At 64.4% G+C, this 55,784-nt stretch carries 54 protein-coding genes and 2 tRNA genes (2 of these 56 only partly in view); 22 read left to right on the top strand and 34 right to left on the bottom strand.

The annotated features are described in order from the left end of the window. From lon to EDE08_RS06480, 5 genes are all read right to left on the bottom strand, one after another. Positions 1 to 1,862, bottom strand: the 5' portion of a protein-coding gene (lon, locus tag EDE08_RS06500) for an endopeptidase La (RefSeq protein ID WP_028181341.1). 562 nt of this gene lie to the left of the window's left edge; the window shows 1,862 of its 2,424 coding nt (coding positions 1-1,862); the start codon lies at positions 1,860 to 1,862; its stop codon lies beyond the left edge, outside the window. Positions 1,863 to 2,183: 321 nt separating this feature from the next. Beyond that, a complete protein-coding gene (clpX, locus tag EDE08_RS06495) occupies positions 2,184 to 3,455 on the bottom strand; it encodes an ATP-dependent Clp protease ATP-binding subunit ClpX (RefSeq protein WP_008547851.1) in 1,272 nt (423 codons plus the stop codon). A 444-nt stretch (positions 3,456 to 3,899) separates the two neighbouring features. Then, positions 3,900 to 4,535: an ATP-dependent Clp protease proteolytic subunit gene (locus tag EDE08_RS06490; RefSeq protein WP_061877822.1), complete on the bottom strand. Its 636-nt coding sequence runs from the start codon at positions 4,533 to 4,535 to the stop codon at positions 3,900 to 3,902. Between the two features lie 365 nt (positions 4,536 to 4,900). Then, positions 4,901 to 6,262 carry a trigger factor gene (tig, locus tag EDE08_RS06485; protein ID WP_131868137.1) on the bottom strand — a complete coding sequence of 454 codons (1,362 nt, stop codon included), beginning with the start codon at positions 6,260 to 6,262 and terminating at the stop codon, positions 4,901 to 4,903. A gap of 171 nt (positions 6,263 to 6,433) precedes the next feature. After that, a tRNA-Leu gene (locus EDE08_RS06480) sits at positions 6,434 to 6,518 on the bottom strand. A gap of 154 nt (positions 6,519 to 6,672) precedes the next feature. Here EDE08_RS06480 and EDE08_RS06475 point away from each other — a divergent pair. Continuing rightward, positions 6,673 to 7,974 carry a multicopper oxidase family protein gene (locus tag EDE08_RS06475; protein ID WP_131868136.1) on the top strand — a complete coding sequence of 434 codons (1,302 nt, stop codon included), beginning with the start codon at positions 6,673 to 6,675 and terminating at the stop codon, positions 7,972 to 7,974. Between the two features lie 108 nt (positions 7,975 to 8,082). Here the strand turns inward: EDE08_RS06475 and EDE08_RS06470 are convergent, their stop codons facing one another. Next, positions 8,083 to 9,582: an NAD(P)H-hydrate dehydratase gene (locus EDE08_RS06470; protein WP_165935744.1), complete on the bottom strand. Its 1,500-nt coding sequence runs from the start codon at positions 9,580 to 9,582 to the stop codon at positions 8,083 to 8,085. A 380-nt stretch (positions 9,583 to 9,962) separates the two neighbouring features. Between EDE08_RS06470 and EDE08_RS06465 the strand changes: the two genes are divergently transcribed. Together EDE08_RS06465 and glnA are read left to right on the top strand one after the other, a co-directional pair. Then, on the top strand, positions 9,963 to 10,301 hold the full coding sequence (locus tag EDE08_RS06465; RefSeq protein ID WP_007603495.1) for a P-II family nitrogen regulator: 339 nt from the start codon (positions 9,963 to 9,965) through the stop codon (positions 10,299 to 10,301). Positions 10,302 to 10,453: 152 nt separating this feature from the next. After that, on the top strand, positions 10,454 to 11,863 hold the full coding sequence (glnA, locus tag EDE08_RS06460; protein WP_131868134.1) for a type I glutamate--ammonia ligase: 1,410 nt from the start codon (positions 10,454 to 10,456) through the stop codon (positions 11,861 to 11,863). An 81-nt stretch (positions 11,864 to 11,944) separates the two neighbouring features. On the opposite strand, the gene EDE08_RS06455 is transcribed toward glnA, so the two are convergent. From EDE08_RS06455 to EDE08_RS06445, 3 genes are all read right to left on the bottom strand, one after another. After that, entirely contained in the window at positions 11,945 to 12,706 is a 762-nt protein-coding gene (locus tag EDE08_RS06455) for a slipin family protein (RefSeq protein ID WP_131868133.1), read from the bottom strand. Next, positions 12,703 to 14,085 (bottom strand): NfeD family protein, encoded by a 1,383-nt coding sequence (locus tag EDE08_RS06450; RefSeq protein WP_131868132.1) that lies wholly within the window; start codon positions 14,083 to 14,085, stop codon positions 12,703 to 12,705. Before EDE08_RS06450 ends, EDE08_RS06455 begins: the two co-directional genes overlap by 4 nt. A gap of 392 nt (positions 14,086 to 14,477) precedes the next feature. After that, the gene (locus EDE08_RS06445; RefSeq protein ID WP_131868131.1) at positions 14,478 to 15,251 is read right to left on the bottom strand and encodes a gamma-glutamyl-gamma-aminobutyrate hydrolase family protein; all 774 of its coding nucleotides are present in this window, start codon (positions 15,249 to 15,251) and stop codon (positions 14,478 to 14,480) included. A gap of 279 nt (positions 15,252 to 15,530) precedes the next feature. On the opposite strand from EDE08_RS06445, the gene EDE08_RS06440 reads away from it, so the two are divergent. Then, positions 15,531 to 16,682: an AI-2E family transporter gene (locus tag EDE08_RS06440; protein WP_131868130.1), complete on the top strand. Its 1,152-nt coding sequence runs from the start codon at positions 15,531 to 15,533 to the stop codon at positions 16,680 to 16,682. 90 nt (positions 16,683 to 16,772) lie between these two features. Here EDE08_RS06440 and EDE08_RS06435 read toward each other — a convergent pair whose 3' ends face one another. From EDE08_RS06435 to EDE08_RS06410, 6 genes are all read right to left on the bottom strand, one after another. Next, complete coding sequence (locus EDE08_RS06435) at positions 16,773 to 17,069, bottom strand: antibiotic biosynthesis monooxygenase family protein (protein WP_131868129.1); 297 nt, start codon at positions 17,067 to 17,069, stop codon at positions 16,773 to 16,775. Positions 17,070 to 17,183: 114 nt separating this feature from the next. After that, positions 17,184 to 17,420, bottom strand: coding sequence for a hypothetical protein (locus EDE08_RS06430; protein WP_131868128.1), 237 nt, complete (start codon positions 17,418 to 17,420; stop codon positions 17,184 to 17,186). A 56-nt stretch (positions 17,421 to 17,476) separates the two neighbouring features. Further along, positions 17,477 to 18,697: a GGDEF domain-containing protein gene (locus EDE08_RS06425; protein WP_131868127.1), complete on the bottom strand. Its 1,221-nt coding sequence runs from the start codon at positions 18,695 to 18,697 to the stop codon at positions 17,477 to 17,479. Between the two features lie 230 nt (positions 18,698 to 18,927). After that, positions 18,928 to 19,407: a 30S ribosomal protein S9 gene (rpsI, locus tag EDE08_RS06420; RefSeq protein ID WP_028178828.1), complete on the bottom strand. Its 480-nt coding sequence runs from the start codon at positions 19,405 to 19,407 to the stop codon at positions 18,928 to 18,930. A gap of 1 nt (position 19,408) precedes the next feature. Further along, positions 19,409 to 19,873, bottom strand: a complete 465-nt coding sequence (gene rplM, locus EDE08_RS06415) for a 50S ribosomal protein L13 (RefSeq protein WP_018642440.1) — start codon at positions 19,871 to 19,873, stop codon at positions 19,409 to 19,411. Positions 19,874 to 20,029: 156 nt separating this feature from the next. After that, positions 20,030 to 20,458, bottom strand: a complete 429-nt coding sequence (locus EDE08_RS06410) for a PaaI family thioesterase (protein WP_094891794.1) — start codon at positions 20,456 to 20,458, stop codon at positions 20,030 to 20,032. A gap of 85 nt (positions 20,459 to 20,543) precedes the next feature. On the opposite strand from EDE08_RS06410, the gene EDE08_RS06405 reads away from it, so the two are divergent. The 4 genes from EDE08_RS06405 to EDE08_RS06385 all read left to right on the top strand — a co-directional run bounded on the left by EDE08_RS06405 (position 20,544) and on the right by EDE08_RS06385 (position 24,019). After that, positions 20,544 to 21,368, top strand: coding sequence for an enoyl-CoA hydratase (locus EDE08_RS06405; protein WP_131868126.1), 825 nt, complete (start codon positions 20,544 to 20,546; stop codon positions 21,366 to 21,368). Positions 21,369 to 21,469: 101 nt separating this feature from the next. Continuing rightward, positions 21,470 to 22,054 carry a CoA-binding protein gene (locus EDE08_RS06400; RefSeq protein WP_131868125.1) on the top strand — a complete coding sequence of 195 codons (585 nt, stop codon included), beginning with the start codon at positions 21,470 to 21,472 and terminating at the stop codon, positions 22,052 to 22,054. Positions 22,055 to 22,192: 138 nt separating this feature from the next. Beyond that, positions 22,193 to 23,473 (top strand): O-acetylhomoserine aminocarboxypropyltransferase, encoded by a 1,281-nt coding sequence (locus tag EDE08_RS06395; protein ID WP_131868124.1) that lies wholly within the window; start codon positions 22,193 to 22,195, stop codon positions 23,471 to 23,473. Between the two features lie 201 nt (positions 23,474 to 23,674). Continuing rightward, positions 23,675 to 24,019 carry a hypothetical protein gene (locus EDE08_RS06385; protein WP_131868123.1) on the top strand — a complete coding sequence of 115 codons (345 nt, stop codon included), beginning with the start codon at positions 23,675 to 23,677 and terminating at the stop codon, positions 24,017 to 24,019. A 7-nt stretch (positions 24,020 to 24,026) separates the two neighbouring features. Here the strand turns inward: EDE08_RS06385 and EDE08_RS06380 are convergent, their stop codons facing one another. Continuing rightward, positions 24,027 to 25,109 (bottom strand): COX15/CtaA family protein, encoded by a 1,083-nt coding sequence (locus tag EDE08_RS06380; RefSeq protein ID WP_131868122.1) that lies wholly within the window; start codon positions 25,107 to 25,109, stop codon positions 24,027 to 24,029. A gap of 93 nt (positions 25,110 to 25,202) precedes the next feature. Here EDE08_RS06380 and EDE08_RS06375 point away from each other — a divergent pair, with 93 nt between their 5' ends. Further along, positions 25,203 to 25,424: a DUF2842 domain-containing protein gene (locus tag EDE08_RS06375; protein WP_061877803.1), complete on the top strand. Its 222-nt coding sequence runs from the start codon at positions 25,203 to 25,205 to the stop codon at positions 25,422 to 25,424. Here EDE08_RS06375 and EDE08_RS06370 read toward each other — a convergent pair. After that, on the bottom strand, positions 25,421 to 26,467 hold the full coding sequence (locus EDE08_RS06370; protein ID WP_131868121.1) for a polysaccharide deacetylase family protein: 1,047 nt from the start codon (positions 26,465 to 26,467) through the stop codon (positions 25,421 to 25,423). The two genes, EDE08_RS06375 and EDE08_RS06370, sit on opposite strands and share 4 nt — an antisense overlap. Before the next feature lie 129 nt (positions 26,468 to 26,596). Between EDE08_RS06370 and EDE08_RS06365 the strand changes: the two genes are divergently transcribed. Beyond that, positions 26,597 to 27,778, top strand: coding sequence for a GNAT family N-acetyltransferase (locus EDE08_RS06365; RefSeq protein ID WP_131868120.1), 1,182 nt, complete (start codon positions 26,597 to 26,599; stop codon positions 27,776 to 27,778). Positions 27,779 to 27,839: 61 nt separating this feature from the next. Here EDE08_RS06365 and EDE08_RS06360 read toward each other — a convergent pair whose 3' ends face one another. Next, positions 27,840 to 30,137 carry a GumC family protein gene (locus EDE08_RS06360; protein ID WP_131868119.1) on the bottom strand — a complete coding sequence of 766 codons (2,298 nt, stop codon included), beginning with the start codon at positions 30,135 to 30,137 and terminating at the stop codon, positions 27,840 to 27,842. A 200-nt stretch (positions 30,138 to 30,337) separates the two neighbouring features. Between EDE08_RS06360 and EDE08_RS06355 the strand changes: the two genes are divergently transcribed. The 3 genes from EDE08_RS06355 to EDE08_RS06345 all read left to right on the top strand — a co-directional run bounded on the left by EDE08_RS06355 (position 30,338) and on the right by EDE08_RS06345 (position 34,563). After that, positions 30,338 to 31,471, top strand: a complete 1,134-nt coding sequence (locus EDE08_RS06355) for a glycosyltransferase family 4 protein (protein ID WP_131868118.1) — start codon at positions 30,338 to 30,340, stop codon at positions 31,469 to 31,471. Positions 31,472 to 31,589: 118 nt separating this feature from the next. Further along, the gene (locus EDE08_RS06350) at positions 31,590 to 33,140 is read left to right on the top strand and encodes an undecaprenyl-phosphate glucose phosphotransferase (RefSeq protein ID WP_131868117.1); all 1,551 of its coding nucleotides are present in this window, start codon (positions 31,590 to 31,592) and stop codon (positions 33,138 to 33,140) included. 166 nt (positions 33,141 to 33,306) lie between these two features. After that, entirely contained in the window at positions 33,307 to 34,563 is a 1,257-nt protein-coding gene (locus EDE08_RS06345; protein ID WP_165935745.1) for an O-antigen ligase family protein, read from the top strand. 100 nt (positions 34,564 to 34,663) lie between these two features. Here EDE08_RS06345 and EDE08_RS06340 read toward each other — a convergent pair whose 3' ends face one another. Further along, positions 34,664 to 35,137 carry a MarR family winged helix-turn-helix transcriptional regulator gene (locus EDE08_RS06340; RefSeq protein WP_131868115.1) on the bottom strand — a complete coding sequence of 158 codons (474 nt, stop codon included), beginning with the start codon at positions 35,135 to 35,137 and terminating at the stop codon, positions 34,664 to 34,666. Positions 35,138 to 35,478: 341 nt separating this feature from the next. On the opposite strand from EDE08_RS06340, the gene EDE08_RS06335 reads away from it, so the two are divergent. After that, on the top strand, positions 35,479 to 35,919 hold the full coding sequence (locus EDE08_RS06335) for a hypothetical protein (RefSeq protein ID WP_061877796.1): 441 nt from the start codon (positions 35,479 to 35,481) through the stop codon (positions 35,917 to 35,919). A gap of 13 nt (positions 35,920 to 35,932) precedes the next feature. On the opposite strand, the gene EDE08_RS06330 is transcribed toward EDE08_RS06335, so the two are convergent. From EDE08_RS06330 to EDE08_RS06320, 3 genes are read right to left on the bottom strand one after another with little or no spacing between them, the layout of a single operon-like run. After that, the gene (locus EDE08_RS06330; protein ID WP_131868114.1) at positions 35,933 to 37,111 is read right to left on the bottom strand and encodes a saccharopine dehydrogenase family protein; all 1,179 of its coding nucleotides are present in this window, start codon (positions 37,109 to 37,111) and stop codon (positions 35,933 to 35,935) included. Between the two features lie 9 nt (positions 37,112 to 37,120). Next, complete coding sequence (locus EDE08_RS06325) at positions 37,121 to 37,903, bottom strand: DUF169 domain-containing protein (RefSeq protein WP_131868113.1); 783 nt, start codon at positions 37,901 to 37,903, stop codon at positions 37,121 to 37,123. A gap of 58 nt (positions 37,904 to 37,961) precedes the next feature. Beyond that, entirely contained in the window at positions 37,962 to 38,729 is a 768-nt protein-coding gene (locus EDE08_RS06320) for a YdcF family protein (RefSeq protein WP_165935782.1), read from the bottom strand. Positions 38,730 to 38,897: 168 nt separating this feature from the next. Between EDE08_RS06320 and EDE08_RS06315 the strand changes: the two genes are divergently transcribed. The 3 genes from EDE08_RS06315 to EDE08_RS06305 all read left to right on the top strand — a co-directional run bounded on the left by EDE08_RS06315 (position 38,898) and on the right by EDE08_RS06305 (position 40,791). Then, positions 38,898 to 39,839 carry an acetamidase/formamidase family protein gene (locus EDE08_RS06315; RefSeq protein WP_131868112.1) on the top strand — a complete coding sequence of 314 codons (942 nt, stop codon included), beginning with the start codon at positions 38,898 to 38,900 and terminating at the stop codon, positions 39,837 to 39,839. A 200-nt stretch (positions 39,840 to 40,039) separates the two neighbouring features. Beyond that, positions 40,040 to 40,237 (top strand): hypothetical protein, encoded by a 198-nt coding sequence (locus tag EDE08_RS06310; protein ID WP_024341172.1) that lies wholly within the window; start codon positions 40,040 to 40,042, stop codon positions 40,235 to 40,237. Between the two features lie 74 nt (positions 40,238 to 40,311). After that, complete coding sequence (locus tag EDE08_RS06305) at positions 40,312 to 40,791, top strand: GcrA family cell cycle regulator (protein WP_165935746.1); 480 nt, start codon at positions 40,312 to 40,314, stop codon at positions 40,789 to 40,791. A 277-nt stretch (positions 40,792 to 41,068) separates the two neighbouring features. Here EDE08_RS06305 and EDE08_RS06300 read toward each other — a convergent pair whose 3' ends face one another. Beyond that, positions 41,069 to 42,583 (bottom strand): porin, encoded by a 1,515-nt coding sequence (locus EDE08_RS06300; RefSeq protein WP_131868110.1) that lies wholly within the window; start codon positions 42,581 to 42,583, stop codon positions 41,069 to 41,071. 407 nt (positions 42,584 to 42,990) lie between these two features. On the opposite strand from EDE08_RS06300, the gene EDE08_RS06295 reads away from it, so the two are divergent. Then, a complete protein-coding gene (locus tag EDE08_RS06295; protein WP_028178807.1) occupies positions 42,991 to 43,497 on the top strand; it encodes a MarR family winged helix-turn-helix transcriptional regulator in 507 nt (168 codons plus the stop codon). A gap of 27 nt (positions 43,498 to 43,524) precedes the next feature. Here EDE08_RS06295 and EDE08_RS06290 read toward each other — a convergent pair whose 3' ends face one another. Continuing rightward, positions 43,525 to 44,637, bottom strand: a complete 1,113-nt coding sequence (locus EDE08_RS06290) for an alpha/beta hydrolase family protein (protein WP_131868109.1) — start codon at positions 44,635 to 44,637, stop codon at positions 43,525 to 43,527. Positions 44,638 to 44,886: 249 nt separating this feature from the next. Then, on the bottom strand, positions 44,887 to 45,858 hold the full coding sequence (locus EDE08_RS06285; RefSeq protein ID WP_131868108.1) for an SDR family NAD(P)-dependent oxidoreductase: 972 nt from the start codon (positions 45,856 to 45,858) through the stop codon (positions 44,887 to 44,889). Positions 45,859 to 46,424: 566 nt separating this feature from the next. Between EDE08_RS06285 and EDE08_RS06280 the strand changes: the two genes are divergently transcribed. Continuing rightward, positions 46,425 to 46,664, top strand: coding sequence for a hypothetical protein (locus tag EDE08_RS06280; RefSeq protein WP_028178804.1), 240 nt, complete (start codon positions 46,425 to 46,427; stop codon positions 46,662 to 46,664). Between the two features lie 139 nt (positions 46,665 to 46,803). Here the strand turns inward: EDE08_RS06280 and EDE08_RS06275 are convergent, their stop codons facing one another. After that, positions 46,804 to 47,778, bottom strand: a complete 975-nt coding sequence (locus EDE08_RS06275; protein WP_131868107.1) for an alpha/beta hydrolase fold domain-containing protein — start codon at positions 47,776 to 47,778, stop codon at positions 46,804 to 46,806. 121 nt (positions 47,779 to 47,899) lie between these two features. On the opposite strand from EDE08_RS06275, the gene EDE08_RS06270 reads away from it, so the two are divergent. Beyond that, the gene (locus EDE08_RS06270) at positions 47,900 to 48,523 is read left to right on the top strand and encodes a TetR/AcrR family transcriptional regulator (protein WP_165935747.1); all 624 of its coding nucleotides are present in this window, start codon (positions 47,900 to 47,902) and stop codon (positions 48,521 to 48,523) included. Positions 48,524 to 48,592: 69 nt separating this feature from the next. On the opposite strand, the gene EDE08_RS06265 is transcribed toward EDE08_RS06270, so the two are convergent. The 8 genes from EDE08_RS06265 to EDE08_RS06230 all read right to left on the bottom strand — a co-directional run bounded on the left by EDE08_RS06265 (position 48,593) and on the right by EDE08_RS06230 (position 54,157). Next, entirely contained in the window at positions 48,593 to 49,084 is a 492-nt protein-coding gene (locus EDE08_RS06265) for a DUF421 domain-containing protein (RefSeq protein ID WP_131868105.1), read from the bottom strand. A gap of 339 nt (positions 49,085 to 49,423) precedes the next feature. Further along, positions 49,424 to 49,501 (bottom strand) — tRNA-Pro (locus EDE08_RS06260). Positions 49,502 to 49,612: 111 nt separating this feature from the next. Then, a complete protein-coding gene (locus EDE08_RS06255; protein WP_131868104.1) occupies positions 49,613 to 50,191 on the bottom strand; it encodes a MerR family transcriptional regulator in 579 nt (192 codons plus the stop codon). Between the two features lie 23 nt (positions 50,192 to 50,214). Beyond that, positions 50,215 to 50,559, bottom strand: a complete 345-nt coding sequence (locus EDE08_RS06250) for an integration host factor subunit alpha (RefSeq protein WP_028136003.1) — start codon at positions 50,557 to 50,559, stop codon at positions 50,215 to 50,217. Positions 50,560 to 50,692: 133 nt separating this feature from the next. Next, positions 50,693 to 51,673, bottom strand: coding sequence for a beta-ketoacyl-ACP synthase III (locus EDE08_RS06245; protein WP_131868103.1), 981 nt, complete (start codon positions 51,671 to 51,673; stop codon positions 50,693 to 50,695). Next, the gene (plsX, locus tag EDE08_RS06240; RefSeq protein ID WP_131868102.1) at positions 51,670 to 52,731 is read right to left on the bottom strand and encodes a phosphate acyltransferase PlsX; all 1,062 of its coding nucleotides are present in this window, start codon (positions 52,729 to 52,731) and stop codon (positions 51,670 to 51,672) included. The genes EDE08_RS06245 and plsX overlap by 4 nt, the downstream gene beginning before the upstream one ends. A 296-nt stretch (positions 52,732 to 53,027) precedes the next feature. Beyond that, positions 53,028 to 53,597, bottom strand: a complete 570-nt coding sequence (locus EDE08_RS06235) for a YceD family protein (protein WP_131868101.1) — start codon at positions 53,595 to 53,597, stop codon at positions 53,028 to 53,030. Then, entirely contained in the window at positions 53,594 to 54,157 is a 564-nt protein-coding gene (locus EDE08_RS06230; protein ID WP_131868100.1) for a ubiquinol-cytochrome C chaperone family protein, read from the bottom strand. The genes EDE08_RS06235 and EDE08_RS06230 overlap by 4 nt, the downstream gene beginning before the upstream one ends. 98 nt (positions 54,158 to 54,255) lie before the next feature. Here EDE08_RS06230 and EDE08_RS06225 point away from each other — a divergent pair, with 98 nt between their 5' ends. Both EDE08_RS06225 and EDE08_RS06220 read left to right on the top strand, forming a co-directional pair. Then, a complete protein-coding gene (locus EDE08_RS06225; protein ID WP_131868099.1) occupies positions 54,256 to 54,741 on the top strand; it encodes an outer membrane protein assembly factor BamE in 486 nt (161 codons plus the stop codon). A 216-nt stretch (positions 54,742 to 54,957) separates the two neighbouring features. Next, positions 54,958 to 55,784: the 5' portion of a Bug family tripartite tricarboxylate transporter substrate binding protein gene (locus tag EDE08_RS06220; RefSeq protein ID WP_131868098.1), read on the top strand. Its footprint extends 175 nt past the window's final position; 827 of the gene's 1,002 nt are visible here — the first part of the coding sequence; its start codon is at positions 54,958 to 54,960; its stop codon lies beyond the right edge, outside the window.

The following is a 55,784-nucleotide window of genomic DNA, read 5'->3' as shown; positions in this document are numbered from 1 at the left end:
ACGCCTTCGATCGTCAGCAGCTCGCCGCCGACATCGGTCCAGGCAAGGCCGGTGACGATGCCGACCTGCGGCTCGCTCTCGATCTCACCGAAGCGGTACTTCGGCACGCCGAGCAGCTCTTCCAGAGTCTTCTCGGTGACCTTGACCGACTTCTTCTTGGAGATCATCAGCTCCTTCACCGCCTTGCGGGCGAGTGTGGAGAGCTCACGCTCCAGATTACGCACGCCCGCTTCGCGGGTGTAGCGGCGGATCAGAAGCAGCAGCGCGTCGTCGTCGATCGAGAACTCCTTGGAGTCCAGGCCGTGCTTGGACACCGCGTTCGGGATCAGGTGCTTGCGCGCGATCTCGACCTTCTCGTTCTCGGTGTAGCCCGCGATCCGGATGATCTCCATGCGGTCCATCAGCGGGCCGGGAATATTCAGCGTATTCGCGGTCGTGATGAACATCACGTTGGATAGATCGTAATCGACCTCGAGATAGTGGTCGTTGAACGTCGCGTTCTGCTCGGGGTCGAGCACCTCGAGCAAGGCCGAGGACGGATCGCCGCGGAAATCGGCGCCCATCTTGTCGATCTCGTCCAGCAGGAACAGCGGATTGGACGACTTCGCCTTGCGCATCGACTGGATGATCTTGCCGGGCATCGAGCCGATATAGGTGCGGCGGTGACCGCGGATCTCGGCCTCGTCGCGCACGCCGCCGAGCGAGACGCGCACGAATTCGCGCCCCGTCGCCTTCGCGATCGACTTGCCGAGCGAGGTCTTGCCGACGCCGGGAGGTCCGACGAGGCACAGGATCGGGCCCGTCAGCTTGTTGGCGCGCGACTGCACCGCGAGATACTCGACGATGCGTTCCTTGACCTTCTCGAGCCCATAGTGATCCGAATCCAGGATGGCCTGTGCAGCCTCCAGGTCCTTCTTCACCTTGGACTTCTTGTTCCACGGAATCGACAGCAGCCAATCCAGATAGTTGCGCACGACGGTCGCTTCCGCGGACATCGGCGACATCTGGCGCAGCTTCTTCAATTCATGCTGCGCCCGCTCGCGCGCTTCCTTGGAGAGCTTGGTCTTGGAGATCTTCTCTTCGAGATCGGCGAGCTCGTCGCGACCATCGTCGTCGCCGAGTTCCTTCTGGATCGCCTTCATCTGCTCGTTGAGATAATACTCGCGCTGGGTCTTCTCCATTTGTCGTTTGACACGAGAACGAATCCGCTTCTCGACCTGCAGCACCGAGATCTCGCTCTCCATCAGGCCCAGCACCTTCTCCAGGCGCGTAGTGACGGACAGCGTCTCCAGGATGCCCTGGCGGTCGGCGATCTTGACTGCGAGATGCGAGGCAACGGTGTCGGCGAGCTTAGCGAAATCGGTGATCGCCTGCACGACGCCGACGACCTCGGCCGAGATCTTCTTGTTGAGCTTCACATAGCTCTCGAAGTCGGACACGACCGAGCGCGCCAGCGCTTCCGCCTCGACCGACTTCGCGTCGGTGTCGGCGAGCGCGACCGCGGTCGCCTCGTAATAGTCGGCGCGATCGGTGTACTTCGCCACGCGCGCACGCTCGAGCCCTTCGACCAGCACCTTCACGGTGCCGTCCGGAAGCTTCAAGAGCTGGAGCACGCTGGCAAGCGTCCCGGTCTCGTAGATGGCATCGGGCGCCGGATCATCATCGGACGCGTTCTTCTGCGTCGCGAGCATGATCAGCGCATCGTTCTTCATCACCTCTTCGAGCGCGCGGATCGACTTCTCGCGGCCGACGAAGAGCGGCACGATCATGTGCGGGAAGACGACGATGTCGCGCAGGGGCAGCACGGGATAAGCGTGCGTTTCGCCATGGACGATGGTTGGCCGGGGTTTGGGATTGGTCATGGCCTTTTCCTTTTGCTTTGCCCCCTTGCACGCAGCCCGCTGATCATGCGCAACCGCCACAAGGTGCCGAGGTGATCCGCAGAACCGATCGGTCCTCTACGAGTTGGACCGGCTCGCCGGATGGACTGAGGCGAATCTTGAAGAGAATTTTCGCTCGCCGCCGACATTAGGTGGCTATCGACCCGGGGGGTGTCAAGTCATTGAAAAACGCGCGCCATCAGGCGCTTACGCACGCAAACAAGCGACGCAACACCGGCTGCGGAGATACAGTTCCGCAGCCCCATCTTGAAGAGAGGATTGGAGCGCTCCAGCGCCGCCGGATCAGGCGCTGGCGTTCTCGACGGCGCGATCGGATCGATCGGCATAGATGTAGAGCGGACGCGCCGTTCCTTCCACCACTTCGCGGGAAATCACGACTTCTTCCACACCTTCCAGGCCCGGCAGGTCGAACATGGTCTCGAGCAGGATCGCCTCGAGGATCGAGCGCAACCCACGCGCGCCGGTCTTGCGCTCGATCGCCTTGCGGGCGACCGCACCAAGCGCCTCGTCGGCGAAGGTCAGCTCGATGTTCTCCATCTCGAACAGCCGCTGGTATTGTTTCACCAGCGCGTTCTTCGGCTCGGTCAGGATCTTCTTCAGCGAGGTCTCGTCGAGGTCCTCGAGCGTCGCCACGACCGGCAGACGGCCGACGAACTCGGGGATGAGGCCGTACTTCAGGAGGTCCTCCGGCTCGACGTGACGGAAGATCTCGCCGGTACGGCGGTCCTCCGGGGCGAGCACCTGGGCCCCGAAGCCGATCGAGGTCGACCGCCCGCGCGCCGAGATGATCTTCTCGAGGCCGGCGAAAGCGCCGCCGCAGATGAAGAGGATGTTGGTGGTATCCACTTGCAGGAACTCCTGCTGCGGATGCTTGCGGCCGCCCTGCGGCGGGACCGAAGCCACCGTGCCTTCCATGATCTTGAGCAGCGCCTGCTGCACGCCCTCACCCGACACATCGCGCGTGATCGAGGGATTGTCGGACTTGCGGCTGATCTTGTCGATTTCGTCGATATAGACGATGCCGCGCTGGGCGCGCTCGACATTGTAGTCGGCGGCCTGGAGCAGCTTCAGGATGATATTCTCGACGTCCTCGCCGACATAGCCGGCTTCGGTCAATGTCGTCGCATCCGCCATCGTGAACGGCACGTCCAGGATGCGGGCGAGCGTCTGCGCGAGCAGCGTCTTGCCCGAGCCGGTCGGACCGATCAGCAGGATGTTCGACTTCGCGAGCTCGACGTCGTTGTGCTTGGTCTGATGGTTGAGGCGCTTGTAGTGATTGTGCACCGCGACCGACAGGACCTTCTTCGCATGGCTTTGGCCGATCACGTAATCGTCCAGCACCTTGCAGATTTCCTTCGGCGTCGGAATCCCGTCGCGCGACTTGACCAGCGAGGACTTGTTCTCCTCGCGGATGATGTCCATGCAGAGCTCGACGCACTCGTCGCAGATGAAGACCGTGGGACCCGCGATCAGTTTGCGGACTTCGTGCTGGCTCTTGCCGCAGAACGAGCAATACAGCGTGTTCTTGGAGTCGCTCGTGCCGACCTTACTCATTCCTGTCTCCGTCCGCGGTTCGATCCCGTTCCGCTCGATCGCTCCATTCCGACACGAAGGCCGGCATGAAGCTTAAGTAGAGCAAATTCCGTACCAAAAAAGACCTTACGCATCACATCCCGTGCGAATCACGGTCACTCGATTCTCCCGCGATCATAGCCGATCAGTCGTAGCCAACCATGCTGTCACCCGACTATCAAGAATTCGCTAATCGGACGTCGCCGGCTACCCGTGACAATACCGTGATTTCCGGTCTTGGCACGGACGAAGTGATCGAAATCACCCCGGCGTTGCTGGATTGCCACGAAAAGAGCACGAAAGCGGAACCTTCTGCGTGTCGCAGAGCGCAAAACCGCGCTTTGCGACGCGTCACCCGCGCCTAACGCGGACGCACCCCGACGGGTCCACGGCGATCTGAGGGACCGCCGTGACGAGCCCGTAGTGCTACGGAGCCTTCGCCTGCGCCGGCTCCTCGGCACGCTTGTCGATGACCTTGTCGACCAGGCCGAACTCCTTGGCGTCGTTCGCGGTCAGGAACTTGTCGCGTTCCAGCGCATCCTCGATCGACTTGTAGGTCTGGCCGGTGTGCTTCACGTAGATCTCGTTGAGCCGCTTCTTCAGGTTCAGGATTTCCTGGGCGTGCAGCATGATGTCGGTGGCCTGGCCCTGGAAGCCGCCGGAGGGCTGGTGGACCATGATGCGCGCATTCGGCAGCGAGAAGCGCATGTCCTTCTCGCCGGCGCAGAGCAGCAGCGAGCCCATCGAAGCCGCCTGCCCGGTGCACAGCGTCGAGACCGGCGGGCGGATGAACTGCATGGTGTCGTAGATCGCAAGGCCCGACGTCACCACGCCGCCCGGCGAATTGATGTACATCGAGATTTCCTTCTTCGGATTTTCCGCCTCAAGGAACAGGAGCTGCGCGACGATCAGCGTCGACATCCCGTCCTCGACCGGGCCGGTCACGAAGATGATGCGCTCCTTCAGGAGGCGCGAGAAAATGTCATAGGCGCGCTCGCCACGGTTGGTCTGCTCGACCACCATGGGCACGAGGTTCATGTAGGTTTCAACCGGATCGCGCATGAGTCACCTAGTGTTTCTAAGAGGCGGACATCGCCGATCTTGGCTGCCAGTCGCACTGGATATGCCGGAAGGCCGATGGACGTCCCGTGATGCAGGAACTTGGTAGAGGTAGAAGGCGTAGCGACAGATATAGCCCAATTCGCTCCTGACAAGTGCGGAGCGTATTAAGGCTTAATCCTCGAGGCAGTTGAAGCTGATTCGTACAAAGAGGCCCAGCCGGCCATCTGGCTAGCTGGGCCCCTTCGCTGATCATCCTTAATGGAAGACTGTCCCTGCGCCCACTCCGATGCAATCGGAACGGGCTCTGGATTCAGTTCTGACGCGTTTTCTTGACGCGAACCGGTATCCACTTCGCCCGAAAGCCTTCAGGCTGCGGTCTTTTCCGCGTCGTCGTCCTTGTAGAGGTCCTCGCGCGAGACCTTCTTCTCGGTCACGTTGGCGAGTTCGAGGATGAAGTCGACGACCTTGTCCTCGTAGATCGGGGCACGAAGCTGGGCCAACGCCTGGGCGTTGTTGCGATAATAGTCCCAGACCTCCTTCTCGCGGCCGGGCATCGAGCGCGCGCGCTCGATCACGGCGCGGCCGACCTCGTCGTCGGTCACGGTGATCTTGTTTTTCTCGCCGATCTCGGAGAGCACGAGGCCAAGCCGCACGCGGCGATCGGCGATCTTGCGGTACTCTTCCTTGGCGGCGTCCTCCGTGGTGTCCTCGTCGGCGAAGGTCTTGCCGGCGGAATCCATCTCGGCCTTGACCGAGTTCCACATCAGATTGAACTCCTCGTCGATCAGCGAGGGCGGCGCCTCGAAGCGATGCGCCTCGTCGAGGCGGTCAAGCAGCGCGCGCTTGACGCGCTGGCGCGTCGCGGTCGCGAACTCGGCAGAAAGGCGCTCGCGCGCGGCTTCCTTGAGCTTGTCCAGCGATTCCAGGCCTAGCGACTTGGCGAATTCGTCGTCGATCGCAAGGTCCTGCGGCGCCTCGATCAGCGTCGCGGTGGTCTCGAACTCGGCCGGCTGGCCGGCGAGCTTGTCGTTCATGTAGTTCTTGGGGAACGACACCTTCAGCGTGCGGGTCTCGTTCGCGCCGATGCCGATCAGCTGCTCCTCGAAGCCCGGGATGAAGGTGTTGGAACCGATCAGGACCTGGATGCCTTCGCCGGTGCCGCCCTCGAAGACTTCGCCGTTGATGCTGCCCTTGAAGTTGATGGTGACGCGGTCGCCGGAGGCTGCCTTGGCGCCCTCGCCCTTGTCGGCAAAGGTGCGGTTGGTATCGGCGATGCGCTTGATCGCTTCGTCGACGTCGGTGTCGGTGACGTCGGCCACGGGCTTCTCGACCTCAAAGGTCTTGAAGTCGGCGAGCGCAATCGCCGGCACGACTTCGATCGCGACCGTGTAGGTCAGATCGGTCTTGCCGCTCAGCAGCTCCTCGACCTCGGCCTGCTCGCTCGGCATGGTGATCTTCGGTTCGGTGGCGAGACGGAAGCCGCGCTCGGAGAACAGCTGCGTGTTGGTGTCGCGGATGGTCTGGTCGATGGTCTCGGCCATCACGGAGCGGCCATAGACCTTCTTCAGATGCGAGACCGGGACCTTGCCCGGGCGGAAGCCGTTGATGCGGACCTTGTCCTTGAGGTCGACGAGCTTGGCGCCGGCCTTGGCATCGAGATCAGACGCGGGAACGCTGATCCTGAACTCGTGCTTCAAGCCTTCCGAGAGGGTTTCTGTGACCTGCATGGCGTCCAATCTTCTTCTCGTTCGGTCCCGGCACGTCGCGCGTCGGGACGCTGTCATTAATCGATCCGGCGCGAGGCAAACGCCTCACCACCGGTGTTCATCGGACCGGCTCCAGACGGACGATCGTCCGCAGAAGCAGGTCTCGTAATCCGTGCAAACGCGATAAGCGCTTGGTGCGGGCGGAGGGACTCGAACCCCCACAACTTTCGTCACTGGAACCTAAATCCAGCGCGTCTACCAGTTCCGCCACGCCCGCGTGAATTTGCATCAAGACCGGCCGCGATGCCGCGGGCGGCCGGGCTTATAGCATGTGCCTGACTGTTCGCAGCAAAAAAATGGCCGGTTGGAGGCATGCTTCAAGTAGGCACGATGGCTGGACTTATCCAGCGCGTCATGATCCGGATCGCCCCATGAAACCGCGGATTCTCTACCCGACCCGACGTGAGGTTTTGACCGGTCTAGGGGCCTCGGCGGCCGGGTTGATGACCGGCGGCGCAGGGCCGCTCGTGACCGCCCAACTCGCGCTTCTGGCAAGGCCGGCAACCCTGGCTTCGAAGGCGGGACAACCAGCCACAGCAATCTGGGAGCTGGCCGCCGTAAGCCATCTCGGGACCGTCCGTCTCAAGCGCGGCGACCGATGCGAAGTGGTGTTTCGCAACGACCTGCCTGTGCCACTTGCGCCGGTCTGGTACGGCCTCAATGGCGCGACTGCCGCAGACCCGCTGCGAGGGCGCGCGCCCGCCGCACCGGATACGACCGAAACATCAATCATTTCAACACCAAACGCGGGAACCCTGCTGGCGGACTTCCGTCTCTTCGAGGGCAGCCTGAAGCAGCCCGCGCGCCCGCTCCCGATCATCGTGGCCGAGACCGGCCGGGTTGCCGCCGACCGTGACGAGATCCTGTTGATCGAGGAATGGCGTCTGCGGCCGGATGGCACCGCGGTCCCGCCGGGCCAGGACCCGAAGGACGCGACACCGCTCTACACGGTCAATGGCAGAACTTCATTCGAACTCTCAGCCGCGGCCAATGAGCGGCTGCGACTACGCTTCATCAACGGCTCCCAACGTACTGTTCTCGCGATCAAATTGGGAAGTCACGAGGTCCGCGTGATGGCCCTGGACGGCCAGCCGGCCGAGCCGTTCCCCGCCCGAAATGGCGCCCTGGTGCTGGCCCCGGGGGCGCGAGCCGACGCATTCGTGGATGCGGCGACATCGGCCCCATTCCTGCTCCATGACGGCAAGGAGGCGCGCCAGGTCGGAAGCCTCGTCATCTCCGGGAAGCTGGAGCGCGCGCCGCTGTTGCCGCCGCAGCCGCTCCCTTCGAACGACCTTCCCGAGAAGCTCGATCTGAGAGGCGCCCTGCGGTTCGATGTCGCGCTTGGCGCAGCCGACGCAGCCTGGACGCGGCCCGCGAACTTTTCCACGGCCTCCGCCCCCATCTTCCGCGCCAAGACCGGCCGCACCGTCGTGCTGACGCTGAAGAACTCCGGCCCGATCGCCACCATCTTCAATCTGCACGGCCACCCCTTCCGCCTGCTCGACACGCTCGACGATGGCTGGAAGCCCTATTGGCTCGACACGCTCGCGATCGAGCCCGGACAGACCCAGCGCATCGCGTTTGCGGCGACCGCGCCCGGGCGATGGCTGATCGAATCCGTGGTGACCGATTGGGCCGCACCACGTCTGGTGCGCTGGTATGGGGTGGAGTGAGATTTTGTAGGATGGGTAGAGCGCAGCGAAACCCATCGCCATCGCGCTCAGACTTGAGATGATGGGTTTCGCTGCGCTCTACCCATCCTACCGCCCGTAGCGAACCGCTCAGTACTCCACCCCCAGCGCATCATAGATGCGCCGGTGCACGGCCGGCAGGGTCTCGGTGAGGTCCTCGGCGATCAGGCCCGGCCCCGCCTCGCTTGCCGCCTCGCCGTGCATCCACACGCCGATGCTGGCGGCCTCGAAAGCCGGCACGCCTTGCGCCAGCAGCCCCGCGATGATGCCGGAGAGCACGTCGCCGGCACCGGCCGTGGCCAGCCAGGGCGGCGCGTTGGCGGCGATGGTGGCGCGGCCGTCAGGGGCGGCGATGGTGGTGTCCGGGCCTTTCAGGAGCACGACGGCGCCGGAGCGTTCGGCAGCAGCGCGGACGCGCTCGAGCTTGGAGCGGCCGGGATGCTTGTTGCTGAGATCGGAGAACAGGCGCGGAAACTCTCCCTCGTGCGGGGTCAGCACCACCACACTGTCCTGCGAGGACTTGATCGATTCGAACAGGCGCTCGGGGGTCGCGGCAAAGCTCGTCAGCGCATCCGCATCGAGCACCAGATGCCGCTGCGCGTTGAGAGCGGTGTGAACGAGGTCGCAGGTGCGCTCACCGATGCCCGCGCCGGGACCGATGATGCAGGTATTGTAGCGCTTGTCGCCGAGCAGCTCGCCGAACTCGATGGCGGTGTCGACGGGGCGAACCATCACCGCAGTCAGCGCGCCCGCATTGATCGCGAGCGCATCGCGCGGGCTCGCCAGCGTCACGAGGCCCGCGCCGGCCCGCAGCGCTCCGCGCGCGGCGAGCCGCGCGGCGCCTGTCGCTGCCGCATCGCCGGACACCGCCAGCACGTGACCCCGCGCATATTTGTGGCCATCGATGCGCGGCACCGGAAAGGCGGCGCCCCAGAGGTCCGGATCGTTCTCGAAGGTCTGCGGCGCGATCTCGTCCAGCACCTGCGCATCGATGCCGATGTCGGCGACGCGCACGCGGCCGCAATGCATCCGCCCGGGCAGAAGCAGATGCGCCGGTTTCTTGCGGAAGAAGGTGACGGTCTCGGTGGCGTTCACCGCCGCCCCCATCACGGCCGCGCTGGTGCCGTTGATGCCGCTCGGCAGGTCGACCGCGAGCACCGGAGCACCGTTGGCGTTGATCGCCTCGATCATTTCGCGCACCTCGCCGTCGACGGGACGGCTGAGACCGGCACCGAACAGCGCATCGACGATCAGCGCAGGCTTTCCGATTGCCTGGGGGTTGAACGGAAGCACCGGATGCTTCCAGCCGCGCGCCGCGGAGGCCGCATCGCCCTGGAGCTGATCGCGCTCGCACATCGGGATCACCGAGACCTCCCGCCCCTGGGCGGCGAGCTCGGCGGCGGCGACAAAGCCGTCGCCGCCATTGTTGCCCGGGCCGGCCACGATCAGGATCGGCCCCTCCTCCACCAGCGCATGGGCGGCCTTGGCGACCGCCTGGCCTGCGCTCAGCATCAGCTCGAAGCCGGGCGTACCGGCCGCAATGGCGAGCTGGTCGGCGCGCTGCATTTCGGCGTTGGTCAGAACTTCCATGCCACTTCCTAGTACAATCGCCTGTTCAACAGGCACCTTCCGCGCCGCTCCGACGGCAAAAACATTAATCTGCACATATATTGAACCGTTTGCCTATTTCGTAGTCTTCGGTATTTTGTGCAGATCGGCGCCACCACCCAGGATGCTCGTTAAAAGGCTGATAACGCTCCAATAACCAGGGCATTTGCAACTTGGCATAGACCCTGCTTTCGAGGAAGCCGCTTCGGTTCGTCGTGCTCACTGGCATCTTACAGAGTGTGGCCGACCGTTGTTGCCGGACTGGTCAGGGATCCCGGCATAGAGAGGACAAGATCGTGCGTTGAGAAATGCGCATCCTGACGAAGACGTTGCTATTTGATCGAGAGGCCGGGAGTCGCGCAGTGAAGAAAATCGAAGCCATCATCAAGCCATTCAAGCTAGACGAGGTGAAGGAAGCGCTTCAGGAAGTCGGTCTTCAGGGCATCACCGTCACTGAAGCCAAGGGCTTCGGCCGGCAGAAGGGTCACGCCGAACTTTACCGCGGCGCAGAATACATCGTCGACTTCCTGCCGAAGGTAAAAATCGAGATCGTGATCGGCGACGATCTGGTCGAGCGCGCCATCGACGCGATCCGCCGCGCCGCGCAGACCGGCCGCATCGGCGACGGCAAGATCTTCGTCTCCAACATCGAAGAGGCGATCCGCATCAGGACCGGCGAATCCGGGCTGGACGCTATCTGAGCCGGGTGCTATCCCGCGTTTTGCGACACTCCGACAAGAAATAAGGCTGCTTCGGCGGCCTGATTTCGTTTGTGCGGTCGCGCAAAACTCGCCCAAAGCGAGAACGAGTTTGCTCATCTGGAAACCGATCCGCAGAGCCAAAAGGGGTATGCATGAAGACCGCCAAAGACGTCCTGAAATCGATCAAGGACAACGACGTCAAGTACGTCGACCTGCGCTTCACCGATCCGCGCGGCAAGTGGCAGCACGTCACGTTCGACGTCAGCATGATCGATGAAGACATCTTCGCCGAAGGGACGATGTTCGACGGGTCCTCGATCGCCGGCTGGAAGGCGATCAACGAGTCCGATATGTGCCTGATGCCCGATCCGGTGACCGCGACGATCGATCCGTTCTTCGCCGAGACCACCATGGTCATCACCTGCGACGTGCTCGAGCCGACCACCGGCGAGCCCTACAACCGCGACCCCCGCGGCATCGCCAAGAAGGCCGAGGCGATGGTGAAGTCGATGGGCGTGGGCGACGCCGTGTTCGTCGGCCCCGAGGCCGAGTTCTTCGTGTTCGATGACGTGCGCTTCTCGTCCAGCCCCTACAACACCGGCTTCCGCCTCGACTCCTCGGAGCTGCCGACCAATTCCGACACCGAATATGAGGGCGGCAATCTCGGCCACCGCGTCCGCACCAAGGGCGGCTATTTCCCGGTGCCGCCGCAGGACTCCGTGCAGGACATGCGCTCGGAGATGCTCGGGGCCATGGCCAAGATGGGCGTCAAGGTCGAGAAGCATCACCACGAGGTCGCTTCCGCCCAGCACGAGCTCGGCATGAAGTTCGACACGCTGACGCTGATGGCTGACCACCTCCAGATCTACAAGTACTGCATCCACCAGGTCGCGCACATCTACGGAAAGACCGCCACCTTCATGCCGAAGCCGGTCTATGGCGACAACGGCTCGGGCATGCATGTGCACCAGTCGATCTGGAAGGACGGCAAGCCGGTGTTCGCCGGCAACAAATATGCCGACCTGTCGGAGACCTGCCTCCACTACATCGGCGGCATCATCAAGCACGCCAAGGCGATCAACGCCTTCACCAACCCCTCGACCAACTCCTACAAGCGTCTGGTCCCGGGCTATGAGGCCCCCGTGCTGCTCGCCTATTCCGCGCGCAACCGCTCGGCGTCCTGCCGCATCCCCTACACCGCTTCGCCGAAGGCCAAGCGCGTCGAGGTGCGCTTCCCCGATCCGCTCGCCAACCCCTATCTCGGCTTCGCCGCGATGCTGATGGCCGGCCTCGACGGCATCAAGAACAAGATCGATCCGGGTCCGGCGATGGACAAGGATCTCTACGACCTGCCGAAGGAAGAGCTGAAGCAGATCCCGACGGTATGCGGCAGCTTGCGCGAGGCGCTCGAAAACCTCGACAAGGACCGCGCCTTCCTCAAGGCCGGTGGCGTGTTCGACGACGACTTCATCGACGCCTATATCGAGCTGAAGATGACCGAGGTCGAGCGCTTCGAGATGACCCCTCACCCGATCGAGTTCGACATGTACTATTCGGGCTGATCGGCTCGAACGCTTTCCGACAGGCAAGAGGCGCTCCGAAAGGGGCGCCTTTTCGTTTTGGACGTTGCGGCAAGCCTATCGCTACGGGTTATTTGGCCGCGGCATGAAGTGGTCGAGCAGGCCCGTCGGCAGCGGAAACACGACCGTCGACGACCGCTCGCCGGCGATGTCGTGCAGGGCCGCGAAGTAACGCAGCTGCATCGCCTGGGGCTCCTGCGCGAGGATCCGGCCGGCTTCGACCAGCTTTTCGGCCGCCTGCTGCTCGCCCATCGCGTTGATCACCTTGGCCCGCCGCAGGCGTTCCGCCTCGGCCTGTTTGGCAATCGCGCGAACCATGGTTTCGTTGATATCGACGTCCTTGATCTCGATGCCGGTGACCTTGATGCCCCAGACGTCGGTCTGCTTGTCGAGGATCTCCTGGATGTCGGCGTTCAGCCTGTCGCGCTCGGCAAGCATCTCGTCGAGCTCATGCTTGCCGAGCACCGAACGCAACGTGGTCTGGGCGAGCTGGCTTGTCGCCGCCATGTAGTCACCGACCTTGATGATGGCGCGCTCGGGGTCGACGATGCGGAAGTACAGGACGGCGTTGACCTTGACGGAGACGTTGTCCCGCGAAATTACGTCCTGCGGCGGCACCACCTGCACCATCACCCGCAGATCGACCTTGACGAGCTGCTGCACGATCGGCACGAGGAGAATGAGACCCGGGCCCTTCACACCGGTAAAGCGGCCGAGCGTAAAGATCACGCCACGCTCGTATTCGCGCAGGATTCGAATGGCCTGGGACAGAAGCACGATAACAAGCAGCGCAAGCGCCGCATACGTCAGATATTCCAGCATCATGATGTACCTCCCTCGCCTGTCCGGGCGGGTGTGCGGCGTATCAGCAGCGTCAGATCGACGACATTGGCGACCTCCACCGTCTCTCCGGGCTTGAAGGTTTCGGCGCCGCGGGCCTGCCAGCGCTCACCATGGGCGAAGACATGACCTTCGTTCCCGTTCCAGTCGAGAACCTCGGCGGGCAAGCCGCGCATGGCCTGTGCGCCGACCAGCGCAGGAGCTTTGCGGACGCGCCGTAGCGAACCAAGCACGATCAGCGCAAAGCCGCTGAACACGACCGCAGTAGTGCCGATCACCCACCAGGACAGTTGGTATCCAGGCGCCTCGCTCCTGAAGAGCATCATTGCTCCCAGCACGAAAGCGATGATCCCGCCGAAGCCGACCACCACGGTCGGGTTGAAGGCTTCGACGGTGAGAAGCACGAGTCCCACCAGCATCAGGGCGAGACCGGCATAATTGATCGGCAGCAAATTGAGTGCGTAGAGGCCGGTCAGCAGGCAGATCGTGCCGACGACTCCCGGCGCGGCCGCACCGGGAGATACGAACTCGAAGATCAGGCCGTAGATGCCGACCATCAGGAGAATGAATGCCACGTTCGGATTGGTGATGACTGCCAGGAAGCGGGATATCGGTCCGGGGTCGATGGCTTCGACGACAGCATCCTTCGTTGCGAGGCGTTGCGTCCTGCCGCCTGCGAGCTCCACCACGCGGCCATCAACCTGTCGCAGCAATTCAGCCTGATCGCGCGCGACGAGATCGATGGCATGTGCCTCCAGCGCGCCGTTGGCAGAGAGTGTTGCGGCCTCGCGGACCGCCTTCTCTGCCCAGTCCACGTTGCGGTTGCGCAGCTCGGCGAGGCTGCGGATGAAGGCGACGGCATCGTTCGTGGCCTTCGCCGTCATCGCGTCCTTCGGCTCATCCTTCTTGTCTTTGCCATCCTTGTCGGGGGTGCCGCTCGGCAGGCCCGGCAGCGGCCCGCCAATCTGGACCGGCGTCGCCGCACCGATATTGGTACCTGGTGCCATCGCCGCGATGTGGGTCGCATAAAGGATATAGGTCCCCGCACTCGCCGCATGGGCGCCGGAGGGAGCGACGTAGCCAATGACAGGGACCGGCGAGGCGAGCACATCGGCGATGATCTCGCGCATGCTGGAATTGAGCCCGCCGGGCGTGTTCATCCTCAGAAGCACGACCTCGGCGCGCCGTGCGCTCGCCGTGGCCAAAGCCTCCCGCACGTAGCTGGCTGACGCCGGACCAATCGCCCCGTCGATCGAAACAACAAGGGCTACGCGCTCGCTCTCCTCCGCTGAGCTGGGAAGGAGGCAGCAGATCAAAGCCACGACGGTGATCGCCGCAACGAGGGCCGCCTTCATGGTCTGCACGGCACGGGCTCCCTTGCAGAGCATATGGTGGTCCCCTCGTGAACCTCAATGTTGCGCGTGGAAGCCAACGTCGCGATTGTGCAACGCAATGCAAATGGCCGTGCAGGACGCCCCCGCGCCGCGTCTCGGGGCGTCGGGCAAGACACCCCGTCAAGCCCGCCCTGCAGAAATATGTTAATTTTCCGAATTTCGGATTTGTGGCATACATCCGTCATCCCGGCCCTTGCCAAAGGGGCGCTTCGCGATCGTCACGAGATGCGGGCCGAGACTGTGAAGGTGTGCCTGCTGATTGAAAACCAAGTGAGAGTCCGATGCAGTTCCCGGAGCCTGTCATCGGGTCGCAATGACGGCAGGGCGACAGCGTGCCCGCCCCTCCGCACCGTACCGGCCGCCTACGCCGCCGCCTTTTGCCGCGCGGCCAGCGCCTCGCCAAAGGCCTCGAACAGCTTGCGGTTGATCGGGTTGTGCTGCGGGTCATACTCTGCATGCCATTGCACACCGAGCGCAAAGGCCGGGGCTTCAGCGATCCGGATCGCTTCGATGGTGCCGTCCTCGGCGACGCCCTCGATCAGAACGCGCTTGCCGGGATCGAGGATGCCCTGGCCGTGCAGCGAATTGACCCGGATCTTCTCGCAGCCGAGAATCCTTGCGAACGCCCCGCCCGGCGTCAGCTCGACGTCATGGCGGTCGGCGAACACCACGGTCGGATCGGGGTGAATCTCGCCGTTCTCGAGCCGGGGCATGCGATGGTTCATGCGGCCCGGGATCTCGCGGATCTCGGGATGCAGCGAGCCGCCGAAGGCGACGTTCATCTCCTGGAGACCGCGGCAGATGCCGAACAGGGGGATGCCGCGGGAGACGCAGGCGACGGAGAGCGCCAGTGCCACCTCGTCGCGGTGGATGTCGTAGGGCTCGTGCTTCTCGCAAGGATCGACGTTGAAACGGGTCGGATGCACGTTCGCGCGGGCGCCGGTGAGAATGATGCCGTCCACGGTATCGAGCAGCGCCGCGATATCCGTGATGTCGGGCGAGCCCGCGAACATCACCGGCAAGCCGCCGGAGACCTCAGCCACGGCGCGCAGGTTTCGCTCGCCGACCATCTGGACCTGAAATCGATTTTCGACGCGATGGGAATTCCCGATCACGCCGACGACCGGCTTTCTCATCTGTCGTTCCGCGCCTCCAGGTAAGAAGATTCCGCCAACATGCCCCTCCGATGGAACAAATTCAACAGAAGGGATCGCGGGACGGCAATGCTATTTTCGCGCAAATACCCGGACTGGAGCGCCGTGGCAGGCCGGGCGGCGGCGAGTCCGATCGCTCGGAGGGGACTTACAGCCCGGCGTTGGCGGCCAGCGCGCCGATCCGGCGCGTGTCGCGCTTGATCCGCGCCAGGATTTCGCGAAAGAGTGAGCTGGCGCCGCCTCCCTCGAAAAGGACCCAATGTGACGATTCCCAGAGATGAACGGTCCCGGACCCGCACCAACCTGGCTGGGGATCAGGCCTGGGCGATTTCGGTCGGAGGCATCGGCGTCGTGCTGTTCACCGCACTGCTCGCCTTCACCTGGTATTTTGCGGCGACGCTGCTATTGATCTTCACCGGCATGCTGCTAGGCCTCGGCCTCAACGCGCTGGTCCATGCGCTCGGCCGCCGGGTTCACCTGCCCCACTCGGTCCGACTTGCGATCGTCTGCGTCGCGCTTGCCCTGCTTCTCGCAGGCATCGCCTATTTGGGCGGCGCCACCATTGCCGAGCAGGCCTCGCTGCTGAGCAAGACCATCAAGTCGCAGATCGTCAATGTCAGGTCCTTCCTCGAGAACCACGGCATCGACACCAGCTACTTCGATCTCGGCAATGCTGCGTCGGACTCCTCCGCCAATACTTCGTCGGAGGCGACATCCCCGCCAGCGGCGCCCTCGCGCGGCCCCTTGCCCAGCGCCGGCGCGCTCGCCTCCAGCGGCGGGGCGATCGTCAGCCAGACCTTCAAGCTGCTGCTCGGCACCATTCACGGCGTCGGCAACATCTTCATCGTGCTGTTCCTGGGCCTCGCCTTCGCCGCCCAGCCCGGCGTCTATCACGACGGCCTGCTGTTCCTGGCACCGGCGAGGCACCGCACGCGTGTCGCCCTCGTCATCGACCGTATCAGCGAAACGCTGGAGCGCTGGCTGATCGCCCAGATCGTCGTCATGATCGCGGTCGGCGTCGTGACCTGGATCGGGCTTGCGATCATCGGCATCCCCGGCGCGTTCATCTTAGGGATCCAGGCGGGCCTGCTCGCCTTCATCCCCACCGTCGGAGCCATCATCGCCGGCGTCATCGTGGTGCTGGCAAGCCTCGCCTCGGGCTGGATCCCGGCCTTGTCGGCCTTTCTCCTCTTCATGGGCGTTCACGCCATGGAGAGCTACGTGCTGACGCCGATCCTGCAGCGGCAGGCGCTCGACATCCCGCCGGCCACGCTGTTCGCGTTCCAGATCTTGCTCGGCGTCGTGTTCGGCATCTGGGGCCTCGCGCTGGCGCTGCCGCTGGTCGCCATCGCCAAGGTCATGATCGACCACTTCAAGACCTATGAGGCGCCGCCGCTCGCCGAGGCGGCGTAGAGCATGATCCGGACAAGCGCGCAGCGGTTTTCCTTCGCGACAAACGCGAAACGCGTTTGCGCGGAGATCATGCTCCAGAAATAGAGCCGCTCAGGTCGTCAGCACGGTCTCGGTGTGCTCGACCTCGGGGGGCGAGGCAAAATACTGGCCGACGAGGCCGCGCCATTCGGTGAAACTCTCCGAGCCGCGGAAGTCGACGGTGTGGTTCTCCAACGTCGCCCACTTCACCATCAGCCGGTAGCGCTGCGGCTTCTCGATGGATTTGTGCAATTCGAAGCCGTGAAACCCCTTGGAACCGCCGAAGGCGGCCTTGGCCTTGGCGACGGCCGCCTCGAAATCCTTCTCGCTGCCCGGCTTGACGTCGATTTGCGCGATCTCGGTGATCATCGGTTTCCACCTTTTCATTCGATCGGCGTGTCTACCGCAGACGGCGACAAAGAAAAAGGCGCCGCGACGGCGCCTAGCTCCCTGGAATATGCAGGTCTCTTGAATGCAGGCCTGTCAGGCGAGCAGCAACACGGTGCCCGCAACGATGAACACGCAACCGACGAACATTGCGAACGGCCAATAGCTGCGGTGCTGGCCATAGCGCCCCTGCGCGCGACGCTCGGCGATCAGCGCCGTCTCGTATTCATCGGCGGTCGAGAAGAGACAGGCGAAGCCTCCGCGTGCGGAGGCCGCGGCGGCTTCGAGCGACATCAGGGTGATTTGCGGATTCTGTCGACGGATCGATTCCATGGCCGCAATGGTATGGAATCGAACGGTAAACAGAGGATTACCGCAAGGCCCTGCGATCAGGCGGTGGCCGGACGCGCCTGCGGCGCGCCGATCCGTGCCGCGCTCTGGCGGCGCCAGTTCTCCAGCGACAGTGGCAGCTCCTCGGCCGCCTCGACGCGGTTACGGCCGCCGCGCTTGGCCTGGTAGAGCGCGGTGTCGGCCGAGGCCAGCAGCACTTCGAGCTCGGTGCCGGCCGGACCGCCGGCGACGCCGATGCTGACCGTGGTGTCGACCGGGCCCTCGTCGACCACGACGCCGGAGGTCTCGAACGCTTCGCGCACGCGCTCGGCGACCAGCACGCCCTCCTCCAGCGAACACGGCAGGAGCGCGGCGAACTCCTCGCCGCCGATGCGGCCCGAGAGGTCGGAGATGCGCAAATTGCTGACGACGACGGTGGAGAACAGCTTCAGCATCTCGTCGCCGGCGGGATGGCCGAAGCGGTCGTTGATCGACTTGAAGTGGTCGATGTCGAAGATCATCACGGTCACGGGCCGCCCGGCCTTGGCCTCGCGCTCGATCACGCGCGCGCAGGCTTCCGAGAAGCCGCGGCGGTTGAGCATGCCGGTCAAAGGATCGGTGGACGCTGCGGTCCGATGCGCGGTGACGGTGCGCTCCGACACCAGCATGAAGATGACGAATACGGTGCCGACGGCGTAGAGCACGAGTTCGACCGCGAACACAGTCACCCAGATGCTCGATGAAAAGCCGGCATCATGCGGGCGCAAGAAGCTGCCGATCAGGATCGGCAGCATCAACACGCAGCCGTGCATCACCGGAATCACGAAGGCGGGCCAGCGCCGTTGCAGGCTCTTGCGCCGTTCGGTCCAGAGCTCGCTCGCAGTCAGCGCCGCGTACACCGAGACGATGCCGGCACCGAGGAGCATGCGCAGCATGGACGCGGCGGGATCGAGCAGCGTCGCAGCAGTGACCCAGGCGAGCGCACCGAGCACGAGACCGGGCCAGTTCGGCTTGCGGCCGTGGAAGACGCGCGCCGCATTCCACACCATGCCGCAGGCGACGAAACCGACGGCGTTCAGCGCAAGATAAATATGGGGACCCAGCCTGTCGCCCGCCGCGGTCCACAGCGCGACCGAGGCGGCACCGAGCAGATAGGCGGTGCCCCACCATTTCAGCGCGGGGCTGTTCTCCTGCTTGCCGAAAAACACCATCATGGCGCCGAGCAGTGCGGCAACCATGGTGGCGACCAAATAGAGCGTGATGCTATCGAGCGACATCATGTCGGCCCCCTCTAGAACATAGCAGTTACGCGATCGGAACATCCGATTTGCGCGCCCTTCCGAAAGGCGACGCTAGGTCCGGCGAGTTCCATTCAGGTTTTCGCGGATCCCTAAGTTTTCGGGAAACAAGCCATCAATTTGCATACAAACGAACAGCAAAAAGGGCGCTGAAATCAGCGCCCTTTTGCATCTCATTGAAGCCGCTTTCGCGGCGAATGCGACAAAAGCGATTAACGCTTCGAGAACTGGAAGGAGCGGCGGGCCTTGGCCTTGCCGTACTTCTTGCGCTCGACCACGCGCGAGTCGCGCGTGAGGAAGCCGCCCTTCTTGAGCACGCCGCGCAGCTCCGGCTCGAAATAGGTGAGCGCCTTGGAGATGCCGTGACGGACCGCGCCGGCCTGGCCGGACAGGCCGCCGCCGGCGACGGTGCAGATCACGTCATACTGGCCCGAACGCTGGGCCACCGAGAACGGCTGCTCGATCATCATGCGCAGCACGGGACGGGCGAAATAGACCTCGACCTCGCGCGAGTTGACGGTGACCTTGCCGGCGCCCGGCTTGATCCAGACGCGGGCGACCGCGTCCTTGCGCTTGCCGGTGGCATAGGCGCGGTTGAACTTGTCGACCTTCTTCTCGTGCTTGGGCGCCTCGGGCGCTGCCGCCGTCTTGAGCTGCGAGAGCTGGTCGAGCGACTGGATGGATTCGGCCATGTTATGCGGCCCTCGTGTTCTTGCGGTTCAACTTGGCGATATCGATCTTCTCGGGCTGCTGCGCCTCGTGCGGATGATCGGCCCCGCCGTAGACGCGGAGGTTGCCCATCTGCACGCGGCCGAGCGGGCCACGCGGGATCATGCGCTCGACGGCCTTCTCGAGCACGCGCTCGGGATGACGGCCCTCGAGGATCTGGCGCGCGGTGCGCTCCTTGACGTGGCCGACATAGCCGGTGTGCTTGTAGTAGGTCTTCTGCTCGCGCTTGCGACCGGTGAGGACCGCATGCTGCGCGTTGATGATGATGACGTTGTCGCCGCAATCGACGTGCGGGGTGTAGGTCGGGAGGTGCTTGCCGCGGAGCCGCATGGCGACAATGGTGGCGAGACGGCCGACGACCAGACCCTTGGCGTCGATCAGCACCCACTTCTTCGTCACCTCGGCCGGCTTTGCCGAAAAGGTTTTCATGTCAGAATTTCCGTGAGGGAGACATCGGCGCGAACACCGCACCGGACTGCGCGGTTTTCTAGAGAAGAGACGCGCAACGGTCAATGCCCAATGGCGGAAATTACTTTCGTAAAATCAATTACTTAAAATTACGGTGTTATAATACCCGCAAAAAGTTCAAACATTTGGAATGGAATAGGTCGAGGTGACATGGGCAATCGGATCGGGGGAGGTGCCGGACAGCAGCTTCACTTCTCCGACTGCCAACCGCTTGCCGAGCTTGAGCAGCCGCGCCTCGGCCAGCACGTCCTGCCCAGGCTGGCCCTTGCGCAGGAAGTTGATGTTGAGATTGGTGGTGACCGCGAGCCCGACCGGGCCGATGGCGGACAGCAGCACCACGTACATGGCGAAATCGGCAAGCGCCATCAGCGTCGGGCCGGATACGGTTCCGCCCGGCCGAAGCATCTTCTCGCTGAAACGCTGCCGCAACAGGCAGGTCTGACCATCCGCGCTTTCAATGGTGATGTCGTCGCCGCTGAACGCCTGGGGAAATTCGACGCGAAGGAACTGCTCCACGTCCGCCACGCTCATTTTCGCTAACGCCATGCTGTTTCCCACCCTCGCTTCATGTCCCCTGTTACATTAAGTTATCTGCGTCATCCAAATGCAATAATCTAACGGAAACGCTTCGATGTCCGGCCAGGCAGCCCGCGCTCCCTCCCCGCAACCGCCGATCCTGCTGCGCGAGACCGCGGGCCCCATCGCCGTCCTCACATTGAACCGGCCAGTCGCGCGCAACAGCCTGTCGGCCGCGATGATCGCCACCCTGCATGCCGAGCTCGACGAGATCCGCGACGACAAGGCCGTCCGCGGCGTAGTGATCGCGGCCAATGGTCCCGCGTTCTCCGCTGGCCACGACATGAAGGAGCTCACCGCACGCCGCACCGATCCGGATCGCGGCCGCGCCTTCTTCGCCGAGATGATGAACGCCTGTAGTGCGATGATGCAGGCGATCGTGCACCTGCCGAAGCCGGTGGTCGCCGCCGTCCAGGGCATCGCGACCGCGGCCGGCTGCCAGCTCGTCGCGAGCTGCGATCTCGCGATCGCCTCCGAGGTGGCGAGCTTTGCGACGCCCGGCGTCGACATCGGCCTGTTCTGCTCGACGCCGATGGTGGCGCTGTCACGCAACGTGCCGCGCAAGCAGGCGATGGAGATGCTGCTGACGGGCGAGCCGATTCCCGCCGTGCGTGCCCGCGAGATCGGGCTCGTCAATCGCGTCGTTCCCGCCGGCACCGAGCGCGAGGCCGCGATTGCGCTGGCGCAGAAGGTTGCGTTGAAATCCGCCTACACGATCAAGCTCGGCAAGGAGGCGTTCTACCGCCAGGCCGAGATGAGCCTTGCGGACGCCTATCGCTATGCGGCAGAGGTGATGACCGAGAACATGATGGCGCGCGACGCCGAGGAAGGCATCGGCGCGTTCATCGAGAAGCGCACGCCGACATGGCGGGATGAGTGACCCCGTCATTGCGAGCGCAGCGGAAGCAATCCAGAACCTCTCCGCGGTGACAGTCTGGATTGCTTCGCTGCGCTCGCAATGACAACGAGAAAAGACGAGCGATGAACCACGACGCCTATCCCGACAATTACATCCGCGGCATCCTCAACAGCGTGAAATCGATCGCGATGGTCGGCGCCTCGCCGGTCAACGTGCGGCCTAGCTATTTCGCGTTCAAATATCTGGCGCAGCGCGGCTACGACATGATCCCGATCAACCCCGGCCATGTCGGCAAGGAGCTGCTCGGAAAGCCGTTCGTCGCCTCGCTCTCCGACCTCGGCCGTCCCGTCGACATGATCGACATCTTTCGCAATTCCAGACACATCATGCCTGTCATCGAAGAGGCGCTCACGCTCGATCCGCTGCCGAAAGTGATCTGGATGCAACTCGGCGCGCGCGACGATGCCGCGGCGGCAAAGGCGGAGTCGGTCGGCATCAAGGTGGTCATGAACCGCTGCCCGAAGATCGAGTATGGCCGGCTGTCGTCCGAAATCTCCTGGATGGGCGTGAATTCGCGCACGCTCAGCTCGAAGCGGGCGCCGGCACCGACGCAGGGCATGCGGCTATCCCTCAATCGGACGAGTGTCGGCGGCGGCGATACCGCAGCATCGGACCGCGCCGCGAAAAACAAGAGCGAACAGAGCTGACGCACTTGCGAAGGATTTCTTTCGCGAACGCGACAATGCGCAGCACGATCATTCCGATGTGAAGCCGCGCCTTGACGGCAGGCGCGGCGCCGATCAGCATGCCGCGCGATTTCAGACCACGAGAAACAGGACGCCCAAATGAGCGATCGCCTTCCGGGATTTTCGACTCTTGCCGTGCATGCCGGTGCGCAGCCCGACCCCACCACCGGTGCGCGCGCAACGCCGATCTATCAGACGACGTCCTTCGTCTTCAACGACGCCGACCATGCCGCCTCGCTGTTCGGGCTGCAGGCGTTCGGCAACATCTATACCCGCATCGGCAATCCGACCAATGCCGTGCTCGAAGAGCGCGTCGCCGCGCTTGAAGGCGGCACGGCCGCGCTTGCAGTGGCCTCGGGCCATGCAGCGCAGGTCGTGGTGTTGCAGCAATTGCTGCAGCCCGGCGACGAGTTCATCGCCGCGCGAAAGCTCTATGGCGGCTCGATCAACCAGTTCACGCACGCCTTCAAGAGTTTCGGCTGGAATGTGGTATGGGCCGATCCCGACGACATCGCGAGCTTCGAGCGCGCGGTGACGCCGCGCACGAAAGCCATCTTCATCGAGTCCATCGCCAACCCCGCCGGCAGCATCACCGACATCGAGGCGATCTCGACGGTCGCACGCAAGGCGGGCGTACCGCTGATCGTCGACAACACGCTGGCCTCGCCCTATTTGATCCGCCCGATCGACCATGGCGCCGACATCGTCGTGCACTCGCTGACGAAATTCCTGGGCGGCCACGGCAATTCGCTCGGCGGGATCATCGTCGATGCCGGCACCTTCGACTGGTCCACGGGCGGCAAATACCCCATGCTGTCGGAGCCGCGGCCGGAATATCACGGTATCCGCCTGCAGGAGACCTTCGGCAATTTCGCCTTCGCGATCGCCTGCCGCGTGCTCGGCCTGCGCGACCTCGGACCGGCACTGTCGCCCTTCAACGCATTCATGATCCTCACGGGAATCGAGACGCTGCCGCTGCGCATGCAGAGGCACTGCGACAACGCCAAGGCGGTTGCCGAATTTCTTGCCGGCCACCCCGCGGTGGCCTCGGTCAGCTATGCCGGCCTTCCGAGCGACAAGTACAACCAGCTCGCCCGCAAATATGCGCCGAAGGGCGCCGGCGCGGTGTTCACCTTCAGCTTGAAGGGCGGCTATGACGCCGGTGTCAGCCTGGTGTCGAAGCTGCAGCTGTTCTCGCACCTGGCCAATGTCGGCGACACCCGCTCGCTGGTGATCCATCCGGCCTCGACCACGCACAGCCAGCTCGACGACGCCGCCAAAGTGAAGTCCGGCGCCGGCCCCGACGTGGTGCGGCTCTCGGTCGGCATCGAAGACAAGGAAGACCTGATCGCGGATCTGGAACAGGCGCTGGGGGCTTGAACTTGGGGTCGTTCCGGGGCGGTGCAAAGCACCGAACCCGGAACCTCGAGATTCTCAGGTGCGCAATTGCGCACCATAGTTCGGTGCTTCGCACCGCCCCGGAATGACGGCGGCCGTCTTGGCTGCCGTCAGTTAACAGTCATTAACCACATCTGCCCCATACATCGTCTTTGGATCGCCCCTTTTGATTCGGAGCCGACGATGCTGCGCTGGATGGTACCTGCCCTGGCGGCGATGCTGACGGTTTCCAGCACGCTCGCCGCTGATCTGCCGGCGGCGCCGAAGCGGCGCGCCGCCGTGCCGCCGCAGGATCCGGCGCAGGTCTATGTCGAAACCGATCCGGATGCGCTGATCTCGCCGGCCTATGGCATCGGCAGCTACATCCGCAACCTGCCGGGTACGCCGCTGCTGCCGGGCTCCCACGCGCTGCCGGGCTATTACGGCCGCCCATGGAGCTACGATTATCAGGGCGCGTATTACGGCGGGAAGCAGGTCGATTATTTCTGGCGCCTGCCCTACGCGTGCGGCGTTTACGGCTATTGCTGATCTCCGATCAGCCGGGCTGACCGACCGGAACCGCGCGCGGCTGGGCCTGCGCTGATTGCCGCGGCGCCAGCCGTTCGACCTGCATCACCGCAAGCGTCAACACCACGATCGCAACCGCCTGGTGGGCGAGCGCGAGATCGATCGGCACCTGGTTGAGCAGCGTGAGGATGCCGAGCACAGCCTGCAGGCTCACGGCCGCAAACAGCCACAGCGCACCGCTCGCCGCCGACCCTGCGCGCGAGCGCACCGCGTCGATTGCGTGCAGCGCCGCCAGCGCGACCACCAGATAGGCGGTCATGCGGTGCTCGAACTGCACGGTCAGCACGTTGTCGAACATGTTGCGCCACCACGGCGTCTCGAACCACAACCGCTCCGCCGACGGGATGAACGCGCCGTCGATCTGCGGCCAGGTGTTGTAGACGCGCCCGGCGCGCAGGCCGGCGACCAGCGCGCCGAAATAGATCTGCACGAAGGTCACGACGAGAAGCAGCGCGCTCGTGAGCCGCAGCCGTGCCGGCGCCGAGATCTGGGGCCGCTCCTTGAGCCGCCGCACCGTCCAGACGATCCCGGCGAAGATCAGAAGCGCGAGCACCAGATGTGTCGCCAGCCGATATTGCGAGACCTCGACCCGCCCGGTCAGGCCCGAGGCGACCATCCACCAGCCGACCGCACCCTGCAGACCGCCGAGCGCGAACAGCAGCCACAGCCGCCGCTTCAACTCGCCCGACAGGCCGCCGCGCCAAAGGAAAAACAGGAACGGCAAGAGATAAGCGATACCGATGAAACGCCCGAGCAGCCGGTGGCTCCACTCCCACCAGAAGATCTCCTTGAACTCGGACAGGCTCATCCCGGCGTTGAGCTCGCGATATTGCGGGATCTTCTTGTAGGCCTCGAACGCCTCGGCCCACGCCGCTTCCGACAGCGGCGGAACACTGCCCGTGACCGGTTTCCATTCGACGATCGAGAGCCCGGATTCCGTCAGCCGCGTCGCGCCACCGACCAGCACCATCAGTGCGATCAGCGCGGCCACTGCGATCAGCCACCAGCGCACGGCGCGATGCGGTTCGGACGGGGTGGAAATCGTCGTCATTCGGAGCAAAAACCAGGCTTGAACCGGACTGCGTGCCCCTTATAGTCCCCCGCTCTCTCAGTGCAAGTTACGCGAAAGCAGCAAGCTCCCGCCATGACGATCCGCACCCGCAAGTTCCTCGGCGCCATCCTGCTCCTGGTGCTGGCCACCGTCTGGTCCCTGCTCGGCATGGCGGCCGCGCAGATGCCGTGGATCGCCGAGTCCGGCTGGCGGCAGGCGATCTACTATGTCGTGGTCGGCATGGGCTGGGTGCTGCCCGCGATGCCGATCGTCAGCTGGATGCAGCGGCCCGACCGCGTCAAGTCCACGCGTTAAGTCCGGCCCATCACGCTGCCAGTCGGTTTCACCGGCGCAAAGGCGACACCCGACGCCAGCACGCGCATCATCCGCAGCGAACGCACTCGTCCGTCCCAGGAAATCCGCGGCAGCGCGCGCAGATTGGTGCGCCCCTCCGCGTCCACGATGCCCGGGATCGTCGACACAGCGCTGGCAAATCCGGCCTCCTCCGCCATCACGACGTGGCTGCGCCGAAACGAAGAGCGATCGCCGAACGGGAAAGCGAAATGCCTGATTTCGCGCCCAAAAGCCGCTTCCGCGACGGCCTTGCCCATCGTCATCTCGCGCAGCGCGGCGGCATCCTTCATGTTGGCGAGAACGGGATAGTCGACGGTCGCGCTGCCGATCGTCACGAGCGGATCGGCAGCCAGCTTCGCCAGGTCCTCCCAACCCATCGACGCCTCGCGCGAGAGCGTGGCGAGGTCGACCCTGTAGCGCGTGCAGAGATCGGCAATCGCGGCCGACAGTTCCGCTGGCGGCAACGAGCGCAGCCAGCTCTCCAGATACGAAAACAGCGCCCGCTTCTCGGCATTGTCGGCGACGGTGAAACGCTGCTCCCGGTCGCCCATCATCAGGCTGATCCGGCTCTCGCGCGCGATCACCTGTTCGAGACCGAGCCACCAGGCTTCGCCGACGCCGTCGGGAAAGGCGGTGGGCACGTAGATCGTGAAGGGTACGGCATGGCGCGTCAGCACCGGATAGGCGAAGTTGATGAAGTCCCTGGGCGCACCATCGAAGGTCAGCGCCACGAAACGACGCTTCTCCGGCAGCGTCACGGCGCGCCGGCAGACCTCGTCCATGCCGAGGAAATCGTACCTCCACCGCTTCAGCGCACGAATCGCGCGGTCGAGAAATTGCGGCGTGATCTCGTTCGCGCGCAGCGGCTGAAATCCGCGCCGCCGCGGCCGCACATGCGCAAAGCGCAGGATGACGCCGGCACCGCGACTGTGCAGCATGGCCCGGCCAGTGAACCAGGCCAATTCAAGGCGCAGCCGTTCCAGCCAACTGTCGTCGGATGCCAAATTCCCGCCCTTCGCGCTCGCCGGCGCCCGTTCCCCTCTCCCATCGTCATTACCCTTTGTTGACCTTTGTTTGCAAAGGTCGGCCACAGGCCGAAATACGTATTTTAGATTTCTCGACAGGTTTCGCGAATGACCATGGCTGCGGCGATGCAAAGCCGGACGGCAGAAGCGCCAGCGCGGTCGAGAGCGAGCCGTATCGCGCAGGTCGATATCGTCACCGATCTCGCCGAGGCCGGGGCGAGCTGGCGTGCCTTCGAGGCGAACGGCCATCTCTTCACGCCCTACCAACGCTTCGACCTGCTCAGCCCGTGGCAACGCCTGGTGGGCGCCCATGAAGGCGCGCGGCCGTTCATCGTGATCGCCCGCGACGCCGAGCGCCGCCCGCTGCTGCTACTGCCGCTCTCGCACCGCCAAAGCCACGGCGTGCGCACGGCCTGCTTCATGGGCGGCAAGCACACGACCTTCAACATGGGCCTGTGGAACGCCGAGTTCGCGGCACAGGCCGCCATCGCCGATCTCGACGCACTGCTTGCGCCGCTGCGAGAGCATCTCGACGTGCTCGTGCTGACGCAGCAGCCGCAGCGCTGGCACGACCAGCAGAACCCGTTTGCGCTACTGCCGCGACAGAGCGCGATCAACGGCTGTCCGCGGCTGGTGATGGAGCCTGGCGGCCCGCCGGCATCGCGGATCAGCAACTCGCTCCGCCGCCGCCTCAAGAGCAAGGAAAAGAAGCTTCAGTCGCTCGCCGGCTATCGCTATCACCTGGCAACGTCGGACGCGGACATCAGCCGGCTGCTCGACTGGTTCTTCCGCGTCAAGCCGGTGCGGATGGCGGAACAGAAGCTCCCGAACGTCTTCGCAGAGCCCGGCGTCGAACAGTTCGTCCGCAGCGCCTGCCTTGCGCCGCGCAGCGAAGGCCGTGTCATCGACATCCATGCGCTGGAATGCGACGAGGAGGTGATCGCGATCTTCGCCGGCGTCGCCGACGGCGAGCGCTTCTCGATGATGTTCAACACCTACACGATGTCCGAGCACGCCCGCTACAGCCCGGGCCTGATCCTGATGCGCTACATCATCGATCGCTGTGCCGAACACGGCTACCGCTCGCTCGACCTCGGCATCGGCTCGGACGAGTACAAGCGAATGTTCTGCAAGGACGACGAGGAGATCTTCGACAGCTTCGTGCCCCTGACCTCCCGCGGCAAGCTCGCGGCGATGGCGATGTCCTCACTCAGCCACGGCAAGCGGCTGGTGAAGCAGAATCAGATGCTGTTCGACATGGCCCGGCGGCTGCGGCAGGCGTTCGGGTAAGCCCTCTCCGCGAACGTCGATATCGTAGATTCCGAGTGCGCGGAGAGAGAGAGCGAAAAGCCTACGCAGCCACCACGCGCGGCGCTTCCATCGCATCCGACGGCTGCACCGGCTTGCTCAGCATCGTCACCTCGCTGAAGCCGACCTCCCTCAGCTGCTCGCACATCAGCGTGCGGGCATCAGGTGCCATCGACGCATCGGGCACCACGACGGCGCGGGCATGCGCCGTCAGCAGTTCGGCCGGAAGATCGGAGGCGCTGCCGGCATCGATGAGCACGTGGTCGTAGGCGCGCAGCAGCGCGTCGATCGCGAGCGCCACGCGCGGCGATTGCAGCAGGCTGCGGTCGAAGCCGGGACGGCCGGCCATGACCAGATGCAGCCGCGAGAGCTTGTCGCGGGTGATGACTTGCGCGAACGAGGCCTCACCCTGCATCAGTTCGGCCAGGCCCGGCGCCGAAGCATCGACGGACACCGCGGCGATCGTCGGCGAGGACGCGGCGAGATCGACGACGACGACGCGGGCATCGCGCGCCAGGTGCCGGGCGAGCGTCAACGTCGACAGCGTGATGGCTTCGCCGGGCGCAGTGCCGAGCACCGTGACCTTCTTCGCCGCCGCGCCCGCGGCACGCAGGCGGTCGGCGAGCTGCTCGATCTCGGCGAACTCGGTCACAGCGGCATCGGCCGGGATCTCCGGCTGAAGCGGCGCCGGCTCTTCCGTGACGGGTTCGACGACCGGCTCCATCACCACTTCTTGCCGAGCCACCGCCGGCTCCCGCCGAACCGCTGCCGGCGCGAACACGGCTGCCGCGCGCGGCGCGGTCTGGCGCAACAGCTCACCGGTGACGACGACACCGGACGAAAGCAGCAGCGTCGCGATGGTCGCGATCAGCACGATCGGCAGCTTCTTGGGATAGGCCGGCGTGTTCGAGACGATGGCGCGCGAGATGATGCGGCCGTCCGTCGGCGCGGTATCGATGGTCTCGCGGGTATTGGCTTCGCGGTACTTGGCCAGATAGGTCTCGAGCAGGTCGCGCTGCGCCTTGGCTTCGCGCTCCAGGGCGCGGAGCTGGACGTCCTGGCCGTTGGTCGAGGCCGCCTGCTTCTTGAGCTGCTCGAGGCTCACGGTCAGGCCATCGACCCGGCCGCTGGCGATCCGGGCGTCGTTTTCGAGCGAGCGCGAGATCTTGGCCGCTTCGTCGCGGATTTGATTGTCTAGGTCGCCAAGCTGCGCCTTCAGCTCCTTGATCCGTGGGTGATTGCCGAGCAGCGTGGACGACTGTTCGGCGAGCTGCGCGCGCAGCGTCACCCTCTGCTCCGACAGCCGGCGCATCAATTCGGAGTTCACGACCTCGGACGCCTCGATCGGCTTGCCGCTCTGGAGCATCTCCTTGATCAGCCGCGCCTTGGATTCCGCATCCGCCTTCATCGAGCGCGCATTGTTGAGCTGGGTGTTCACCTCGCCCATCTGCTGGTTGGACAGCGTGGTGTTGTTGGTCCCGACGAACAGGCTCGACTTGGAGCGGAAGTCCTCGACCCTGGCCTCGGCCTCCGAGACCTTCTTGCGCAGGCTCTCGATCTCGCCGGCCAGCCACTGGCTGGCGTTCTTGGCCTGCTCCTGGCGCACGCTCTGCTGGAGCACGAGATAGCCGTCGGCGATCGAATTGGCGACGCGGGCGGCAAGCTCGGAATCGGCGGACTGGAATTCGATCACGATCACGCGCGACTTGTCGACCGCGTAGGCCTGGAGGCGTTCGTAGTAAGCATCGAGCACGCGCTCTTCCGGCGTCATCGAGAACGGATCGCGGGCGATACCGATGAGCGCGGCAAGCGACTTCAGAGGCGAGACGCCTTGCAGCACCGGGTCGAATTCGGGGCGTTCCGCAAGCTTGTTCTTCTTGATGATCTCGCGCGCGAGATCGCGCGACAACACCAGCTGCACCTGGCTGGTGACCGCCTCGGCGTCGAGCGCCTGTCGCTCCTCGGTGCGGTCGCTGTTCGGGCGCAGGAACACGTTCTCGCGGCCGTCGATCAGGATGCGGGCTTCAGACTTGTAGCGCGGCGTGACGAGATTGACGACAGCAAGGGACGCAACGAGCGCCAGCACCGTCGGCACGATGATCCAGCTGCGCTTGCGCGCCAATGCCGCTCCAAGCGCGCGCAGGTCGATGTCGCCGGATTCGACTTGTGCCGGCTTCGTGACGACGGGCGCAGGGCCCGCTTCAACCTCGGCTTCGATCTTGGGCTCGATCTTGGGCTCGATCTTGGCCTCGACCTTGGGCGCAGGCTTGGGTCTGGACTTCGAGACTGCCCGCTCGATCACCGCCTTGGCCTTGCTGTCACGCCAGAACGCTAAACGCATCGAACACTCCCGCAGGGCAACGCTGCGACTCTACCTCAACCGAGGCGATTACACTCCATTAAGGTTGCCGCTGGGTTAATCGCGACGGACGGCGGCCGGCCACGCGCGCTCGTCACCGTTTGTTAACCACGAGGACCCTTAATCCCTCACGATTATTTCGTGAGAATTGTTCGGCAGTCGCCGGCGAGCTGGTTTCTAACATGTCCCCTTCTCCCGACCGGCCACTTCGCATCCTGCACGCCGTGCGTGCTCCGGTCGGGGGTATCTTCCGCCACATCCTCGACGTCGCCAACGGCCAGGTCGACCGCGGCCATCATGTCGGCATTCTCGCCGACAGCCTCACCGGCGGGGAGCGAGCGGACAAGGCGCTTGCCGAGCTCGCGCCTCGGCTGAAGCTCGGCGTGCACCGGCTCGCGATCCGCCGCGAGCCGTCGCCCGACGATGTCCTGGTATGGCTTCGCATGCGGCGCCTGATCGCCACGCTCAAGCCCGATGTGATGCACGGCCACGGCGCCAAGGCCGGCGCCTTCATCCGCATGCGGCGGCGCTCCGACGACACCATCCGCATCTACACCCCGCATGGCGGTTCGCTGCACTATCCCCTCAACACCTTCAAGGGCGAGTTCTACGCACGGCTCGAGCGCGCGCTGATGGATTCGACCGACCTGTTCCTGTTCGAGAGCGCATTTGCCCGCGACACCTATCAACGCATCGTCGGCACGCCCAAGGGCGTGGTGCGTTGCGTCTTCAATGGCGTCACCCCCGAGGAGTTCGAGCCTGTCGTAACGGCCGACGATGCCACCGACCTCGCTTATGTCGGCGAGTTCAGGCACATCAAGGGCGCGGATCTGCTGGTCGATGCCGTAGCGCAGCTGCATGCGGGCGGCAGGAAGGTCACGCTGACGCTCGGCGGCGACGGCGAGGAAACGGCGACGCTGAAAGCGCAGGTCGAGAGGCTCGGCCTCTCCAACGCCATCCGCTTCATCGGCCACGTCAAGCCGCGCTACGGCTTCTCCAAGGGGCGGCTGCTGGTCGTCCCCTCGCGCGGCGATTCCATGCCTTACGTCGTGATCGAGGCGGGTGCCGCCGGTATTCCGATGATCGCATCCCGCATCGGCGGCATTCCCGAGATCTTCGGCGCCGACAGCCCCGCTTTGTTTGCACCGAGCAATCCCGAGGCCATGGCGGAGGCGATCGCCGCAGCGCTGGACGATCCGCAAACGACCGCGCAGCGCGCGGCGTCCTTGCGCGAGCGCATCTCGGCACATTTCTCGCAAGCCGCGATGGTCGAGGGCGTGCTCGCCGGCTATCGCGACGCATTTACCGAACACTAACCATTCTTAAGTCCCGCTTTAGAGAATCTTCCGATTTGTTCGATAGTCCAAGGTCCAGGGGACGCTCGCCCGGGCGCTCAACGCCGTGCCGCGGGCTTTGGAATGGACGTGGACGCCCGTGGAACCGCTCAACGCACGCTCGATGCTCGACGCCGCGACCAGCGCTGCGGCGAAGCCCGCTGACCAATCTTTCGTCGAGCGCCGTCGCCGGCTCTCGCCGGCAGCGCTCGAAGTCGTCAACCAGAAGGTCTCCCGCGCCTATTCGCCGGTCGTGATCACCGGTTTCGTCCGTCTGGCCGATTTCGTGCTGCTGAGCCTCGTCGGCATTGCGCTCTATGTCGGCTATGTCATGCCGCTCTCCGGCGCCTTCAGCTGGATCTATCCCGCCGAGGTCGTCGCCGTCGCGGTCGCCGCCGTGGTCTGCTTCCAGGCCGCCGACATCTACCAGGTGCAGCTGTTCCGTGGTCAGCTCCGGCAGATGACCCGGATGATCTCGTCCTGGTCCTTCGTCTTCCTGCTGTTCATCGGCATCTCCTTCTTCGCCAAGTACGGCAGCGAAATCTCGCGGCTCTGGCTTGCCGCCTTCTACTTCCTCGGACTCGCCGCGCTGATTGCCGAGCGTCTGGTGCTGCGCGCGCTGGTGCGTGGCTGGGCGCGCCAGGGCCGGCTCGACCGCCGGACCATCATCGTCGGCTCCGACAGCAACGGCGAGCAGCTGGTCGAGGCGCTGAAGGCGCAGGAAGACTCCGACATCCACGTGCTCGGCGTGTTCGACGACCGCAACGACAGCCGCGCGCTCGACACCTGCGCCGGTGCGCGCAAGCTCGGCAAGGTCGACGACATCGTCGAGTTCGCCCGCCGCACCCGCGTCGACCTCGTTCTGTTCGCGCTGCCGATCTCGGCGGAAACGCGCATCCTGGAGATGCTGAAGAAGCTCTGGGTGCTGCCGGTCGACATTCGCCTGTCCGCGCACACCAACAAGCTGCGCTTCCGTCCCCGCTCCTATTCCTATCTCGGCGAGGTGCCGACGCTGGACGTGTTCGAGGCGCCGATCACCGACTGGGATCTGGTGATGAAGTGGCTGTTCGACCGTCTCGTCGGCAGCCTCGCGCTGCTCGCAGCGCTGCCGGTGATGGGACTGGTGGCGCTGGCGGTGAAGCTCGACAGCCCCGGCCCGGTGCTTTTCCGCCAGAAGCGTTTCGGCTTCAACAACGAGCGCATCGACGTCTACAAATTCCGCTCGATGTACCACCATCAGGCCGATCCGACCGCTTCGAAGGTCGTGACCAAGAACGATCCGCGCGTCACCCGCGTCGGCCGCTTCATCCGCAAGACCAGCCTCGACGAGCTGCCGCAGCTCTTCAACGTGGTGTTTTCAGGCAATCTCTCGCTGGTCGGCCCGCGGCCGCATGCGGTGCAGGGCAAGCTCCAGAGCCGCCTGTTCGACGAAGCCGTCGACGGCTATTTCGCCCGTCACCGCGTCAAGCCGGGCATCACCGGCTGGGCCCAGATCAACGGCTGGCGCGGCGAGATCGACAACGAAGAGAAGATCCAGAAGCGCGTCGAGTTCGACCTGTACTACATCGAGAACTGGTCGGTGCTGTTCGACCTCTACATCCTCCTGAAGACGCCGATCTCGCTGCTGACCAAGAACGAGAACGCGTATTGAGTTTCCGTCATGCCCCGCCTTGTGCGCAATTGCACACTGGGGCGGGGCATCCAGTACGCCGCGGCGCCAGCTGTTCTCTCCAATGGGCGCCGCGGAATACTGGATCGCCCGGTCAAGCCGGGCGATGACAGCGGTATGAGTAGCGTACGAGTAGCGTGAGCGTGTGATGGCGTATGCGGCGACAGCCGGTGAAGTGAACGTTGCCGCACCGGCTGCCCCCGGCGTGCTGGCGCTGCAGCGCGCGCTGGTGTGGCTGGTCGGCGCCTCCGGCGCGATCGTCTTCATCGAGCCCAGCCCCTACGAGATCGCGACGCTGCTCGCGACGATCGTCTTCTTCGCCACCGGCCTGCGCCTGAAGCTCGTGCTGATGCCGCTCGTGCTGATGCTGGTCCTGCTCAATGTCGGCTACACCATCAGCGCGATCCCGCTGTTCGAGCAGTCCGCGGTGGTGACCTGGATCGCGACCTCCTGGTACATGGCTGTGACCGTGGTGTTCTTCGCGATGGTCATTTCGGAGGACACTGCGGCGCGGCTCGACATGCTGCGCCGGGGTCTCGTGGCGGGCGCGATGGTCGCCTCCCTGTTGGCGGTCGCCGGCTACTTCCACCTGGTTCCCGGCGGCAACGACCTCCTGACGCTCTACGGACGCGCGCGCGGCACGTTCAAGGACCCCAACGTGCTCGGCGCCTTCCTGATCCTGCCGGCGCTGTTCGCGCTTCAGAGCGTGGTCTCGGACAAGTTCGGCAAGGCGTCCCGCAACGTCATCGCTTTCGGTATCATGTCGCTGGCGATCCTGCTCGCCTTCTCCCGCGCCGCCTGGGGCGGATTGGTGCTGACCTCCGCCTTCATGCTGGCGCTGATGGTGCTGACCAGCCGCACCAATGCGCAACGCTCGCGCATCATCGTCATGGCGATCGTCGCCGCGGTGCTTGGCCTCGCGCTGATCGCGGTGCTGCTGTCGTTCGATTCCACCGCCGAGATGTTCAAGCAGCGCGCGAGCTTCGATCAGAGCTATGACGAAGGCCGCTTCGGCCGGTTCGGCCGGCACATCCTCGGCGCGGAGATGGCGCTTGACCTGCCGTTCGGCATCGGCCCCTTGCAATTCCACCGCTACTTCCCCGAGGACACCCACAACTCCTACCTGAACGCCTTCATGTCCGGCGGCTGGCTTTCCGGCGTGTGCTATCCCGCGCTGGTCTTCACCACCGTCATCATGGGCTTCAGGCACATCTTCGTACGTGTACCCTGGCAGCCTGCCTATCTCGCGGTCTTCTCCGCCTTCCTCGGCACCGTCGGCGAAAGCTTCGTGATCGACACCGACCACTGGCGGCACTTCTGGATGATGCTGGGCGCGATGTGGGGCATGATCGCAGCGGCGCAGGCCTACAAGATCAAGGCCGACGGCGAAGCGCCTTCAGCTTGAGATAGGGACGCTCTCTCGAGGCTGACAGCTTCTGGAGCGTCGCGGTTCGGCGCCGCATCATCGCCCAGGATATTCAAATGGACGTTGCGCAAAGGTCTGGTCAGGCATCTGCAATGCTCACTTCCTGTTCGAGCTTCTTGCGCAGCGCCTTGATGAGGCGGCCGGCGGTCTTGATCTCTTCAATCGGGAGACCTTGTACCAGCGAGTTGATCTTGGGGTCATACAGGCGGATGGCAGCGTCGTAGGTCTTCAGTCCCTTGTCAGTCATGACCACGAGATGGGCGCGGCGATGATGTGGATTGGGTTCAAAGGTGACGAGCCCTTCATGGGCCAGGTCATTGACGATACGCTGAACGTTCTGGCGGTTAGCGCCGAGGTCGCGGGCGAGCCAGGCGACCGGCTGCGCACGGTCCGCGCCAACGATCGCCCCCAGAATCTGCCAGCGGGCGCTGGTCAGTCCGAGTGGGGCGACCAAGCGATCGCCCCACGTCAAGGTCAGGTTATTGACCCTGAATAGGTCGAGAACGAGATCGGTCATGGCGTCACCCGCCGGAGATCGCTTGATAGCGCGCATAATGACTCCATAAATCCTGATTGACATTATAATGTCAATTAGGCTATCGCTGGCGCCGACTTTCGACACCATGATGTCATATTGGACCAAACGCGAGAGTTTGTCATGCCCGTGATGCGCCACGCGATCCAGCCTCCCCCACCGAATGCCGTTCTGAGGCCGCCGCTTCTCCGAGGGGCGGGCCCGATTTCTGCGTCGCACGAAGCGGTAGCAGCGGAAATCTTACGTCATGAAACGCGCCCCGCAGAGGGCCGGGTCACGTTCGCAGCGGTCGCATCGCGCCCACCAGTGTCGCCTCGGGGCTCGAACGATAACCATCATCCGGAGAAGGGAAACAGGCCGTGATCAAGATGATTCATCCCATTGCAGGCGGGACCGCGCTTCTCACGATCTCGACTTTCTGGCTCTCTACTGCGTTCAGCGAGCTCTTCGCGTCCCAATCCGCCATCACTGCCGTCAAGACTGCCATACCATGGGGCTTTCTCGTGCTGATCCCTGCGCTTGCGGCGACGGCCGGATCAGGCCTTGCGCTGTCACAGGGGCGGCGAGCCGGCCTGATCGGCGCGAAGATCAAGCGAATGCCGCTGATCGCGGCCAACGGCCTTCTCGTGCTTGTCCCCGCCGCTTTCTTTCTCGCGCACAAGGCCAAGGCCGCCGAGCTCGATGCAGTCTTCTATGCGGTCCAGGCTCTTGAGCTTGTCGCCGGAGCTGCGAACATCACCCTGCTCCTGCTCAACGCGCGAGACGGCTTGAGAATGAAAGCCCGGTCCTGCAACAGGTGAGAAAGGCGAAGGCTCACTTCTCCACCCTGAACGTCAACCCGGCGTGATCGACCAGCCGCTTGATCAGCTTGTGCTGCATCGCCGCGCCCGGCGTCCAGAAGCCGCCCGGAACATCCGTCGCATCACGCAACAAGCAGATCGCACATTCGGAGATCATCTTGGAGGTCGAGCCGTAGCCGGGATCGCGGTCGCCGGTGACGCCGGCGCGAACCTGGCGTCCGTCCGGTGCGATCGCGACGTAGAGCAGATCGAACAAGCCGTTCTCGCGCTCTTCCTTCGACGGGCCCTCGCCCGGCTTCGGCGCGTTCGGGCCGGTCTTCTCGGCGTTGACCGCCATCACGCGCTTGGCGTTGGCTTCGCCCTTCTCTCCGGGACCAGTCAGGACCATCTCGTCGTAGACGAAGTCCTTGCCGTAGGGAAAGCCCATCAGCATGTTGGAACGATGGACGTTGCGGGTGTTGATCAGCGCCATCATGAACGGGGCGGCCCAGGATTGCAGATCCTCCTCGTAAGCCGCCCTGTTGCCCTTCGGCTGCTTCGGGCCGGTGAAATCAGGCGTCAGCGCAAAATGGTCGTTGAGAATGGCGACGAGGCTGAGGTCCTTGGCGACCGCATCGAAGGTCGCCTTCGCACTGGCCGCTGTGCCGCCTGACAGCGTGCCGCGCATGTCGCGCACGCGGCCCTTCACGCGCGCGGCCGGCGCGCCGAACACGCGCCTTGCTTCCTCCTGCACGAAGAACGTGCCGAGCTCGAACGGCACGGAGTCGTAACCGCAGGAGAACACGATGCGCGCGCCGCTGGCCTTGGCCGCCGCCTCGTACTTGTCGATCATCTGCCGCATCCAGACCGGCTCGCCGCAGAGATCGAGATAATCCGTGCCGGTGGCGACGCAGGCCGCGAGCAATTCCTCGCCATAGAGCTGATACGGACCGACCGTCGTGATCACCGACATCGTCCGCTCCGCCATCGCCTTCAGCGACGCCGCATCCGACGCATCCGCCGCGATCAGCGGCGTATCCGCGGGCGCACCGATCGCGTCGCGCACCGATTTCAGCTTGTCGAGGCTGCGGCCCGCCATCGCCCATTTCAGGGACTTGTCGTCCTTGTAGTGCGCCGTCAGATATTCGGCGACGAGCTGGCCGGTGAAGCCGGTCGCGCCGTAGACGACGATGTCGAATTTCGCAGAACTCATGGTCGGCCTTTACTTCTTCGCGTAGCTCACGCCCATGCCGGCACGGACGTCGCTTTGAATGCCATAGGGCGGGATCGGATAGCGCAGGCCGTTCCTGGCCAGCGCCTTCATGCCTTCGACTGCCTTGGCGAGATGCGACGGCTTCAAGGCCATCAGCATCTCCTCGTCCGGCACGCCGCCATAGCGCCGTTCGGCATAGCATGGCAAGGACAGGCTGGGCTCCCCGGTCTTGAGCGCCCGCCCCCAGGAATCCGCGCATGCGGTCTCGCCGACCACGCCCCATTCGAACTTCTTGTAGCCGGTATATTGCAGCCCGTTGATCAGGATGATCATCTGCCCCGGCGTCGCATAGACCAGGCAGATGTCGGGCGGATCGAGCCGGCCGCTCGCCAGCGGACTGACGGCGAGCGCCTGATATTGCCCGAACGGAACCACATCCAGCGCCTCCTGGCGCTTGCGCGCGTCTTCCGCCGTACCATGCCAGACCCCGACATAGTTTTCGCCGGCGAGCCACTTCTCGTCCTGCGGCGCAAGGCCGATCACCGCACGGCATTGGCTACCTACGAGGTCGTCGGCGGTGATGCCGACGGTCCAGCCGAGGCGCGCGGCCATGCTGACGATCTGATCGGTGGTGTGAATTGCGTTCGGACGCCGGATCTTCGGGATCGCCTCCATCTCCGCGACGCTCGCGAACAACTTCATGCCGATCACATTCGTCTTCAGCCGCAGCAGGCTGTTGAGATCGGCGACGAGGCCGGCAAGATCGATCCTCTCTGCGCTCTGCTCCTGCATGGCGGTCCCTCCCGGCCGGCGATCGCCCGCCGTGTGTTGTTGTTTTGCGGTCCTCGTTCTAGTCCTTGCCCGGTCCCGGAAGCAACTCGCCGGTCCGGCCCATCAGACGGTAGACCACGAGGCCGATCCACTCGCGGACGGCGACTTCGGTTCGGCCCAGCCCGTCCGCTCCGACATTGGTGAAGGAAAACAGATCGTCTCGTCCCCCCATCCGCCAGTCCACGGGATAGGCCTCGACGTCAAATCCGGCCTTGCGGAAGATCCCCATCGAGCGCGGCATGTGGAAGGCCGACGTGACCAGGAGCCAGCGCTCACCCGGCCTTGGAGCCACCAGTTGCTTTGTGAAGATCGCGTTCTCCCAGGTGTTGCGGGAGTCGCGTTCGAGGATCAGGCGCTGCTTCGGTATGCCGAGATTCTCCAGGATCGGCGCAGAGTAGTCGGCCTCCTTCGCGTCGGTCGAAACCAGGTTCGCTGAGCCTCCGGTGAAGACGATACGCGCGTTCGGATAGCGCCGCGCGAGCTCGGCCGGCGCGAACAGACGATCGGCCGCGTGCGCGACGACGGGCGTGCGGTGCGCTGCCGACAGATCGGTGTCGACGGAGCCGCCGAGCACGATGATGCCGTCCGGCGCGCCGCGCGACGGATCCCACGCCGGAAAGCGCGACTCCAGCGGATAGATCAGGAGATTGCCGAGCGGCGAGAACGCGGCGAGCCCCAGCACCACCAGCGTGATCACCGCAAGCCTGCGGCCGAGCGCGGCAAAGCGCGTCGCCATCAGCACGACGGACAGTATCCCGAGCTCGACCAGGAGATTGATCGGGAGCAGCGCGACGCCGAGGGTCTTGGAAAGAACAAAGAACAGGGGAGCCTCGCTGAAATCATCGTGCCTGTCTGTGCAGGGCTTGACCGGCCATGCCATCTTCAGAAATCTTCTTGAAAGAGGATCGATCGTCGGGTCAAGCCCGCGGCCGATGAAACCAAGCGGACGCGGCAAATGACCCATCATCACCTGCATTCCAGCCCCGAAACCTGCCATTGGGGCTTCTTCGAAGCCGCGCTTCAGCCCGTCCTCACCATCGCCAGCGGCGACGAGGTGACGGTCGACACCATCAGCGGCGGACCCGACATGCTGCCCGACCGAGACAAGTTTCACATTCCGCCCGAGATGCACGAGGTTCATGCGAAGAACGAGCGCATGCTGCCCGGCCACATCCTCACCGGTCCGATCGCGGTCGAGGGGGCCGAGCCCGGCGACGTGCTCGCGGTCGAGATTCTCGACGTCCAGCTCCGGCAGGATTGGGGCTGGAACATGATCAAGCCGCTGTCCGGGACCCTGCCCGACGATTTCCACGAGACGCGCATCCTCAACATCCCGCTCGACCGGTCGCGGATGACCGGCCGCATGCCGTGGGGCCTCGACCTGCCTCTCAAGCCGTTCTTCGGCGTGATGGGCGTTTCGCCGCCTCCGGCCTGGGGCCGCATCTCCTCGCTGATCCCGCGCGCGATGGGCGGCAATCTCGACAACAAGGAGCTCGGCGCCGGCGCGACGCTGTATCTGCCGGTGTTCGTTCCGGGCGCGATGTTCTCCTGCGGTGATGGCCATGGCGTGCAGGGCGACGGCGAGGTCTGCGTCACTGCGATCGAGACCGCGCTCCAGGGCCGCTTCCGCCTGACGCTGCGCAAGGACCTCAGGCTCGACTACCCCCGCGCCGAGACGGCGACGCACTACATGACCATGGCCATGGACCCCGACCTCGACCAGTGCGTGGTGCGCGCGCTGCGCGACATGATCGCGCTGATCGGCGAGACGCGAAATCTGTCGCGCGAGGACGCCTACACGCTGTGCAGCCTGGCCGCCGATCTCAGGGTGACCCAGACCGTCAACGGCGCCAAGGGCATCCATTGCATGATCGAAAAGGCGATCGTGCACGGCTGAGCCCGCCGGGCCCTTCCCCGACCTGCCGACATCAAGCCGCCGCCCGGTCTTCCCCGCGGCGCGCCGCGCCGTGTTCGATTCCCAAGTGATTCCAACAAGGTGAGCGGCTGCCTCGGCGCTGATTTGACTTCCACCCCCGAACCTAAATAGAGTCTTAATCGTTACTTTTATGTACCCGAGTAAGAGGCTAGCGTTCGGCCATGGCCACCGAAAAAGCCGAGACTGACCGCATTCCCGTGACCTTGGCGCTCTCGACCATCGCCTATCTGGAGAAGCTGGTGAGACAGGGCACCCACGGCACCAGCGTTCCCGGCGTCGCACGGACATTGATCGAGGAAGGCATCCGTCTCGCCATCAAGGACGGGCTTTTGTCGATCCGCGACAATGGCAGGACGTGAGTGCGCGCCCGACGTGAGGCGGACGGATCTCGAGCTGGCGGATGGCCGACATCTGCAACCTGGGATCGTTACACATGCCTGTTCTCTCACCAACCTGGACCGACGAACGCATTGAACTGCTGAAGCGACACTTCGAGGCCGGCCTTTCCTGCCGCGAGATCGCCGCCGACATCGGCGTCAGCCGCAATGCCGTGATCGGCAAGCTGTCCCGGCTGAATCTGACGCGCGGCCGGGCGGTCGACGACCGCAAGGATCAGGACAGGGGCTTTGCGCCGGCGCGCACGCGGAGGGCCGTGCCGCGGCTGCAATATGAGATGCTCGCTACGATCTATGGCGAGAGCGATGGCCCCGCGGCCGCGTGCCCCATCGACGAGGCCAATCGCTGCTCGCTGCTGGAATTGTCCGAGAATCGCTGCCGATGGCCGATCTCGACGCCGGGCGAAGACGATTTCTGCTTCTGCGGCAACACGGCTCCCGACGGCCAGCCCTATTGCGCCGGTCACAGCCGCCTCGCCTACCGGCCGAACACGCGCGCTCGCGTGATGCGCGGCTGATGCCGCGCCGTGCTTCAGACAACAAAAAACCTCCGGCGGGGCATCACCGGAGGTTTCTGGAGGCTTAGCGTGAAGCTAAGAGCCGCAACTTTCGTATTTGGCTGAAAGCCATATAGCTTAGTAACTCAGGTAAGTAAATAAATCTGAGAGCGATCGAATCGCATGGCTCGTCTTCGTCTCCTGCAAAGGCCGCCGGATTTTCCGAACGTCCCTCCTTGCGGAAAAAAGCCCCGGCGGTTTTCCCGCCGGGGCTTCATCAAGGTCGAAACCTTCGAGCTTACCAGTTGCGCTGGGCGCGCAGCAGGAGGCTGTAGGTGTCCTGGTCCTTCAGCTCGTAGGCCGCAGCCGGCTTGGCGACGTTCGTCAGCGCTGGGGTCGTGATCACGCCCGAATACTTCTGGTCGAGATGGCTGTAGACGAAGTCGGCCGAGAAGGTCAGGTTCTTCACCGGCGTCCAGCGGGTGATGACGCCCACCTGACCGATGTTGAAGTCCGGATTGCAGGTGCCGGTCAGGGTCGCGAACGCGGCGCTGCCGCAGATCAGGCCCTTCGCCGTGCTGTTGTAGTTGACCGCAGCCCACGCGCCGTAGAGCGCCGTATTCCAGTACGGGCTCCAGTTGTGGGTGTAGGCACCACGGAAGCCGTAGGTCTTGGTCAGCTCGAGCTGGCCGCCCGGGCCGAACACCGCGTCAGAGACGCCGGCGAAGCCGATGCTCTGGTAGGCGGCGTTCGAGCTGCCGAACATCGAGTAGCTGGTCGCGGCCAGCTCCTGGAAGTTGTAGCGGCTCGCGCCTTCGGTGTAGACGCCCGAGACGTTGATCACGTCGCCGGCGCCGGTCGGAATGTTCTTGATCGAGAGAGCGAGCTGAACCGCCCAGCCCCACTTGTCTTCGGGATGACCGGTGACTTCGGTCGCACCGTAATAGCCGGTATGGTTGTCGTGCGCGGCGACTGACGCCTGGAACAGGCCCCAGGCCTGGTCGACGCGGACCGCGCCGACGATGTCGGGGGAACGGGTGCCGCCGAAATCGCTCGAGCCGTAGGCGCCGCCGAGAACGCCCGAGGTCGTCATGCCCGCGGTATTCCAGATGTTGGTCTGGAAGATCTGCGTCTGATCCTGCACCGAGAACGTCGCCGTCACGCCCTGGCCGAAATCGGCCGTGTAGGTGATCTGCGGGACGCCGTTGGTGGTGCCGCTGCCGCCGACGAGCTGGTCGAAGTTGTTGCCGGGATAGTTGATCCAGGGGGCGTCGAACTGCGACACCGACTTGCCCAGGGTGAAGCCGGCGAACTGGATGAAGGCGTAGTAGACGCCGAGCGCGCCGCCCGAGATGCCGCCGTCGGATCCATTGGCGACAGGGGCTGCCCCGGAGTAGGTGGTCGCGCCCGTGGCAGAACCGGCGCCGGCATAGCTGCCGGTGGTCCAGGTGAAGACCGCGTCGAAATAGGTGCGGACGACGCCGTACTCGGTCGCGGTGCGCGTGTCGATGTTGAGATCCTCACGAGCGCGCATCGAGTAGTAGTTGGTCAGGCGGTTGTCGGCCGCGAACACGCCGTTGTACTGGGCGCTGTAGTTGCCGCCGGCGTTGAGCGCCACTTCGGCGCGCAGGTAGCCGCCCAGCTTGATGCAGGTGTCGCTGCCCGGGATGTAGTAGAAGCCCGCACCATAGAGCGAACAGATCTTGACGTACTCGACCGCCTTGGCCTTGACCGGAAGATCGGCCGCCTGGACTCCACCGACGGCGATCAGACCCGCCGCAGTGCCGAGCAAAAGGCTCTTCACCACTTTCATTTAAAACCTCCAAGTTGCTCATTTTGCGGAGACCGGACCGTGAGGCCCCCCAGATCCCCGTCTCTCTCAAATCCGCTCGGCCGCTTTGCGCTTTCGGACACACCCGCTTTTCGAGGCGAGGGACGTGAGCGAACCACCTGTAACGGGACGATCGAGTACCCCCCACCGTCGCGGCCAATATGCCTGCGCTGTTCCGCTAATCAAAATAGTTTATTAGCTCAGGTTACTGGTTTCGCCAAACCTGTGCCCCGGCCGCAACACCCGGGGCGGGCAAATCTGCTGAGCCGGTCATCTTTGTGGTTTTGGTGACAAAATTACCCTGCTCTGCACTTGCGTCAGAGCAGGCTTGCGTGGACTATGACATTCCACGAACACCGACCTGAACAACCGGTTCACGGAGTGACGCTGTGTCCGCGACGAGGAAAGAGGGAGCGCGCCTGCGCACCATCGGCAACCTGGATATCATCAGGCGATTCACCTGGGAGATATCGTCGATCAACCTGTATCTCGAGGAGCTGCGTCAGTTCTGGGCGAGGACGCTCGGCATCAGCGGGCCGCAATGGCTCATCCTGATGGCCATCTCCGACCTCGACAAGGACGACGGCATCCCGGTCAACGTCGTGTCCAAGCTCCTCCACGTCGATCCGTCCTTCGTCACAACCCAGTCCAAGCTGCTCGAAAAGAAGGGCCTGTTGCGCCGCCGCCCCTCGCCGACCGACGCCAGGGTGGTCCGGCTGTCCCTGACCGACAAGACGCAGAAGCACCTGGCGAGCCTCAACGAGCAGTACAAGACCATCAGGGAATTCGTCTTCCAGGAATTCGACGAGGCCGAGCTCACCGAATTCACCACCAAGCTCGCGACGCTGAAGAGCCGTCTCGAAAAGGCCTGTGTCCGCCTGAGCCTGGACTTCTGACGCCCGGCCCGATCCGGGCCACCGCCGCTAGATGCGCGCGGCGGCACCGAGCCGCGATTCGAGCCAGTCGAAGATGTATTCGTTGGCAAGGCTGGGATTGTCCGCATGGCCCTGTGCCGCGCCGGTCTCGGCCGCAGTGAACACCTTCAGCATGACGTCCGAACCGCCGAGCCTGGAGTTCCGGACGATCTGGCGCGCCCGATCGGCCTTGAGCCAACCGTCCTCGCCGAGCGTGATCAGCACCGGGCACTCGGCGCTGGAGGCCATCAGCGGCGCATGCGGGACCGGGACGATGCTGACGTCGCTCATCGCGAATCGGCTGGCGAAGAAGGCCCGCTCGTGCAGGTCCCACAGGCCGCCGTCGCAGACGGCGGCGGCAAGCCGCGGCTCCTGCAACACCGCGCGCGAGACGAAGGACGAGCCCCAGCCATCGGCGATGATGCCGACGCGCGCGAAGTCGACGTCACCGCGCGTCTCCAGATAGTCCATGACGCCAGGGATCGCGCTTTCGAGATCCCGGCGCCGCAACAGCGCGTCGAGAAAATCGTCGCGCTGGTCGCCGAAGAGGTCGATCGCCAGCATCGAGAAACCGCGCTCGCGCGCATGCGGCACGAGCTTGATCAGGAACTCTTCCTTGCGGTGACCGGGCTCGCCGATGCAGATCACCGTCGGAGCCCGCCCGCCGGCTGACGGCGAAGGAAGGAAGTAGCCCTGCAGCGAATGCCCGTCGAGCCAGGGTATCGTCACGACTTCGCCGGCAGGGCTGCGCGCGGCGAGGTAGCGCCGGGCGCAATCCTGCATCGCCAGCACCGCGACCCAGCGGCGCTCATCCGCCAGATCGAGCGGCATCGCCGCGGCACCATAGTAGTTCATCGCGCGCAGCCAATTGCGCTGCGCGCTCGCCCTGTGGCCCTCCGCGAACGCGGCCTCGGCGCGTTGCCGATTGGTTTGCGCCAGCTTCTTCCACTCGCGATGCCAGGACCGATCGTCGCCCCGCTTCAGCTGTCGCGCGATCATGAGGCATTCCGCGATCGTGGCGCCGCCCTCCTGGGCCGCAGTCAGCAGCCGCGTGAACTCAGCGGAAATGTCCTCTCGTTCCGGGCAAAGGGTCCAGTCGTCGGAGAGGCATGCTGGTATCATCTGGAGCTACGCTCGATCGTCGCGTTACCCTCATCAATTAAACGATTTCAGTCCGCCAACCAAGCGGCCGTGCGCCCGACGAGAGGCGTTTCAGATCACCATCGCTTGAACATCGTCATGTCGCATGCGTGACATACCGACAGGTCATGGAGCGGGTGAACATTGGCAAGAGGTGGCACGCAAGTTTGCCTGCGCATCTCTTGCCATGATGATCATCATGCTTACATTCGTACCCGCTCGGAGACCGTCTCAACCAAGCCGCCAGCCCACCTCCTGCACGAGACTTTCGTAGAAGGCGCGGTCGTAAGCCTGCCCCGGCGTGGCGCGCACGCGCTCGTCGAGACGTTTTGCATCCTCGCCGACGAGGATGCGCCAGCGCTCCGCCTTGACGCCGTCGAGAATGATCTTCGCCGCCTGCGCGGCCGTCGTCGGCGCATCCTCCAGAAAGCTGCGGGCGCGCTCGGCGAACACCGCCTGGATGTCCTCGTCCGACATCTTGTCCGCATCCGGCACGCCGGCCGCCACCATGCGCTTGCGGGTCAGCGCCACCTCGTCGTCGCTAAGCCGTTCCGAGCCGTCCGCGCTCTGCACCTTGCGCGAATTGGAGACGATCGAGGTGCCGATGTGACCGGGCATCACCACCGAGCATTTGACGTGCGGCGCGTGCAGGCGGAGGTCGTTGATCAGCGCTTCGGTGAATCCCTTCACCGCGAACTTGGCCGAGCTGTAGGCGGTGTGCGCCTGGTTCATGCCGATCGAGGCCCAGAAGCCATTGACGCTCGCGGTGTTGACGATGTGGGCCTCGTCCGCGGCAACCAGCATCGGCAGGAAGGTGCGCACGCCGAGATAGACCCCGCCCCAGCAGATGTTGAAGGTGCGCTCCCACTGCTCGCGCGTGTTGGTGAACAGGCTGCCGCCGCCGCCGATGCCGGCATTGTTGAACAGCAGATGGATCCTGTCCGTCTTCTGCTGCTCGGCGAGCTCGTCGCGAAAACGCTTCAGGTGATCCTCGATCGCGACGTCGGCGACATGCGTCGTGACGCGCAGGCCCTGCGGCAGCTTCTCGGTCTCGCAGAGCCGCTTGGTCTCGGCCATCGCGGCCTCCGAGACGTCGCACATCGCGACATTGCAGCCTTCGGCGACGAGCTGGCGCGCGAGCTCGCGCCCCATTCCCGTGCCGCCGCCGGTGATGACCGCGATCTTTCCAGCAAAATCCTTCATGGGACTTCGGTCCCTCCCCTTGTCGGTATGTTTCTTCGTCACGGCGCGCCGCTCAGCGGGCCGCGCGCAAAACTGTAGCAGCGCCGCATCCGCAAATGAAAGCGGATCGGCGATGCAATCTTCGGCGTTATTTCGGCGCGCGGATTATCGCTGTTCCGGCGCGGTCAGCACGCGGTTTTAGCTTTGTGACAGAGTCGCTTGCGGCGCATCCTTCGAGACGCCCGCCTGAGGGCGGGCCCTCAGGATGAGGGCGGAGTATGGGGCCGCAATTTCAACGAACACCACTGCCCCTTAGCCTCACCCTGAGGGACCGCTGCAAGCGGTCGTCTCGAAGGGCGAGGCGCTTGCTCCGTCGTCCCCCGAAGCAGGTAGCGTGGAGCTGTAATTCCCGATCCCGTATTTGTCCGGCTTCGGTTTAGGGGCAATCTTTTTACAATCCGAATCGTCAAATGGACAACGGACGCTGGCTCGAGTCGGCCATGCCAGCGTGTCGTTTGCGTGCAACAGGCTCTGGCACTCCGCTTGCATCCTCCTCGTGGTCAGAAACAACCGATGAGGTGACAGGAATGTTCGTGACCGTCGTTGCCGTGCTCTGCCGGCTTGGCGCAGCCAGTTCAGGCAGTTGCGTCGAGGAAATCGTGACCGACAGCAACATGACGCCCGAGATTTCGATGATGCAGTGCGCGGTCGGCGCACAGGCACCGCTCGCGAAATGGATGGGCGAGCATCCGATCTATCACGCCAATTGGCGCCTCGAGCGCTACAAATGCGTGCCGGGTCACTACGAGATCAAGGGCCACGCCTGACGGCCCCGCAAAACTACTGATCCGGATACGACGGATCGAGGAAACGCCCCGGAGGCCGCCTCCGACAGGCCCTGCAAGCGCCAGTCCGATGCGACGGCGCGTACTGTGACAACGGTCACATCCGCTAAGTCACCGCCCGCTAAGTCACCGCGCGCAAAATCATCGCCCGCGCGCGCCGTCCCTCCGGCGTCGGCATCAGCGCATAATTGTGAGGCTGGTCGCGCAGCAGATGCAACTCCACCGGCACGCCCACCGCCCTCGCCCGCTCCGCCAGATCGACGCTGTCGGGGTAGAGCAGATCGCGCGTCCCTGCGAAGATCGTCATCGGCGCGAGGAAACGGAAGGTGCCGTTGAGCGGGCTGACGAAGGGATGGCCGATATCGAGCTCGCCGGCGTAGAGCCGCCCCGCTTCCACGATCCCCGGAATGTCCTGGATCGGATCGCGCTTTGCGATCTCGATTTGCTCGGGACGGCTGATCGAGGCATCGGCGGCTGGCGAGATCAGCACCATCCGGCTCGGCTGCCGGTGACCGTGATCGCGCAGCCATTGGCAGGCGGCGAGCGCGAGACCTGCGCCGGCGGAATTGCCTGCTACCGTGACCTTTGCGGTGCCGGCGTCCTCCAGCAGCATCCTGAGCAGTTCGGCCGTCGCCGGCACGACGTCCTTCGCGGTCGCGCGCGGCGCCAGCGGATAGATCGGCACGACGCAACACACGCGCGCCTTGCGCGTCATCTCGCCGACGAAGCGCCAATGCGCCGATACGATTTCGTTGATGTAGCCGCCGCCATGCAGGAACATGACGTAGTTGCAGCCCTCGTGGCCTGACGCCGGCGCGGTGTAGTACACCGGCCATCCGCCCATCTTGGTCAGCGTCACCTCGACGCCGCGGCCGAGTCCCGTCGGCTCGAACGAGGCCGGCTCCAATGCGAGCTGCTGCACATGCGCCTGCACGACTTCTGCTGATGCGAGCTGCTGCTTGTACGGGAGCTGTCGCAGCAAGAGGTTGAAGGCGCGGCTTTGCAGGCTCGGTGCGGGATCGCGCCGGGCCGGCGGGCCGGACACGCAGCCACCAGGACAGAACTGCAAGGCCGACACGATCCTGGCAACGCTCATGGCCACATCCCCATCTGGCGCGTTCGCGACGGCGACAAGGAGGCTTGCCGACCCGCCAATATGTTCCGCTATAATGCGAGCATTCACTCGCTTTTCCTACTCGCATTCAGATCACAAGGCCGTGGCCCGCAAACCGCCCACAAGACCCCGGAAAAAAGCCTCGCAGCAGCGATCCCGCGCCACGGTGGATGCGCTGGTCGAGGCAACTGCTCGCGTTCTGGTCAAGCAAGGCTTCGAGAAGGCGAGCACCAACCGCATCGCCGAGATCGCCGGCGTCAGCGTCGGCTCGCTCTATCAATATTTCCCCAGCAAGGAGGCGCTCGTCGCCGCCGTGATCGATCGTCACAACGAGGAGATCATGAGGCTCGTCCGCACCGTCTTCGCGGAAGTCGACGACCTGCCGATCGAGAAAGCCGTGCGCCGCCTCGTCACGGTGGCGATCGAAGCCCATCTCGTCGACCCGGACCTGCACCGCGTCCTCGCCGAGCAGATTCCGCGCTCCGGCCACCTTGCGGAGGTCGAGGCCTACAGCCAGGAAATCCACGCCCTCGTGCGCACCTATCTCGAACGCCACCGCAAGGAGATGCGCAGGATCGACCCTACGCTCGCAGCGTTCATGTGCGTGAGCACGATCGAAGCCATCGCGCACAACACGGTGCTGAACGGCGCCGAGATGCTGTCGGAGAAGACGGTGAAGGTACTGGTGGACGAGACGACAAGGATGGTGGTGGGGTATTTGAGGTAGGTGGACGTCAAGCCAGGGCGCTTATGATGCTCCGCAACGCCGATCATTTCGGCGGGCAGACGAAGGCCGTCAGGCTTCCTTCTTTTTCACGCTGATATTCCCGTCGCCCTCGATATATGCCTCTACGACGTCCGAGGGGCTCGCTATGCCCTCCTCGCGAAGTTTGCTCATCAGCTCATCCATCGTCACCAGTTCCTGCCGCATGTGGCGGCGAAGGACCTGTCCGTTTTTGATGAGCAGGAGCGGCGCCGGCCGAGCAAGCCGCTCCACGAAAGGCACGTGATACCCCACCCAGTCGATGGCAAGATTCCAGAAAATGATGGTGGCAACGAGCACGATACCTTCCGTGATCGAATGGTATTCACCCGCCATGCCATTCTGCGCCGCGTCCGCCAGCAGGACGACGAGAAGCAGATCGGGGATGCTGAGCCCGCCGGTCTGTCGCTTCAAGATGAACCGCATCAGGGTGAAGATGCCAAGGTACATGATGGTGCCGCGCACGATCATTTCCACGACGGAATGCGTCGGGACGAAGATCTCGCTCCACGATAACTGAAACATGTTGCCCTCGTACCTAAATGGAAACATCTGATGCCGGGTATCCAAACTCTTATCGGACCCGAACGGTTTCGGAGTTGCGAGGAGGATGGTGAAGAGTTGAGCCTCTAGGCTGCAGCTCGATCGTCATTGTCCCCCGGACGATCCGCTCCTTCCCCTGTCCGACGCGTCGATTCGGAAAAACCATATGACTCAATGACATCGCTACTGTGCATGGGGTTGTTTTCCGGCGTTTCGATGTACCGCCCGCCGCAGGCCCCGCTTCTGGTCACAGGCATCCCGTCGCGGCCCGGAGCAGGCTCCGCGCCGACGATCATCCATCCAACAGATGCTTTGAAAAAATGGTCGGAGCGAGAGGATTTGAACCTCCGACCCCTAGTCTCCCAGACTAGTGCGCTAACCGGGCTGCGCCACGCTCCGAACGTCGTTCCATTAGCTAGGATCGGCGCGATGCGCAAGGCGAGGTCACAGCATTTTGGTGCCTCGCCCAAAGCACGCGGAACTGCCGGCAAGCCGGTGGGACCACCGCCCCTACCCGTCCTTCAGCGCCTGATCCAGCATCTCGCGGCAGGCGACGAGGTCGGCGAGCGCCCGGCCCAGGCGCTCCCGGTCCAGCGCGCTGGGGCCGGCGGGCGCAGCAGCGGCGCCGCCCTTGCGGAAGGTGGTGAGGATCTCCTCGTCGTCGACCTCCGTGAAGCGGAAGTCGATGCCTTCCTCTTCGTCGCCCTGGTAGTCGTCATCGTCGGTGTCGGTGATGCCCTTGATGGGCGCCTCGTCCTCGGGCTCCATCAGGCTGGCGCCGATGGCGTCCTCGATGGCGCCGAACGAGACCGCGGCCGCGCTGTCGGCGAGGCCCTGCACCGATTTGACGCCGTGCTCCTTCAGGATCCGCTGCACCCCGCGGATGGTGTAGCCCTCGCCGTAGAGCAGCCGGCGGATGCCCTTGAGCAGGTCGACGTCGTCGGGGCGGTAATAGCGGCGGCCGCCGCTGCGCTTCATCGGCTTGATCTGGGAGAACCGGGTCTCCCAGAACCGCAGCACGTGCTGCGGAATGTCGAGTTCCTGCGCTACTTCGCTGATGGTTCGGAACGCATCCGGCGCCTTGTCCAAATGCCAAATCCTTTGCGAAAGGGTTACGCCTCTTGTTGAGCCTTGCTGGTGGCGTCGCCATTGGCGCGGTGCTGGCCGTTGATCCGCTGCTTCAGGATCGCCGACGGCTTGAACACCATGACGCGGCGCGGCGAGATCGGCACCTCGGTACCGGTCTTCGGATTACGGCCGATGCGCTGCCCCTTCTTGCGCACCATGAAGGACCCGAACGAGGACAATTTCACCGTCTCGCCCTTTTCGAGGCAATCGGTGATCTCCTTCAGCACGAGTTCCACGAAAGCGGACGATTCCGTGCGCGATAGCCCTACCTTCTGGTAGACGGCTTCGCAGAGATCGACACGCGTTACGGTTTTACTTTGATCGGTCATCGCCCTGCCCCACATCACGGCGAACAATTGTTGTCTGAAATTATGAGGTTACGACACGGCGGTCAACAGCGCTCATCAATGCAGACGCATCGATAATCGGCACTGATTCCGGCAAAATTTTATCGACTGCGGCTTACCAGCGCAGCAGCGCCGAGCCCCAGGTGAAGCCGCCGCCCATCGCCTCCAGGAGAACAAGGTCACCCTTCTTGATGCGGCCGTCCTTGCGCGCCTCCGACAGCGCCAGCGGGATCGAGGCCGCGGAGGTGTTGCCGTGGCGGTCCACCGTCAGCACCACCTTTTCCGGCGCGATGTGAAGCTTGTGGGCGGAGGCGTCGATGATTCGCTTGTTGGCCTGGTGCGGCACGAACCAGTCGATGCTGTCGGCATCGAGCCCGGTCGCCTGGAAGGCATCGACGATGACGTCGGTGATCATGCCGACCGCATGCTTGAAGACCTCGCGGCCCTCCATGCGCAGATGGCCGACGGTCTGGGTCGAGGACGGGCCGCCGTCGACGAACAGCTTTGCCTTGTGGCGGCCGTCGGAGCGCAGATGCGTGGTCACGACGCCGCGATCGGTCGCGGCATTGCCGGGCTGCTCCTGCGCCTCCAGCACCACCGCCCCGGCGCCGTCGCCGAACAGCACGCAGGTGCCGCGGTCGTTCCAGTCGAGGATGCGCGAGAAGGTCTCGGCGCCGATCACCAGCGCGCGCTTGAAGGCGCCGGTGCGCAGGAAATTGTCGGCAGTGGCCAGCGCGAACACGAAGCCCGAGCACACCGCCTGGAGGTCGAAGGCAGCGCCATGGTTGATGCCGAGCCCGTGCTGCACGGCGACAGCCGTCGCGGGGAAGGTGTTGTCCGGGGTCGAGGTCGCCAGCACGATGAGGTCGATCGACTGCGCGTCCATGCCGGCATCGCTGAGTGCGGCCTGCGCCGCCTTGATCGCCAGGTGCGAGGTGAACTCGCCCTCGGCCGCGATGTGCCGCTCGCGAATGCCCGTGCGCTGAACGATCCACTCGTCGGAGGTGTCGATGCGGGCCGCCAATTGGGCGTTGGTCACCACCTGCTCCGGCAGATATGAGCCGCAGCCGAGCACGACCGAACGAATTTGAGTCACGAAACATCCTCCGGCGCGGGCTGCACGAAACTGAGTGCACCACCCTCGCGGTTGAGCATCTGATTGATCTTGTTCAGGAGATCGTAGTGAGCCATCTCATAGCCAACATCGATCGCATAGGCAAAGCCTTCGGCGTTGGTTCCGCCGTGGCTCTTGACCACCACCCCCCTCAGTCCCAGCAGCACGCCGCCATTGGACTTGTTGGGGTCCATCTTGTCGCGCAGGGCCTGGAAGGCGCTGCGGGCGAAGACATAGCCGAGCTTGGAGAGCCAGCTCCGCTGCATCTCGTTACGGAGCAATTCCGCCATCTGCCGGGCGGTTCCCTCGGCGGCCTTGAGCGCGATGTTGCCGCTGAAGCCCTCGGTCACGATGACGTCGGCCAGCCCCTTGCCGATGCCGTCGCCCTCGACGAAGCCGATATAGTCGAGCTCCGGCAGGTTTCTCGCCCGCAGGATCTCGCTGGCCTCGCGGATCTCCTCGTGGCCCTTGATCTCTTCGGCGCCGATGTTGAGCAGCCCGACCGTCGGCCGCTTCTTGTTGAACAGCACGCTCGCCTTGGCTGCGCCCATGACCGCCATCGACACCAGATGGTGCGCATCGCCGCCGAGGGTGGCGCCGAGGTCGAGCACGACGGATTCGCCGCGCATGGTCGGCCATATCGCGGAGATGGCCGGGCGGTCGATGCCCGGCAGCGTCCGCAGGTGGAAGCGCGCCATCGCCATCAGTGCGCCGGTATTGCCGGCGGAGATCGCGACATCCGCCTCGCCCTTCTTGACTGCATCGATCGCGAGCCACATCGAGGAGGACTTGCGGCCGCGCCGCAGCGCCTGGCTCGGCTTGTCCTCCATGCTGACGGCGACGTCGGTATGGACGATCCTGGAGGCGGCTTTCAGCTTCGGGTGCTTGTCGAGCTCGGGCTCGATCCTGGCGCGGTTGCCGACCAGCAGGAACTCGGTATCGCGATGCCTGCCCAGCGAGATGGCGGCGCCCGGAATGACCACGGCGGGGCCGACGTCGCCCCCCATGGCGTCCAGCGCGATGCGAACCTTGCTTGGCATGAAAGTCCTGGAAACCTGGTCTGGTGCGGTCTTGAGCTAGCGGGGCCGCGAAATGGGTTCGCCACGGACATGGCGATCGGTCAGGCGCCTCGCCGCACCCGGACCGGGGCGCGACAATAGCGTTTTGTTACCCCGAAACAACCTCTTGCCCCCAGCCTTTTGCATTTGGGGCGATACGGCCACGGCCCCCGGATTGAGCAGGAAAGACATTGAAATCAGAAGGATAAATGCTTCTTTCAAACCATCAAGGGAAATGCCTCGCGTCCCCTCGCAAGGCGGGCACAAGCGGAAATGCCCTATGGCCCCTTCTTCTTGTCGTGAAGCGCCTTCAGTGCCGCGAAGGGATGGTCCTCGGGATCGGGGGCGGCGACCTCCGCCTCGAACACGGCCCCCTCCTTGCGCGGATAGGGATCGATCGCCAGGAACAGGGCGTCGGTGGCGAGCCGGCCGAGGTCGATGATGCCACCAGCGATCGGCTCGGGAGGATCGGCGACCGTCGGCGGCCCCTCATCGTCCTGCCCCTCCTCGATCAGATCGGCCAGGCGCCGTGCCTCTGCCTCCGGGGCGAACATCAGGTCGACCTCCTCCTCGATCTCGCTCTCGATCGGATCCAGCGTGACGACGCAGGTCTGGCCGATCCGGCCGCGAACAAGTCCCGTGACCTGGACCCGCCCACCGCTTTTCGGCACGACATCGAAGCTGGCATGCGCGGACAGGATCTCCCGCACGCCCGCGAGCGCTGCCATGGCCTGCCGCTCGGCCGCTGAGGCCTCAAGCTCGCGATGCAGGCCTGCTTCAGGGATCTGCGCAACGATGACGGGCGCCCGCCAGGGATCGGGCTCGGATCCGGCATTCGGTCGACTCATGGCGTGACATCCTCAGGGAGCGCTGGAGGAAACTTGAAGGAGGCGCGCAGCAGCGCGGCATCGTCGGTCCGGCTAAGTTCGGCCTCACTGGCCCGGGCATAGGCCGCGAGCTGCTGCGCCTGGCCGAAGCCGGTCCCGTTCAAGATATTCTTGCAGATCGCCGATGCCAGCGCCTCGCCGCCGCCTTCCATGGCCTGATCATAGGCCTGGACGCGGCCGTAGAACGCCTCGCCGAAGGCCCGCATCCGCTTCGGCACGGTCTGGTCGCCCACACCCATCTCGCGCAGATTGTCGTCCATGTCCTCGCAGAAGCGGTCGAACAGCGCCTGGGACAGCTCCGTGGCGCCGCCAGTGCCGCCTTGGACCGCGCGCAGGCGGCGCAGCAGCAGCCAGAGATGCAACAGCAACAGATCGAAACGTCCGTTAACCGTATCGGGCACGCCCAAGTCACGGTAAAATATGGGTTCTCGCGCCTGCGTCACGATCATGCCATAGATGGCTTCAATGGTGCCCGGCGGGGTCAGTCGGGGTTTCCTGAAGTGATTGAACGGCCAAAGCATTGTGGTTTCCGCAAGCGGGCGCGCGCGTGTTGCATTAAGACGCCCAGCCCGGTACTTCAGCGCCTCGCGCGACGCAAGGGGACGGAATCAGTTCCGCTATGACGACAACGAACAAGACCAGCCTGCGCGCGAACCCGCGGCGAGGCCTCCATGCATGCTGGCGCGGCTTGCGCATGCTCGCTGCCGCGACCGTGGTCGGCGCGGCACTTGCGGGCTGTACGGGCGAGCAGTTCCAGAAGGGTTACATCCTGCCGCCCGGCGCGCTCGAGCAGATCCCGATCGGCGCAAGCCAGGACCAGGTGCTGATCGTGATGGGCACGCCCTCCACGGTCGCGACCCTCGACGGTGAGGTGTTTTACTACATCTCGCAACGCTCGGAGCGCCCGGTCGCCTTCATGAACCAGAAGGTGGTCGACCAGCGCGTCATCGCGATCTATTTCGACAAGAACCGGCGCGTGCGCCGGCTTGCGAATTACGGCCTCCAGGACGGCAAGATCTTCGACTTCATCAGCCGTACGACGCCGACGTCGGGCCAGGAGATGAGCTACCTCGCGCCGCTGTTCAAGCTGCTCAGCTTCAATTGAGACTCCACAGCGCTTTGGCGCGGAGTCGATAACGGCTCGCGCGGAAAAAATGCGTCCAACACGCAGCCGGAGCCCTTCCAATTCCGTGGGAAGGTAAATCGCTCCGAGCTGCGTCGTCGTGCCGCTCTGCGCGCGCCACTTGCCGTCGCACGCGACTTGCGGTCACACGAGCTGTTCCCTACGGTCCCTGCAAAGCAAGAAGCAGGGAGTGGATTCGTGCCTAAGCCTTTGTTGTCCCGCCGTCGCGTGCTCACCGGCGCTGCCGGCCTTTCAGCCGCAGCCATACTTCCGCGATCGAGCCTCGCCGACTGGAAGCCCACCGAAAACGTTCGCCTCGTCGTGCCGGCTGCGGCCGGCGGCTCGACCGACGTGATGGGCCGGCTCCTGGCCGCGCATCTGCAAACCGCCTGGGGCCAGTCGGCGGTCGTGGAAAACCGCTCGGGCGGCGGCGGCACCATCGGGACCGCCGAGGTGGTCCGCGCCAAGCCGGACGGACACACCATCCTGATCGGCAATCCCGGTCCGAACGCGATCGCCTACAGCATCTTCAAGAACCTCACCTACAAGCCCGACCAGCTCCAGCCGGTCTCGAACATGATCCGGATCCCGAACATCGTCTCGGCGCATCCGAAGACCGGCATCAAGTCGATCCCCGAGCTCATCGCCTATCTCAAGGCCAATCCGGACAAGCTCAGCTACGCCTCTTCGGGCGTCGGCCAGAGCCCTCACCTCACCGGCGCCTGGTTCCTCCAGCTCACCGGCCTGAAGATGACGCACATCCCGTTCCGCGGCGCCGGACCCGCGCTGCAAGCGGCCCTCGCCGGCGACATCCAGATCCTGTTCGACAACCTCTATCCGAGCCTGCCTCAGGTGCAGAACGGCACGCTCAACGGTCTCTGCGTCACCACGACCGAGCGCAGCGACCTCGCGCCGAACCTGCCGACGATGCGGGAAAGCGCGCCGGAGCTGGCGAGTTTCGACATCTCGTCCTGGTTCTCGGTGTTCCTGCCGAAGGGCGTCTCACCCGAGGTGCTCAACGCGCT

It is taken from the genome of Bradyrhizobium sp. R2.2-H (genome assembly GCF_004346455.1).
Lineage (GTDB): Bacteria > Pseudomonadota > Alphaproteobacteria > Rhizobiales > Xanthobacteraceae > Bradyrhizobium > Bradyrhizobium diversitatis.
This window is presented reverse-complemented; position numbering and strand designations above follow the sequence as displayed.

Coding starts and splice junctions, on each gene's coding strand:
- clpX (WP_008547851.1), bottom strand. CDS start 3,455: ATGAGTAAGGTCGGCACGAGCGACTCCAAGAACACGCTGTATTGCTCG.
- EDE08_RS06490 (WP_061877822.1), bottom strand. CDS start 4,535: ATGCGCGATCCGGTTGAAACCTACATGAACCTCGTGCCCATGGTGGTC.
- tig (WP_131868137.1), bottom strand. CDS start 6,262: ATGCAGGTCACAGAAACCCTCTCGGAAGGCTTGAAGCACGAGTTCAGG.
- EDE08_RS06475 (WP_131868136.1), top strand. CDS start 6,673: ATGAAACCGCGGATTCTCTACCCGACCCGACGTGAGGTTTTGACCGGT.
- EDE08_RS06470 (WP_165935744.1), bottom strand. CDS start 9,582: ATGGAAGTTCTGACCAACGCCGAAATGCAGCGCGCCGACCAGCTCGCC.
- glnA (WP_131868134.1), top strand. CDS start 10,454: ATGAAGACCGCCAAAGACGTCCTGAAATCGATCAAGGACAACGACGTC.
- EDE08_RS06455 (WP_131868133.1), bottom strand. CDS start 12,706: ATGATGCTGGAATATCTGACGTATGCGGCGCTTGCGCTGCTTGTTATC.
- EDE08_RS06445 (WP_131868131.1), bottom strand. CDS start 15,251: ATGAGAAAGCCGGTCGTCGGCGTGATCGGGAATTCCCATCGCGTCGAA.
- EDE08_RS06435 (WP_131868129.1), bottom strand. CDS start 17,069: ATGATCACCGAGATCGCGCAAATCGACGTCAAGCCGGGCAGCGAGAAG.
- EDE08_RS06430 (WP_131868128.1), bottom strand. CDS start 17,420: ATGGAATCGATCCGTCGACAGAATCCGCAAATCACCCTGATGTCGCTC.
- EDE08_RS06425 (WP_131868127.1), bottom strand. CDS start 18,697: ATGATGTCGCTCGATAGCATCACGCTCTATTTGGTCGCCACCATGGTT.
- rpsI (WP_028178828.1), bottom strand. CDS start 19,407: ATGGCCGAATCCATCCAGTCGCTCGACCAGCTCTCGCAGCTCAAGACG.
- rplM (WP_018642440.1), bottom strand. CDS start 19,873: ATGAAAACCTTTTCGGCAAAGCCGGCCGAGGTGACGAAGAAGTGGGTG.
- EDE08_RS06410 (WP_094891794.1), bottom strand. CDS start 20,458: ATGGCGTTAGCGAAAATGAGCGTGGCGGACGTGGAGCAGTTCCTTCGC.
- EDE08_RS06405 (WP_131868126.1), top strand. CDS start 20,544: ATGTCCGGCCAGGCAGCCCGCGCTCCCTCCCCGCAACCGCCGATCCTG.
- EDE08_RS06400 (WP_131868125.1), top strand. CDS start 21,470: ATGAACCACGACGCCTATCCCGACAATTACATCCGCGGCATCCTCAAC.
- EDE08_RS06395 (WP_131868124.1), top strand. CDS start 22,193: ATGAGCGATCGCCTTCCGGGATTTTCGACTCTTGCCGTGCATGCCGGT.
- EDE08_RS06385 (WP_131868123.1), top strand. CDS start 23,675: ATGCTGCGCTGGATGGTACCTGCCCTGGCGGCGATGCTGACGGTTTCC.
- EDE08_RS06380 (WP_131868122.1), bottom strand. CDS start 25,109: ATGACGACGATTTCCACCCCGTCCGAACCGCATCGCGCCGTGCGCTGG.
- EDE08_RS06375 (WP_061877803.1), top strand. CDS start 25,203: ATGACGATCCGCACCCGCAAGTTCCTCGGCGCCATCCTGCTCCTGGTG.
- EDE08_RS06365 (WP_131868120.1), top strand. CDS start 26,597: ATGACCATGGCTGCGGCGATGCAAAGCCGGACGGCAGAAGCGCCAGCG.
- EDE08_RS06360 (WP_131868119.1), bottom strand. CDS start 30,137: ATGCGTTTAGCGTTCTGGCGTGACAGCAAGGCCAAGGCGGTGATCGAG.
- EDE08_RS06355 (WP_131868118.1), top strand. CDS start 30,338: ATGTCCCCTTCTCCCGACCGGCCACTTCGCATCCTGCACGCCGTGCGT.
- EDE08_RS06345 (WP_165935745.1), top strand. CDS start 33,307: ATGGCGTATGCGGCGACAGCCGGTGAAGTGAACGTTGCCGCACCGGCT.
- EDE08_RS06340 (WP_131868115.1), bottom strand. CDS start 35,137: ATGCGCGCTATCAAGCGATCTCCGGCGGGTGACGCCATGACCGATCTC.
- EDE08_RS06330 (WP_131868114.1), bottom strand. CDS start 37,111: ATGAGTTCTGCGAAATTCGACATCGTCGTCTACGGCGCGACCGGCTTC.
- EDE08_RS06325 (WP_131868113.1), bottom strand. CDS start 37,903: ATGCAGGAGCAGAGCGCAGAGAGGATCGATCTTGCCGGCCTCGTCGCC.
- EDE08_RS06315 (WP_131868112.1), top strand. CDS start 38,898: ATGACCCATCATCACCTGCATTCCAGCCCCGAAACCTGCCATTGGGGC.
- EDE08_RS06310 (WP_024341172.1), top strand. CDS start 40,040: ATGGCCACCGAAAAAGCCGAGACTGACCGCATTCCCGTGACCTTGGCG.
- EDE08_RS06305 (WP_165935746.1), top strand. CDS start 40,312: ATGCCTGTTCTCTCACCAACCTGGACCGACGAACGCATTGAACTGCTG.
- EDE08_RS06300 (WP_131868110.1), bottom strand. CDS start 42,583: ATGAAAGTGGTGAAGAGCCTTTTGCTCGGCACTGCGGCGGGTCTGATC.
- EDE08_RS06290 (WP_131868109.1), bottom strand. CDS start 44,637: ATGATACCAGCATGCCTCTCCGACGACTGGACCCTTTGCCCGGAACGA.
- EDE08_RS06285 (WP_131868108.1), bottom strand. CDS start 45,858: ATGAAGGATTTTGCTGGAAAGATCGCGGTCATCACCGGCGGCGGCACG.
- EDE08_RS06280 (WP_028178804.1), top strand. CDS start 46,425: ATGTTCGTGACCGTCGTTGCCGTGCTCTGCCGGCTTGGCGCAGCCAGT.
- EDE08_RS06275 (WP_131868107.1), bottom strand. CDS start 47,778: ATGAGCGTTGCCAGGATCGTGTCGGCCTTGCAGTTCTGTCCTGGTGGC.
- EDE08_RS06265 (WP_131868105.1), bottom strand. CDS start 49,084: ATGTTTCAGTTATCGTGGAGCGAGATCTTCGTCCCGACGCATTCCGTC.
- EDE08_RS06250 (WP_028136003.1), bottom strand. CDS start 50,559: ATGACCGATCAAAGTAAAACCGTAACGCGTGTCGATCTCTGCGAAGCC.
- plsX (WP_131868102.1), bottom strand. CDS start 52,731: ATGCCAAGCAAGGTTCGCATCGCGCTGGACGCCATGGGGGGCGACGTC.
- EDE08_RS06235 (WP_131868101.1), bottom strand. CDS start 53,597: ATGAGTCGACCGAATGCCGGATCCGAGCCCGATCCCTGGCGGGCGCCC.
- EDE08_RS06230 (WP_131868100.1), bottom strand. CDS start 54,157: ATGCTTTGGCCGTTCAATCACTTCAGGAAACCCCGACTGACCCCGCCG.
- EDE08_RS06225 (WP_131868099.1), top strand. CDS start 54,256: ATGACGACAACGAACAAGACCAGCCTGCGCGCGAACCCGCGGCGAGGC.